A 55,265-nucleotide genomic window follows, 5' to 3' on the forward strand; every position below is an offset into this window, starting at 1 on the left:
AGGCCGCATCGGGCGGGCGGATGCTTGCGCTGCGGTGCGGCGCGGGTAGGATGCGCGGCGAAGAACGGGGGACGGCGATGTTTCAGAAGATCCTTGTGGCCAATCGCGGCGAGATCGCGATCCGGGTGATGCGTGCGGCCAACGAGCTGGGCAAGCGAACCGTCGCCGTCTATGCCGAGGAAGACAAGCTGGGCCTGCACCGGTTCAAGGCCGACGAGGCCTATCGCATCGGTGCGGGGCTGGGGCCGGTCGCGGCCTATCTGTCGATCCCCGAGATCATCCGCGTCGCCCGCGAAAGCGGTGCGGACGCGATCCATCCGGGCTATGGCCTGCTGTCCGAGAACCCCGATTTCGTCGATGCCTGCGATGCGGCCGGGATCACCTTCATCGGCCCGAAGGCCGAGACCATGCGCTCGCTCGGCGACAAGGCCAGCGCCCGGCGGGTCGCGATCCGGGCCGGCGTGCCGGTCATCCCCGCGACCGAGGTCTTGGGCGAGGATTTCGACGCGATCAGGAAGGAAGCCGCCGAGATCGGTTATCCCCTGATGCTGAAGGCGTCCTGGGGCGGGGGCGGGCGCGGCATGCGCCCGGTCGACAGCGAGGCCGAGCTGGAGGAAAAGGTGCGCGAGGGGCGGCGCGAGGCCGAAGCCGCCTTCGGCAATGGCGAGGGGTATCTGGAAAAGATGATCCTGCGCGCCCGCCATGTCGAGGTGCAGTTGCTGGGCGACACGCATGGCGGGCTTTACCACCTGTATGAGCGCGACTGCACCGTGCAGCGCCGCAACCAGAAGGTCGTGGAACGCGCCCCCGCGCCCTATCTGACCGACGAACAGCGGGCCGAGGTCTGCGCGCTGGCGCTGAAGATCGGGCAGGCGGTCGGATACCAGAACGCCGGCACGGTCGAGTTCCTGATGGATATGGACAGCCAGCAATTCTATTTCATCGAGGTGAACCCGCGCGTGCAGGTCGAACATACCGTGACCGAGGAAGTCACCGGCATCGACATCGTGCAGGCCCAGATCAGGATCGCGGAAGGGTCGACGCTGGCCGAGGCGACGGGCGCGCCGTCGCAGGACGATATCGACCTGTCGGGCCACGCGCTGCAATGCCGGGTCACGACCGAGGACCCGCAGAACAATTTCATCCCCGATTACGGTCGCATCACCGCCTATCGCAGCGCGACGGGCATGGGCATCCGGCTGGATGGCGGCACCGCCTATGCCGGCGGGGTCATCACGCGGTATTACGATTCGCTGCTGGTGAAGGTCACGGCCTGGGCGCAGACGCCCGACCAGGCGATCCGGCGGATGGATCGCGCGCTGCGCGAGTTCCGGGTGCGCGGCGTCAGCACGAATATCGATTTCGTCATCAACCTGCTGAAGCATCCGACGTTTCTGGACAATTCCTATACGACCAAGTTCATCGACACGACGCCGGACCTGTTCACCTTTCGCAAGCGCCGCGACCGGGCGACGCGGCTGCTGAACTATCTGGCCGATATCAGCGTGAACGGGCATCCCGAGACCGCCGGGCGCGCGCTGCCGCCGGCGCAGGCCCGCCCGCCCGAGCCGCCGGCGCCGCAGGCCGATCCCGCGCCCGGCACGCGGCAACTGCTTGAGGACAAGGGCGCGCAGGCGGTGGCGGACTGGATGCAGGACCAGCAACGGCTGCTGATCACCGACACCACCATGCGCGACGCGCATCAGTCGCTGCTGGCCACGCGGATGCGGTCGATCGACATGATCCGGGTCGCGCCCAGCTATGCCGCCAACCTGCCGCAGCTGTTTTCGGTGGAATGCTGGGGCGGCGCGACCTTCGACGTGGCCTATCGGTTCTTGCAGGAATGTCCGTGGCAGCGTCTGCGCGACATCCGCGCGAAGATGCCCAACCTGATGACGCAGATGCTGCTGCGGGCCAGCAACGGCGTCGGATACACCAACTATCCCGACAATGTCGTGCGGTTCTTCGTGGCGCAGGCGGCCGAATCGGGGGTCGATCTGTTCCGCGTCTTCGACAGCCTGAACTGGGTCCGGAACATGCGCGTGGCGATGGATGCGGTGATCGAATCGGGCAGGATCTGCGAGGGCACGGTCTGCTATACCGGCGACATGCTGGACCCGGACCGGGCCAAATACGATCTGCGCTATTACGTGAAGACCGCGCAGGAATTGAAGGCGGCGGGCGCGCACGTGCTGGGGCTGAAGGACATGGCTGGGCTGCTGAAGCCCGCCGCGGCCACGATCCTGATCCGGGCGCTGAAGGACGAGGTCGGGCTGCCCATCCATTTCCACACCCACGACACCAGCGGCATGGGCGGGGCAACGATCCTGGCCGCGGCCGCCGCGGGCGTGGATGCGGTCGATTGCGCGATGGACGCGCTGTCGGGCAACACCAGCCAGCCGACGATGGGCAGCGTGGTCGCGGCGCTGGCCGGCACCGACCGCGACACCGGGCTGGATATCGGCGCGATCCGCGCCATCAGCAATTACTGGGAGCGCGTGCGCGAGAATTACGCGGCCTTCGAATCGGGCCTGCAATCGCCCGCCTCCGAGGTCTATCTGCACGAGATGCCGGGCGGGCAGTTCACCAACCTGAAATCGCAGGCCCGCTCGATGGGGCTGGAGGATCGCTGGCACGAGGTGGCGCAGGCTTACGCCGACGTGAACCGGATGTTCGGCGATATCGTCAAGGTAACGCCCAGTTCCAAGGTGGTGGGCGACATGGCGCTGATGATGGTGTCGCAGAACCTGACCCCGGCCGATGTGCTGGACCCCGACAAGGACATGTCGTTTCCCGATTCGGTCGTGGACATGATGCGCGGCAATCTGGGCCAGCCCCCCGGCGGCTGGCCGGCCGGGTTGCAGGCCAAGGTGCTGAAGGGCGAGACGCCGATCACCGACCGCCCCGGCGCGCATCTGGACGATGTCGATCTTGAGGCGACGCGCGCCCGGCTGTCGCAGGAGCTTGAGGGCAAGCAGATCGACGACGAGGATCTGAACGGCTATCTGATGTATCCCAAGGTGTTTCTGGACTATATGGGCCGGCACCGGCTTTACGGCCCGGTCCGCACCCTGCCGACTCGTAACTTCTTCTACGGGATGGAGCCGGAACAGGAAATCTCGGTCGAGATCGCGCCGGGCAAGACCATGGAGATCCGGCTGCTGACCCTGGGCGAGACGGACGAGCAGGGCAATATCAAGGTGTTTTTCGAGCTGAACGGCCAGCCGCGCAGCATCCGCGTGCCCAATCGCCGCGTCGCGGGCAGCGCGGCGGTCAATCCCAAGGCCGATCCGGGCAACGACGCGCATGTGGGCGCGCCGATGCCGGGGGTCGTGGCCTCGGTCGGCGTGGCGGCCGGGCAGGCGGTGCGTCAGGGCGATCTGCTGCTGACCATCGAGGCGATGAAGATGGAGACCGGCATCCACGCCGACCGCGACGGCAAGATCCAGACCGTCCACGTCACCGCCGGCCAGCAGATCGACGCCAAGGACCTGCTGGTCGAGTTCGAGTGAGCGGCGCGTGTGGCCGGTGCGTGTGGCCGGCGCGATCGGCGGGAAACAGGCCGCGGCGCGGGTGCCACGGGCGCGTGAAAAACCCGGCCCGCCGCGGCGGGGTGCGACCCTGCCGCCGTTGACCCCGCTGGCCGCGAGGTCTAAACCGGCCCTAGCCAACCCGTCGCGGGGCAGCCGATCGTCCCCGCGACTCACAAGGGGATCTTGCCCGTGGAAATTCTGCTGCAGGAATATCTGCCCATTCTGGTCTTCGCGGCGATGGCCGGCGCATTGGCGCTGGTGCTGATGCTGGCCGCGCTGGTGATCGCGATCCGCAATCCCGATCCCGAAAAGGTCAGCGCGTATGAATGCGGCTTCAACGCCTTTGACGACGCGCGGATGAAATTCGACGTGCGCTTCTATCTGGTGTCGATCCTGTTCATCATCTTCGATCTGGAAATCGCCTTCCTGTTTCCCTGGGCGACCAGTTTCGCCGCGCTGAGCGAGGCGGCGTTCTGGTCGATGATGGTCTTCCTTGCGGTGCTGACGGTCGGCTTTGCCTATGAATGGAAGAAGGGGGCGCTGGAATGGGCGTGATGACCGGGGCGAACACCGCCGGGGCGGATCGCGACGTGGCGGCCGCATCCCTGAACGCGGAATTGCAGGACAAGGGGTTCCTGCTGACCACGACCGAGGACATCATCAACTGGGCGCGCAACGGCAGCCTGCACTGGATGACGTTCGGACTGGCCTGCTGCGCGGTCGAGATGATGCAGACCTCGATGCCGCGCTATGATATCGAGCGTTTCGGCACTGCGCCGCGCGCCAGCCCGCGCCAGTCGGACCTGATGATCGTCGCCGGCACGCTGACCAACAAGATGGCGCCGGCGCTGCGCAAGGTCTATGACCAGATGCCCGAGCCGCGCTATGTCATCTCCATGGGCAGCTGCGCCAATGGCGGCGGGTATTACCATTACAGCTATTCGGTCGTGCGCGGCTGCGACCGGATCGTGCCGATCGACATCTATGTGCCCGGCTGCCCGCCCACCGCCGAGGCGCTGCTGTACGGCATCCTGCAACTTCAGCGCCGCATCCGGCGCACCGGCACGCTGGTGAGGTAAGTCATGGCCGTCTATCCCGATCTCGACGCGCTGGAACAGCTGGCCGAACATGTCAGGATGCGCCGCTCGGACGCGGTGCTGGACACGATGATCCGGCTGGACGAGCTGACGGTGATGTCCACCACCAGCGGTCTTCTGGACCTGGTCGAGTTTCTGCGCACCGACAATTCGTGCCGCTTTTCGACGCTGGTCGATATCACCGCCGTCGATTACCCCGAACGCGCGCAGCGTTTCGATCTGGTCTGGCATTTCCTGTCGATGTACCAGAACCAGCGCATCCGCGTGAAGGTCAGCGTCCGCGAGGACGAGATCGTGCCGTCGCTGATCAAGATCCACCCCGCCGCCAACTGGTTCGAGCGCGAGATTTTCGACATGTTCGGCATCCTGTTCTCGGGCCATCCCGACCTGCGGCGCATCCTGACCGATTACGGCTTTCGCGGCCATCCGCTGCGCAAGGATTTCCCGACCACCGGCTATGTCGAGGTCCGCTATGACGAATCCGAGAAGCGCGTGGTCTATGAGCCGGTGAACCTGACCCAGGAATACCGCCAGTTCGATTTCCTCTCGCCCTGGGAAGGTGCGAAATACGTGCTGCCGGGCGACGAGAAAGAGGGGGCGAAATGATGGACGGCGATATCCGCAACAATGTCTATGATGACGGCACCGCCGACACGCTGACCGGCGAACAGCGCATCCGCAATTTCAACATCAATTTCGGCCCCCAGCACCCGGCGGCGCATGGCGTGCTGCGGCTGGTGCTGGAACTGGACGGCGAGGTGGTCGAGCGCTGCGATCCCCATATCGGGCTGCTGCATCGCGGCACCGAGAAGCTGATGGAAAGCCGCACCTATCTGCAGAACCTGCCCTATCTGGACCGGCTGGATTACGTCGCGCCGATGAACCAGGAACATGCGTGGTGCCTGGCGATCGAGCGTCTGACCGGCACCCGGGTGCCGCGCCGGGGCAGCCTGATCCGGGTGCTGTATTCCGAAATCGGGCGCATCCTCAGCCATCTGCTGAACGTGACCACGCAGGCCATGGATGTAGGCGCGCTGACCCCGCCGCTGTGGGGGTTCGAGGAACGCGAGAAGCTGATGGTGTTCTATGAACGCGCCTGCGGGGCGCGGCTGCACGCCGCCTATTTCCGCCCCGGCGGCGTTCATCAGGACCTGCCGCCCGAACTGCTGGACGATATCGAGGCGTGGTGCGATCCGTTCCTGAAGGTCGTGGACGATCTGCATGAACTGCTGACCGAAAACCGCATCTTCAAGCAGCGCAACGTCGATATCGGCGTGGTGTCCGAACAGGACGCGCTGGACTGGGGCTATTCCGGGGTGATGGTGCGCGGGTCGGGCATGGCCTGGGATCTGCGGCGCAGCCAGCCCTATGAAGGCTATGACGAGTTCGAGTTCCAGATCCCGGTGGGCAAGAACGGCGACTGCTATGACCGCTATCTGTGCCGCATGGAGGAGATGGTGCAGTCGGTTCACATCATGCGGCAGGCCATCGACAAGCTGCGCGCCCCGGACGGGCAGGGCGACGTGCTGGCGCGCGGCAAGCTGGGCCCGCCCCGGCGCAGCGAGATGAAGCGCGACATGGAAAGCCTGATCCACCATTTCAAGCTGTATACAGAAGGCTTCCGGGTCCCCGCGGGCGAGGTCTATGCCGCCGTCGAGGCCCCCAAGGGCGAGTTCGGCGTGTATCTGGTCAGCGACGGGACCAACAAACCCTATCGCGCCAAGCTGCGCGCGCCGGGTTTCCTGCATCTGCAATCCATCGACTGGATGGCCAAGGGCCACATGCTGGCCGATGTTTCCGCAATTATCGGCACGATGGATATCGTGTTCGGAGAGGTTGACCGCTGATGCTGCGCCGTCTTTCCCCCATCCAGCCCGACAGTTTCGAATTCACGCCCGAGAACCTGGAATGGGCGCGGGCGCAGATGACCAAATATCCCGAAGGCCGCCAGCAATCGGCGATCATCCCGATCCTGTGGCGGGCGCAGGAACAGGAAGGCTGGCTGTCGCGTCCGGCGCTGGAATACTGCGCCGATCTTCTGGACATGCCGCATGTCCGGGCGCTGGAGGTGGCGACATTCTATTACATGTTCCAGCTTCAGCCGGTCGGGTCGGTGGCCAATATCATGATCTGCGGCACGACCAGCTGCATGATCTGCGGGGCCGAGGATCTGATCGACGTCTGCAAGCGCAGGATCGCGCCGACGCCGCACACGCTGTCGGAAGACGGCAAGTTCAGCTGGGAAGAGGTGGAATGCCTGGGCGCCTGCGCCAACGCGCCGATGATCCAGATCGGCAAGGATTACTATGAGGATCTGACCGCCGAACGGCTTGAGGCGCTGATCGACGCGTTCTCGGACGGGCAGGTTCCGCTGCCGGGGCCGCAGAACGGGCGCTTCGCGTCGGAACCGGCGGACGGTCTGACCAGCCTGACCGATTGCGAGGGCAGCGATGCCAATGCCAGCGTCGCGCTGGCGCGCGAATTGAACGACACGATCCGGCGCATCGACGGCAGCGAGGTTCCGATCCTGACCAAATGGCTGGATCGCGACCGCCCCGAAGCCTCGGCCGACGACCAGACCGGCGAGGACACCGTCCCCGAGGTCGAGCCGCGCCCCGCCAATGGCGCACCGCCCGACAAGACCGGCGTGACCGAGCAGGAGGCGCAGGCGGATTCGCCGGCCAGGCCGCGTTCGCCGCGCGAACCCGCCGGCGTGCGGGCCGAGGCGACGGATGTCCCGGAAGAGGCCGGCGAAGACGGCGATGCCGAGACGCGCGATCGCGATGCCGAGACGCGCGACCGCGGCGACGATGAGGAGTGATGCCAGCGCCGGCCCGTCCGGCGCCTGAACGAGGATGGACGACATGCAGACAGCGACCTGCACCAGAAACTGTTGGATCGCCGCCGCCGTGCTGGGGCTTGTGGTCTGGATCTTCACCGCCTGGATCGGGCCGCTGCGCTGGTTCGAGGGGCTGTTTCTGGGTCTGGTCGCGACCGGGCTGTTCGGCGTGTTCCTGTCCTGGCTTCTGTGCAGCGGCGTCAGGGCCATGGACAGTGCCGAATGGCATCCCGAACCGCATCGCACCACGCCCGAACAGGATCGCGAGCTGCGCCCGCGCGGCGTCGCCTCGGAAGCTGCACAGGGCTTTCTGGGCGCGGCCGAGGGCGAGGGCGCGCAACCTGTCGCGCCGTCGGGCGATGCGCAGTCCCCGTCCGGCGACGGCCAGCGGGCGGGGTCGGACCGCAACGACATCTATGGGTCGGGACAGGCGCAGGCTTCCGGCGGGGGCGCAGAGCCTGCCGCCGCGCAGGCCGGTTCCGCAGATGGCGGGCAGCAGCGGGACAATGCGGCGGCGGCAAGGCCCGACGGCAAGTCCGACACGGGCGACGATCTGAAAGAGATCAAGGGCGTCGGCCCGAAGCTTGAGGAATTGCTGCACGAGAACGGGATCACCCGCTTTGCCCAGATCGCCGCCTGGGACGAGGAAGAGATCGACCGCCATGCCGAGCTGATCGGCCGGATGGGCGGCCGGATCCGCAGCGATGACTGGGTCGGTCAGGCGCGCGTTCTGGCCGATGGCGGGCAGACCGAGTTTTCGCGCCGGGTCGAGGAAGGAAACGTCTATTGATGGCCGGATCGCGGGACCAGGATGCGGGACAGATGCGGCAGGCCGCGGTGGTCATCGCCGTGGCGATGGTCGCGTGGCTGGCAATACAATGGCTGGGCGGTCACTATGGCTGGGCGGGGAAATGGGCCTTTCTGGCCGATCTGGCCGCCATCGGCGCTTTTGTCTGGTCGCTGCTGGTGACCTGGCGTATCTGGCGGCGCAGAAACGATGCGTAACGCCCGGATGATAAGGATCGGAAGTTAGATGCTGAAAGACCAGGATCGCATTTTCACCAACCTCTATGGCATGTGCGACCGCGGCCTGGATGCCGCGAAAAAGCGCGGCCACTGGGACGGCACCGCCGACATCATCGCGCGCGGCCGCGACAAGATCGTCGAGGAGGTGAAATCGTCGGGGCTGCGCGGCCGGGGCGGGGCGGGGTTCCCGACCGGTCTGAAATGGTCGTTCATGCCCAAGGAAAGCGATGGCCGGCCCGCCTATCTGGTCATCAACGGCGACGAATCCGAACCGGCGACCTGCAAGGACCGCGAGATCATGCGCCACGATCCGCACACGCTGATCGAAGGCGCGCTGATCGCCAGCTTCGCCATGGGCGCGCATGCCTGTTACCTGTATATCCGCGGCGAGTTCGTGCGCGAGCGCGAGGCGCTGCAGGCGGCCATCGACGAATGCTATGATGCGGGGCTGCTGGGGCCGAACGCAGCCGGGTCGGGCTGGGATTTCGACTTCTACGTCCATCACGGCGCCGGCGCCTATATCTGCGGCGAGGAAACCGCGCTGCTGGAAAGCCTGGAGGGCAAGAAGGGCATGCCGCGCATGAAGCCGCCCTTCCCGGCCGGGGCGGGGCTTTACGGCTGTCCGACCACCGTGAACAACGTCGAATCCATCGCCGTCGTGCCGACGATCCTGCGCCGCGGCGCGGAATGGTTCGCGGGCTTCGGCCGCCCGAACAATGCCGGGGTCAAGCTGTATGGGCTGACCGGCCATATCAACACGCCCTGCGTGGTCGAGGACGCGATGTCGATCAGCGTCAAGGAGTTGATCGAGAAACATGGCGGCGGCGTGCGCGGCGGCTGGAAGAACCTGAAGGCGGTCATTCCCGGCGGCGCCTCGTGCCCGGTGATCACCGCCGAACAGGCCGAATCCGCGATTATGGATTACGACGGGATGCGGGATCTGAAATCCAGCTTCGGCACCGCCTGCATGATCGTGATGGATCAGCAGACCGACATCATCAAGGCCGTGTGGCGGCTGTCCAAGTTCTTCAAGCACGAAAGCTGCGGCCAGTGCACGCCCTGCCGCGAGGGCACCGGCTGGATGATGCGGGTGATGGAGCGTCTGGTGACGGGCGATGCCGAGGTGGCGGAAATCGACATGCTGCTGGACGTGACCAAGCAGGTCGAGGGGCACACGATCTGCGCGCTGGGCGACGCCGCCGCATGGCCGATCCAGGGGCTGATCCGCAATTTCCGCGAAGAGATCGAGGATCGCATCAAGGCCAAGCGGACCGGCCGCATGGGGGCGATGGCGGCGGAATGAGAACGGGGATGCATCTTGTCGCGCTAAGTCTCGCCCGGACGCGTCCGGGTGGCGGGCTGATGGCGGGTCGGGCGCATCCGGTCACACAAGGCGCACGAGGTCGTGTGGGGTCTTCCGTCGGCACGGCTGGTATGGCTGTTTCCCTAGGTGAAAGGAGACACGCATGACACCCGATGCCCGCACCCGCATGGCCGCCGCGCTGGCCGCGACGCTGAGCCTGACCGCGCTGCCCGCCGCCGCGCTGGAGCCGCTGAGCCAGGAGAGATATATCAACGACCGCCTGATCGCGGCGCGCATCGCCGACCGCATCCGGCGCGAGTGCCCCTCGATCGACGGGCGCATCGTCTATGCCTATATGCAGGCGCGCGCGTTGAAGAAATATGCCCGCGACAAGGGCTATTCCGAGGCGCAGATCGACGCGTTTCTGGACAGCCGCGCCGACAAGGACCGCATCTATGCCGTGGCCGAGGATTACATGGCCAAGAACGGCGTCAAGCCGGGCGATGCGGAAAGCTTTTGCCGCCTGGGGCGGGACGAAATCGCACGGAACACGGTCACCGGATCGCTTCTGAGTGCCAAGTAAGGATGGAATGATGGCCGAATTGCGGACAATCAAGATCGACGGCAAGGAAATCGAGGTCGATCCCAACCTGACGCTGATCCAGGCCTGCGATCTGGCCGGGATCGAGATTCCGCGCTTCTGCTATCACGAGCGGCTGTCGATCGCCGGCAATTGCCGCATGTGTCTGGTCGAGGTGGTGGGCGGGCCGCCCAAGCCCGCCGCATCCTGCGCGATGCAGGTCAAGGATCTGCGTCCCGGCCCCGAGGGCGCGCCGTCCGAGATCCGCACCAACAGCCCGATGGTCAAGAAGGCCCGCGAGGGCGTGATGGAGTTCCTGCTGATCAACCATCCGCTGGACTGCCCGATCTGCGACCAGGGCGGCGAATGCGATCTTCAGGATCAGGCGATGGCTTACGGCGTCGATTTCAGCCGCTATCGCGAGCCCAAGCGGTCGGTCATCGACCTGAATCTGGGGCCGCTGGTCGAAACCCACATGACCCGTTGCATCCACTGCACACGCTGCGTCCGCTTCATGAGCGAGGTGGCCGGCGCGATGGAGATGGGCGCGACCGGCCGGGGCGAGGACATGCGCATCGTCACCTATGGCAACGAGGTCTGGGAGGTGGGCGACGATCCCGTCTCGGCCGCGTTGCAGGCCAGTCTCAGCAGCAACATGCAGGGCTGCATCACCGATCTGTGCCCGGTCGGCGCGCTGGTCAGCAAGCCCTATTCCTTCACCGCCCGTCCGTGGGAGCTGAGAAAGACCGAGACCATCGACGTGATGGATGCGCTGTGCAGCAGCATCCGCGTGGACAGCAAGGGCCGCGAGGTGATGCGCATCCTGCCGCGCAACCATGACGGCGTGAACGAGGAATGGATCAGCGACAAGACCCGCTTCGTCTGGGACGGGCTGCGACGCCAGCGGCTTGACCGCCCCTATATCCGCGAGAACGGCAAGCTGCGCCCGGCCACCTGGCCCGAGGCGCTGACCGCCGCCGCCCGCGCGATGCAGGGCAAGAAGGTGGCGGGGCTGATCGGCGATCTGGCCCCGGTCGAGGCCGCCTTCAGCCTGAAGAAGCTGATCGAGGGGATCGGCGGGCATGTCGAATGCCGCACCGACGGCGCGCGCCTGCCCGCCGGCAATCGCAGCGGCTATGTCGGCACCGCCCGGATCGAGGATATCGACCATGCCGAGCGGATCCATCTGATCGGCACCAACCCGCGCGACGAGGCGCCGGTGCTGAACGCGCGCATCCGCAAGGCGTGGGTGAACGGCGCCGAGGTCGGGCTGGTGGGCGAGGCGGTCGATCTGACCTATGACTATACCCATCTGGGCGATGACCGCGCGGCGCTGGAAGACCTGTCATCGCGCGAGATCGACGACGAGACGCGCGGGCAGGCCTCCATCGTGATCGTGGGGCAGGGCGCGCTGCGCGAGGCCGACGGCGCGGCGGTTCTGGCCCATGCGATGAAGCTGGCCGAGAACAGCAACTCCAAGTTGCTGATCCTGCACACCGCCGCCGGGCGCGTCGGCGCGATGGATGTGGGCGCGGTGACCGAGGGCGGGTTGCCCGCCGCCATCGACGGGGCCGAGGTGATCTTCAACCTGGGCGCCGACGAGGTCGAGATCGCGGACGGTGCCTTCGTGATCTATCAGGGCAGCCATGGCGACCGCGGCGCGCACCGCGCCGACATCATCCTGCCCGCCGCCTGCTATACCGAGGAGAACGGCCTGTTCGTGAACACCGAAGGTCGTCCGCAACTGGCCATGCGCGCCAATTTCGCGCCCGGCGAGGCCAAGGAGAACTGGGCGATCCTGCGCGCGCTGTCGGCCGAGATGGACCAGCAATTGCCATGGGACAGCCTGGCGCAGCTGCGCCGCGCGCTGGTCGAGGCGGTGCCGCATCTGGCTCGCATCAACGAGGTGCCGGAAAACGACTGGCAGCCGGTGGCGATGGCCGATCCGGGCAAGGCCGCGTTCGTGTATCCTATCAGGGATTTCTACCTGACCAACCCGATCGCGCGCAGCTCTCCCCTGATGGCGGAGCTGTCGCGCATGGCCGCGGCGCGCAATGCGACCGCGATGGCGGCGGAGTAGGGCGGATGCGGCCGGCCCTGCACCACCCCCTGTCGCGCGCCGCCGCCGTTCTGGCGATGACGGCGCTGGCCGGCTGTTTCGCCGGCGGCAGCGACGATGGCCGGCCCAGGCCCAAGCCTGACCAGGTGACCGCCCGGATCGCCACGCCCAATCGCGGCGCCGACGATGCGGCGCTGACGCTGGCGCGGATCTCGACCAAATCGGGCGAGATCCTGATTCTGGAACCCGATGGCAGCGTGACCACGATGGAGCTGGACAGCGCCGCCGGCCGCGACGCCTTTGCCGTGTCCGAGGCCGATCTGGCGATGCTGAACGTCAATCTGGAGCTCGATCTGGGCGGGATGGTCGCGCCGAACCTGCCGCGCGAGAAGACCGCGCAGGAGAAGGCCATCGAGGAATTCGCCAAGCGCACGCAACCGGCCCTGCCGCAATGGAACGACGCCACGGTGATCGCGCGCGAGGATTTCATCGGCAGCCGGGTCAACAGGCTGGGCGAGGGACGCCGGGGCGATCTGGTCGAGGTGACGGCGAATCTGCGCAAGGGGGTGGACGCCGATATCGCGTTTTCGTATGCCACCTGCGCGTTGGCGGGATGGGCCAAGGCCGAGGGCGCGAAATACGGCCGCCACATCCGCACCTTGCAGCAGGAACGCGACGGAAAGCTGCTGATCGGGGCGGCGTTCACGATCTCGGACGACAAGCCGCTGGGGCTGCGGGTGATGGAAACGAATGAGACCTTGCGCGAATGCAAGGCACGCGGCATTCCCGCGGCGTAGGCAAGAGGGACAAGCGACATGTCTGATTTCTGGAGTTCCACGCTGGGCATCGCCATCATCCTGCTGGCGCAGGGGCTGGCGCTGATCGCGTTCGTGATGCTGTCGCTGGTCTATCTGGTCTATGGCGACCGCAAGGTCTGGGCGGCGGTGCAGATGCGGCGCGGCCCGAACGTCGTCGGCCCGTGGGGGCTGTTGCAGACCTTCGCGGACGCGATGAAATACGTGTTCAAGGAAATCGTCGTTCCCGCCGGCGCCGACAAGTTCGTGTTCTTCCTTGCGCCGTTCCTGTCGATGACGCTGGCGCTGACCGCCTTCGTGGCCATTCCCTTTGCGCCCGGCTGGGTGATGGCCGACATCAATGTGGGCATCCTGTTCATTTTCGCCGTGTCCTCGCTGGAGGTATATGGCGTGATCATGGGCGGCTGGGCGTCGAACTCGAAATACCCGTTCCTGGGCTCTCTGCGGTCGGCCGCGCAGATGATCTCGTACGAGGTCAGCCTGGGGCTGATCATCATCGGCATCATCATCTCGACCGGGTCGATGAACATGAGCCTGATCGTCGAGGCGCAGCGGGGCATGGGCCTGCTGTCGTGGTACTGGCTGCCGCATCTGCCGATGCTGGTGCTGTTCTTCATCAGCTGCCTGGCCGAGACGAACCGCCCGCCCTTCGACCTGCCCGAGGCGGAATCCGAACTGGTCGCGGGGTTCATGGTCGAATATTCCTCGACCCCCTATCTGCTGTTCATGGCGGGCGAATACATCGCCATGTGGCTGATGTGTGCGCTGATCTCGATCCTGTTCTTCGGCGGCTGGCTGTCGCCCATTCCGGGCATTCCCGACGGCGCGCTGTGGATGTTCCTGAAGATGGTGTTCTGGTTCTTCATGTTCGCCATGGTGAAGGCGATCGTGCCGCGCTATCGCTATGACCAGTTGATGCGGATCGGCTGGAAGGTGTTCCTGCCGCTGTCGCTGGGCTGGGTCGTGATCGTCGCGTTCCTTGCAAGATATGAAGTCCTGGGGTCCTTCTGGGCCCGCTGGGCAGGAGTGTAGAGAGATGGCTTTCGACATCGCACGAGCCGGCAAGTATTTCTTGCTGTGGGATTTCTTCCTTGGGTTCAGGGTCGGGCTGAAATACTTCTTCGCGCCCAAGGCGACGCTGAACTATCCGCACGAGAAGGGCCCGCTGTCGCCGCGCTTTCGCGGCGAACACGCGCTGCGCCGATACCCCAACGGCGAGGAACGCTGCATCGCCTGCAAGCTGTGCGAGGCGATCTGTCCGGCGCAGGCCATCACCATCGACGCCGAGCCGCGCGAGGATGGCAGCCGCCGCACCACGCGATACGACATCGACATGACCAAATGCATCTATTGCGGCTTCTGCCAGGAGGCCTGCCCGGTCGATGCCATCGTCGAGGGGCCGAATTTCGAATTCTCGACCGAGACCCGCGAAGAGCTGTTCTATGACAAGCAGAAGCTGCTGGAAAACGGCGACCGCTGGGAATCCGAGATCGCCCGCAACCTTGCCATAGATGCGCCCTACAGATGACCGATCCATTCCAGAAGATGTTCCAGCAGATGATGCAGTCCGGCCATGAAATGGCGCGGGTGTTCAATCCGGCACTGGAATCAATCGACACCAAGGCCTTTGAAAAGCTGATCCCGACGATGCCGTCGGACATGCTGGAAATGTGGTTCGGCAAGACCTTCAACCGGGACGGTCTGGACGCGCGCACCCGGCTGCTGGTGACCATCGCGGCGATGACGGTGCAGGGCGCGCATGCTGAACCGCAGCTGCGCCTGACCATCCGCCACGCCATCGAGGCCGGCGCGACCCCGCGCGAGATCGCCGAGGTGATCTATCAGATGGGGATGTTCGGCGGCATTCCGGCGATGCAGAAGGCGCTGGAGATCGCGCAGGGCGTCTTTACCGAATCCGAGGAGGGTGAGGCCGAATGATCACGTTCGCATTCTATCTGTTCGCGATTTCCGTCTGCCTCGCCGGGTTCATGGTCGTCCTGGCGCGCAACCCGGTCCATTCGGTGCTGTGGCTGATCCTGGCCTTCCTGTCGGCGGCGGGGCTGTTCGTGTTGCAGGGGGCCGAGTTCGTGGCGATGCTGCTGGTCATCGTCTATGTCGGCGCGGTCGCCGTGCTGTTTTTGTTCGTCGTGATGATGCTGGACGTGGATTTCGCCGAGCTGAAAGGCGAATTCGCCCGCTATCTTCCCCTGGGCGCGCTGATCGCGCTGGTCCTGCTGGCGCAGCTGGCCATCGGTTTCGGCGCCTGGCAGACCTCGGACCAGGCCGAGGGGTTGCGCGGGGTGCCGATCGCCACCGCGGCGTTGAACACCAACCTGATCGGCACCGTGCTTTACGACCGCTATATGCTGCCGTTCCAGCTGGCCGGGCTGATCCTGCTGGTGGCGATGATCGGCGCGATCACCCTGACCATGCGGCACCGCAAGAACGTCAAGCGGCAGGACGTGCTGGAACAGATGTATCGCGACCCCGCCAAGGCGATGGAGCTGCGCGACGTCAAGCCCGGCCAGGGTCTGTGACCGCGGAAGGCATGGCTGCGGCGGTCCGGGCGGCGAACGAATATTTCAACGGGTGAACGACCCGGAGGGACGAGAGACAATGATCGAGCTGACACATTACCTTGTCGTGGGGGCAATAGTCTTTGTCGCCGGCGTGTTCGGGATCTTCGTGAACCGCAAGAACGTCATCGTCATCCTGATGTCGATCGAACTGATGCTGCTGGCGGTGAACATCAATTTCGTCGCCTTTTCTGCGCATCTGGGCGATCTGGCCGGGCAGGTCTTCACCATGTTCATCCTGACCGTCGCCGCCGCCGAGGCCGCGATCGGGCTGGCGATCCTGGTGGTCTTCTTCCGCAACCGCGGCACCATCGCGGTGGAAGACGTCAACATGATGAAGGGGTAAGGGATCATGGCGCAATTCATCCTGTTTGCCCCGCTTCTGGCCGCGATCATCGCCGGGTTCGGCTGGCGCGTCATCGGCGAGAAGGGCGCGCAATATCTGACCACGGGCGTCCTGTTTGCGGCCTGTGCGTTCTCGTGGATCATCTTCCTGGGCTTCGGCGGCGAGACGCAGCATATCCCGGTGCTGGACTGGATCGTGTCGGGCGATTTCGTCGCCGAATGGGCGATCCGCATGGACCGGCTGACCGCGATCATGCTGATCGTGATCACGACCGTCTCGGCGCTGGTCCATCTGTATTCGATGGGCTACATGGCCCATGACGAGAATTTCAGCGGCGACGAACACTACAAGGCCCGGTTCTTCGCCTATCTGTCGTTCTTCACCTTCGCCATGCTGATGCTGGTGACCGCCGACAACCTGCTGCAGATGTTCTTCGGGTGGGAGGGCGTGGGCCTGGCGTCCTATCTGCTGATCGGTTTCTACTACAAGAAACCGTCGGCGGGTGCGGCCGCGATGAAGGCGTTCATCGTCAACCGGGTGGGCGATTTCGGCTTTCTGCTGGGCATTTTCGGGATCTATTGGATGACCGGCTCGGTCCAGTTCGACGCGATCTTCGCCCAGATCCCGGATCTGGCGCAGGTGCAGATGCAGTTCCTGTGGCGCGGCTGGACCGCGACCGAGGTTCTGGCGGTGCTGCTGTTCATCGGCGCGATGGGCAAATCGGCGCAGCTGTTCCTGCACACCTGGCTGCCCGACGCGATGGAGGGTCCGACGCCGGTCTCGGCGCTGATCCACGCCGCGACCATGGTGACGGCGGGGGTGTTTCTGGTCTGCCGGATGTCGCCGCTGTTCGAATTCGCGCCCGACGCCAAGCTGTTCGTGACGATCATCGGCGCGACCACCGCGTTCTTCGCCGCGACGGTGGGTCTGGTGCAGAACGACATCAAGCGGGTAATCGCCTATTCGACCTGTTCGCAGCTTGGCTACATGTTCGTGGCCGCCGGTGTCGGGGTCTATTCGGTCGCAATGTTCCACCTGCTGACCCATGCCTTCTTCAAGGCGATGCTGTTTCTGGGCGCGGGTTCGGTGATCCACGCGATGCATCACGAACAGGACATGCGCAACTATGGCGGGCTGCGGAAAAAGATTCCGCTGACCTTCTGGGCGATGATGATCGGGACGCTGGCGATCACCGGGGTGGGCATTCCGCTGACCCATATCGGCTTTGCCGGCTTCCTGTCCAAGGACGCCGCCATCGAAAGCGCATGGGCCGGCAATACCTATGCGTTCTGGCTGCTGGTGATCGCGGCGACCTTTACCAGCTTTTATTCCTGGCGGCTGATGTTCATGACCTTCTTCGGCACGCCGCGCGGGGATCGGCACACCCACGACCATGCCCATGAAAGCCCCGCCGTAATGACCGTGCCGCTGGGCGTTCTGGCCATCGGCGCGATCTTTGCGGGGATGGTCTGGTATGGCCCGTTCTTCGGCAGCCATGACCGCGTCGCGCAGTTCTTCCACATGGGCCACGAAGAGGCCGCCCATACGGAAGACGCCGGGGATGCGCCGGCAGGCGCCGAGGCCGCGGCCCAGACCGCCCCGGCAGAGGCGGGCGAGGGCGCGGAGGCAGATGCGGAAGACGGCCCCGCAACCGCAGTCGCGGCCCCGGTCGGCGGCGCGATCTACATGCATCCCGACAACCATGTGCTGGACGAGGCGCATCACGCCCCGGCCTGGGTCAAGGCCTCGCCCTTCGTCGCCATGCTGGCGGGGCTTCTGGTCGCGTGGATCTTCTATATCCGCAGCCCGGACGCGCCGCGCAAACTGGCCGAACAGCAGCCGGCCCTGTACCGGTTCCTGCTGAACAAATGGTATTTCGACGAGATCTACGATTTCGTCTTCGTCCGCCCTGCACGATGGGTCGGCCGCAAGCTGTGGACGCGCGGTGACGGAGCGATTATCGACGGGCTGATCAACGGGGTGGCGATGGGAATCATCCCGCGCCTGACCCGCTTCGCCGGGCGCGTGCAGTCCGGCTATCTGTTCCATTACGCCTTCGCGATGGTTCTGGGCATCGTGGGCTTGCTGATCTGGGTGATGATGCGGGGCGCGTACTGACATGACGAACCTTCTTTCGATCATCACCTTCCTGCCGATCGTCGCCGCGATCATCCTGGCGCTGTTTCTGCGTGGCGACGACGAGGCTTCGCAGAAGAACGCGAAATGGCTGGCGCTGATCGCGACCACGGCGACGTTCCTGATCTCGCTGTTCCTTCTGGCGGGTTTCGACGCGGCCGATACGGGTTTTCAGTTCGTCGAGGATCATGCCTGGATCATGGGCCTGCGCTACAAGATGGGGGTCGATGGCATCTCGGTCCTGTTCGTCTTGCTGACGACATTCCTGATGCCGCTGACCATCCTGTCCACGTGGGAGGTCAAGACCCGCGTCAAGGAATACATGATTGCCTTTCTGGTGCTGGAGGGGCTGATGATCGGCGTCTTCACGGCGCTGGACCTGATCCTGTTCTACCTGTTCTTCGAGGCCGGGCTGATCCCGATGTTCCTGATCATCGGCATCTGGGGCGGGCAGCACCGTATCTATGCGGCGTTCAAGTTCTTCCTGTATACCTTCCTCGGCTCGGTGCTGATGCTGATCGCGATGATCGCGATGTCGCTGACCGCCGGCACCACCGACATCCCGCAGCTGCTGCAATTCGATTTCCCCTCGCAGACGATGCGGGTGCTGGGCTTCGGGATCGCGGGCGGCATGCAGACGCTGCTGTTTCTGGCGTTCCTGGCCTCGTTCGCGGTCAAGCTGCCGATGTGGCCGGTCCATACCTGGCTGCCCGACGCGCATGTGCAGGCACCGACGGCGGGTTCGGTCGTGCTGGCCGCGATCCTGCTGAAGATGGGCGGTTACGGCTTTCTGCGGTTCAGCCTGCCGATGTTCCCGGTGGCCAGCGATCTGTTGCAGCCGCTGCTGTTCTGGATGGGCGCGATCGCCATCGTCTATACCTCGCTGGTCGCGCTGGCGCAGACCGACATGAAGAAGCTGATCGCCTATTCTTCGGTCGCGCATATGGGTTACGTGACTCTGGGCGTGTTCGCGGCCAACCAGCAGGGGCTGGACGGGGCGATTTTCCAGATGGTGTCGCACGGCTTCATCTCGGGCGCGCTGTTTCTGTGCGTCGGCGTCATCTATGACCGGATGCACACGCGCGAGATCGACGCCTATGGCGGGCTGGTCAACCGGATGCCGGTCTATGCGCTGGTGTTCATGTTCTTCACCATGGCCAATGTCGGCCTGCCCGGCACCTCGGGCTTCGTGGGCGAGTTCCTGACCCTGATGGGCACGTTCAAGGCCAATACCTGGGTCGCCTTCGTGGCCGCGACCGGGGTGATCCTGTCGGCGGCCTATGCGCTGTGGCTGTATCGCCGTGTCACGCTGGGCGCGCTGATCAAGGAAAGCCTGAAGACCATCACCGACATGACCCCGCGCGAGAAATGGATCTTCGCGCCGCTGGTCGCGATGACCCTGCTGCTTGGCGTCTATCCGCGACTGGTCACCGACATCACCGGCCCGGCCGTTCAGGCGCTGCTGGTCAGCTATCACGACGCGCTGCCGCACGAGCCGGCGGTCGGGCTTGCCGTCACCGCCGCCGCGGATCAGGCCGAAGACAGCCATTGAGGAAAGCAGGATGACCGCGATCGATTTTTCGACGATTTTGCCCGAACTGCTGCTGGCCGTCTTTGCGATGGGCGCATTGCTGGCCGGCGCGTGGCTGGGCAAGGACAGCATCTCCACGCCGATCCTGTGGGCCAGCGTCGTGGCGCTGCTGATCGGGGGGCTGTATGTCGGACTGGCCGACCGGCCCGACAGCATCGCCTTTTTCGGGATGTTCCACGACGATCCCTTCGCGCGCTTTGCCAAGGTGACGATCCTGATTTCGGCCGCCGCCGTGCTGGCGATGAGCGCGGATTACATGGCGCGGCAGGGGCTGATGCGGTTCGAATACCCGATCCTGATCACGCTGGCCGCGCTTGGCATGATGATGATGGTCTCGGCCGGCGATCTGCTGATCCTGTATATGGGGCTGGAGCTGCAATCCCTGTCGCTGTATGTCGTGGCCGCCATGCGCCGCGAAAGCGTCAAGTCGTCCGAGGCGGGGTTGAAGTATTTCGTGCTGGGGGCGCTGTCCTCGGGGTTGCTGCTGTATGGCGCCTCGCTGGTCTACGGGTTTTCCGGCACGACGAATTTCGACGACATCTTCCTGACCATCATCGGCGGGCAGCTGTCCATGGGTCTGCTGTTCGGCCTAGTCTTCCTGCTGGTCGGTCTGGCCTTCAAGGTCTCGGCCGTGCCGTTCCACATGTGGACGCCCGACGTCTACGAAGGCGCGCCGACCCCGGTGACGGCGTTCTTCGCCACCGCGCCCAAGGTCGCCGCGATGGCGCTGCTGGCGCGGCTGATGTTCGAGGCGTTCGGCAACGTGCCCGACGACTGGGGCCAGATCATCGCGGCGCTGGCGGTGCTGTCGATGTTTCTGGGATCGATCGCCGGGATCGGCCAGACCAATATCAAGCGTCTGATGGCCTATTCCTCGATCGCGCATATGGGGTTCGCGCTGGTCGGCCTGGCGGCGGGCACCGCCTATGGCGTGCAGACCATGCTGATCTATATGGCGATCTATGCGGTGATGAATGTCGGCACCTTCGCCTTCATCCTGTCGATGGAACGTGACGGCCGCCCCGTCACCGACCTGTCCAGCCTGAACGGATTTGCCGCGACCGATCCGCTGAAGGCGTTCGCCGTGCTGTTCCTGATGTTCAGCCTGGCCGGCGTTCCGCCCTTCCTCGGCTTCTTTGCCAAGTTCGGCGTGCTGGCCGCCGCCGTGGATGCCGGGATGAGCTGGCTGGCCCTGCTGGGGGTCGTCGCCTCGGTGATCGGTGCGTTCTATTATCTGCGCATCGTCTATTACATCTTCTTCGGGTCCGAGGGCGAGGGCGTGGAAAGCCGCATGGATCTGGCGCAGTATCTGGCGCTGATCGTGCCGGCTGCCGCGCTGCTGCTGGGGGCGGTCACCATGCTGGGCGTGGACGACGCCGCCGCCACCGCCGCGCAGTCGCTGGTCGGTCCCGCACCGACGGCGGCCGAGGCGGGCGTCGCCGGCGCAGGCCCCGACGTCTCGGGCGCGGCACCCGCCGGGACCGCCGGTGACTGACGACATCACGTCAAGCTGGCCCGCGGGCGTCGCCCGCCATGTGCTTAACCGCGTGGACAGCACCAATGCCGAGGCGCTTCGGCTGGCCCCGTCCCTGTCCGGACCGGCCTGGATCATGGCCCGCCGGCAACAGGCCGGACGCGGCCGGCGCGGGCGCGCCTGGGCCGATCCGCCCGGCAATTTCGCGGCCACGCTGATCCTGCGCCCCGAAAGTGGGCCGGCCGACGCCGCCCGCCTGTCCTTTGTGGCCGCGCTGGCCGTGCACGAGGCGCTGTCGCGGCTGTGCGGGCCGCAGCTGAACCTGTCGCTGAAATGGCCGAACGATGTGCTGCTGAACGGCGGCAAGCTGTCGGGCATCCTGCTGGAAAGCGCCGGGTCCGGCGCGCGACTGTCCGCCCTGGCCATCGGCATCGGGATCAATCTGGAGGCCGCGCCCGATGCCGCCGCGGTCGAAGCTGGCGCGCTGCGCCCGGTCAGCCTGAAGGGCGAGACCGGGGTGACGCTGACGGCGGACGAGGTTCTGGACGCGCTGGCCCCGGCCTTCGATCGCTGGTCGCGGCAGATGCGGGATTATGGCTTCGCCCCGATCCGCGCCGCCTGGCTTGCCCGCGCCGCGCGCCTGGGCGAGCCGATCACCGCCCGCAGCGGCACGACGGTCACGACCGGCCGGTTCGAGGGCATCGACGACAGCGGCGCCCTGGTGCTGACGACCGCGCGCGGTCGGCAGGCCATTTCCGCCGCCGACATCCATTTCGGCGGGGGCTGAAATCCATGCTGCTGTGCATCGACACCGGCAACACCAATACGATGTTCTCGGTCTGGGATGACGGAAAGTTCCTGGCCCATTGGCGCATCGCGACTGATCACCGCCGCACCGCCGACGAATACTATGTCTGGCTGTCCACGCTGATCGGGCTGCGCAAGTTCAAATTCCGCGTCGAAGGCTGCATCATCAGCGCCACCGCTCCGCGCGTGGTCTTCAACCTGCGGGTGCTGTGCAATCGCTATTTCGACCTGCGCCCGCTGGTCGTCGGCAAGCCCGAATGTCTGCTGCCGGTGGAACCGCGCGTCGATCCCGGCACCAAGGTCGGGCCGGACCGGCTGGCCAACGCCGTCGCCGCCTTCGACCGCCATGGCGGCAACACCGTCGTCGTCGATTTCGGCACGGCCACGAATTTCGATGTGGTCGACATCGACGGCGCCTATGTCGGCGGCGTGATCGCGCCCGGCGTGAACCTGTCGCTCGAGGCGCTGCACATGGCCGCCGCCGCCCTGCCGCATGTCGATGTGACCATGCCCGATGCGGTGATCGGCACGAATACGGTTGCCTGTATCCAGTCCGGCATCTACTGGGGCTATATCGGCCTGATCGAGGGGATCGTCCGTCGCATCAGGCAGGAACGCGGGCAGAATCCTGTCGTGATCGCGACGGGCGGGCTTGCCCCGCTGTTCGATCAGGGGTTCGACCTGTTCGACGCGATCGAGGACGATCTGACCGTTCACGGATTGCGATTGATACACGATTACAACAAGGAGATGGGCAATGGCTGACCGCCTGATCTATCTGCCGCTTGGCGGCGCGGGCGAAATCGGCATGAACGCCTATGTCTATGGCTATGGCGCGCCGGGCAAGGAAAGGCTGATTCTGGTCGATCTGGGCGTGACCTTCGGCGACATGGACACCTCGCCCGGCATCGACCTGATCATGCCCGATATCGGCTGGCTGGAACGCAACCGCAACCGGCTTGAGGCGATCTTCATCACCCACGGGCACGAGGATCACCTGGGCGCGGTGGGGCATCTGTATGCGCGTCTCGGCGTGCCGGTCTATGCGCGCAAGTTCACCGGCGCGCTGTGCCGGCTGAAGCTGGAAGAACAGGGACACCAGGCCGACATCGTCCGCATCGCCGGCCCCCGCCCCGAGGCGACGCAGCTTGGTCCCTTCAGCGTCCAGTTCGTGCCCGTCAGCCACTCGATCCCCGAAAGCTCGGCGTTGATCATCGACACGCCGGCGGGCCGGATCGTGCATACCGGCGATTTCAAGCTGGACGGAACCCCGGTCGTGGGCGATCCCTTCGATCCGGTCGCCTGGCACGAGATCGCCGGCGAGGCGGGCGGGGTCAAGGTGCTGACCTGCGATTCCACCAACATCTTCTCGACCCATCCCGGCCGGTCCGAGGCGCTGCTGGCCAATCCGATCCTGGAATGGGTCGTGGCGCAGAAGAACATGGTCGTGGCGACCACCTTTGCCAGCAATATCGCCCGTCTGGCGACGCTGGCGCAGGCCGCGATCGCCTCGGGCCGCAAGGTCTGCCTTCTGGGCCGGGCCATGCGCCGGATGGTGACGGTCGGGCTGGAAACCGGCGTCCTGACCGATTTCCCGGACACGATCGGACCGGACGAGGCGGCGAACCTGCCGCGCGACAAGGTCATGCTGATCGTCACCGGATCGCAGGGCGAACGCCGCGCCGCCAGCGCGCAGCTGTCGCGCGGCCGCTATCTGGGCCTGTCGCTGAAGGAAGGCGACAGTTTCCTGTTCAGTTCCAAGACCATCCCCGGCAACGAAAAAAGCGTGGGCCGGATCATGAACGCGCTCAGCGAGATGGGCGTTGACGTGCATGACGAAAGCGACGGGCTGTTCCACGTGTCAGGCCACGCCAACCGCCCCGACATCGAGGCGCTGCACGACCTGCTGAAGCCCCGGATCGTGATCCCGATGCATGGCGAACATCTGCATCTGCGCGAACACATGCTGCTGGCCCGCGCCCGCGGCTCGGCGTCCGAAATCGCGGTCAACGGCGCGATGCTGGATCTGACCGCCGACCGGCCGAAGATCGTCGATCATGTGGAAACGGGGCGGCTTTATCTTGACGGCACGGTGCTGATCGGCGCGATGGACGGCATCGTCCGCGACCGCATCCGCATGGCGCTGAACGGCCACGCCTTGGTCAGCGTCATCGTGGACGAGGATGACAACGTCCTGCCCGATGCCTGGGTCGAACTGATGGGGCTGCCCGGCCGCACGCGCGGCGGCGACGATCTGGCCCGCCATATCGAGGGCGAGCTGGCCGAATTCCTGGAAGGCGCCGACGACCGCACGGTGCGCGACGACGGCCGCATGGACGAGGCGATCCGCAAGATCACCCGTCAGGTCGCCATGGAAGAGATCGGCAAGAAGCCCGAGGTCACGGTGATCATCAGCCGCCTGATGGCCGACTGACCGCACGGCGTTCGGCGGTCCGGGCCAGCCTGCGCCCGCCCTCGCCCTCTTTCCAAATACCTTGCAGGGGGTCCGGGGGACGCAAAGTCCCCCGGCCGTCGCGGGACGCAACGACAAGGCCGCCAAGGCTTGACCCCGCCCGACGCTTGCGCCAATCCCGCGGGCATGAGTGACACGCCCAAAACCGCCTTCGATCCCAACCCGCCGCGCCGCAATTTCTATGGCAGACGCCACGGCAAGACCCTGCGTCAAAGCCAGAAATCCTATCTGTCAGAAGATCTGGGCGATCTGCGCCCGCGCGGCATCGCGCCGTGGGAAAACCCCGAACGGCATCCGATCGACCCGGCGGCGATCTTCGGCGACGACCGTCCGCTCTGGCTGGAGATCGGCTTTGGCGGGGGCGAACACATGGTCCACATGGCCGCCACCTATCCGCGGATCGGCATCATCGGCTGCGAGCCGTTCATCAACGGCGTCGCCATGCTTCTGGGCAAGATCCGCGCCGCCGGCGTCGGCAATGTCAGCGTGCATCCGGGCGATGCGCGCGATCTGATGGACGTGCTGCCCGATGCCAGCATCGACCGGGCGTTCCTGATGTATCCCGACCCCTGGCCCAAGGCGCGCCATCATCGCCGCCGCTTCGTCACCCCCGAACATCTGTTGCCGCTGGCGCGCGTCATGCGTCCGGGCGCAGAGTTCCGGGTGGCGACCGACATTCCCGACTATGTCCGCCAGACCCTGGAACAGGTGCCGCCGGCCGGCTTCGATACGGTCGCGGAAAGCGACCGTCCCTGGGACGACTGGATCAGCACCCGCTATGAACAAAAGGCGCTGCGCGAGGGACGGGCGCCGCATTACCTGACGTTTCGCCGGCAGGATCGGGATGGCTCAGGGCAGGATCGCCAGCCACACCCAGATGCTGAAGACCGAGGCGACGGTGGCGATCAGCACGGTTGAGGCCGCGACCCGCCGCGCCGCGCCATAGATGCTGGCGAACAGATAGGCGTTGATGCCCGGCGGCATCGCCGCCGTCAGCACGGCCGAGCGTGTGGCGGCCAGATCCAGCCCAAGCGCGTGTCCCAGCCCGAAGGTGACCGCCGGATGCAGGATCAGCGCGCAGGCGCAGCACATCGCGATGGTCGCCATGTCCCCTTCCGGGCGATAGCGGTAAAGGATGCCGCCCAAGCCGAACAGCGCCGCCGGCAGGGCCGCGCGGGCGATCATCTCGACCGCCGCCCAGAACCCTTCGGGCATGACCAGCCCCGCCTGCATCAGCAGGTTCATGATCACGCCCGCGGCGATGCCGATCACCAGGGGCGTGCGCAGCACCCCCGACAGCGCGCGCCACGCGACCCGCCCGACCGACAGGCCGCTGCCCCGGGCGCGCGTGAACTCCATCATGGTGATGCCGAACGTGTACAGCGCCGGCGAATGCAGCGCGATGATCGTCCAGTTGCCGTCCAGCGCCTGCGTGCCGAAGGCGCGTTCGGTGATCGGGATGCCCAGCAACAGGCTGTTCGAGAACAGGCAGACAAAGCCGATGGCCACGCTGTCCACCGCCGGGCGGCGAAACAGGAACCGCGCCCCCGCCCAGCCCGCCGCATAGCTGGCAAACGCGCCGGCATAGAAGGCGAACAGCAGGTCGGGGCGGAACTCGGTGCCCAGATCCAGCCGCGCCATCGACGCGAACAGCAGCGTCGGCACGGCGAAATTCTGCGCGAACCCCATCAATCCGTCCACGGCAGATTCGGAAAACCAGCCGCGCCAGCTGACCGCATAGCCGAACCCGATCACCAGAAAGACCGGCAGGACGATCGTGAAAAGCGCGCTCACATCGCGTCCGCGGCAAAGGGCGACGCCGCATCGGCAGACACGTTCAGGATCATCCCGTCATGGGCGGGAACGATATGGTCCGGCGTGCGCGCCATGACCTGATCGTAATCCATGTCGATATGCATGTTCGTCAGCACCCCGCGCGGCGTGCCGGCCCGCGCCAGCCACGCAAGCGCCTGCGCCAGATGCGCGTGGCTGGGATGGGGATCGGGGCGCAGCGCGTCGCAGACGAAGATCTCGGCCCCCTCGATCAGCGGCCATGCCGTGTCGGGGATCTGCGAGACGTCGGGCAGATAGACTAGACCGCCGATGCGGAATCCCAGGGCGGTGATCTCTCCGTGCTGGACGCGGAACGGCTGAAAGCTGATCGCCCCGCCGGGACCGTCGATCGCGACCGGGCCCGTCAGCCGGTTCAGTTCCGCGATCGGCAGATAGTAACTGCCCGCGGGCGTGCTGAAGATATAGCCGAACCGGTCCAGCAGCGCCTGGCTTGTCGGCTCGTCGGCCCAGACCGGCATCTTGCGGCGCGAATTGTGAACAAGCTGGCGGATATCGTCGATGCCGTGCACATGATCGGCGTGGTGATGGCTGTAGATGACCGCATCCAGCGTGGCGACGCCGGCATCCAGCAATTGCGGCACCATGTCCGGTCCGGTGTCGATCAGCACCTGCGTCGTGCCACCCGCCCCGTCGCGTTCGACCAGCAGCGAACAGCGGCGGCGGCGGTTGCGCGGGTTGGCCGGATCGCAGGCGCCCCACCGGTTCCCCAGCCGTGGAACGCCGCCGGACGAGCCGCAGCCAAGGATCGTCGCCCGGATCACGCCGGCCCGCCCTTGGCGCCGGCGGCCTTCCAGAACAGCCGGTCGAAATTCTGGGATGTCCGGCGCGCGAACTCGGTGTAATCCATGCCGAACAGCCTGGCGCCGACGGCGGCGGTGTGAGTCACATGCGCCGGCTCGTTCCGCTTGCCGCGAAAGGGCGGGGGCGCAAGATAGGGGCTGTCGGTCTCGACCAGAATCCGATCCACGGGCGCTGCCGCAAAGATCTCGCGCAGCGCGTCCGAGCGTGGGAACGCCGCGATTCCCGACATCGACAGGTAGAAGCCCAGTTCCAGCGCGGCACGCGCCAGATCCGCGCCTGAACTGAAGCAATGCATCACGCAGCTGAAGGCGCCCGCCCGATATTCGTCGGTCAGGATGCGGGCCATGTCGTCGTCGGCGTCGCGGGCGTGGATGATCAGGGGCAGGCGCGTCTGGCGCGCCGCCTCGATATGGACGCGCAGGCTTTCCTGCTGCCGGTCGGCCGTGTCGGCGGTATAGTGGTAATCCAGCCCCGTCTCGCCGATGCCCACGAATTTCGGGTGATCGGCCAGCGCAATCAGGTCCGCGACCGTGGCCATCGGTTCGTCGGCCACGCTCATCGGGTGGGTGCCGGCGGCATAGAACACGCCGTCATGGCCGTCGGCCAGGGCGCGGACCTGGGGTTCCAGCCGCAGGCGGGTGCAGATCGTGACCATGCGCGTCACCCCGGCCTTGCGCGCGCGCGCGATCAGCGCCTCGTGTTCTCCGTCGAAATCGGGGAAGTCCAGATGGCAATGGCTGTCGACAATCGGCGGGGGGGCCGCTTGGGTCATGGGGCAACCTTTGGCGTCAGTTCGGGGCGGGCAGGGCGGACCGGGCCGGCGGCAGATGCGCCAGTTCCGTCAGCATATCCATCACCAGCGCCGCAGGGTCAAGGTTGACCGCCCGCCCCGACCGGGCGCGAGCCGACAGCCGGGCCTGCGCCCCCGCCCAGTCGCGCGCCGCCCGGTCGTCCGGCGCGATGCGCGACATCAGCGCGCCTTCGTTTTTCGCCGCCTGCGGCAGCGGCGCGCCCATCAGCCCGGCCCGCGCGGTGCGGGTCAGGAACCGGTCCAGCAGGGTGACGGTCAGATCGAACGGATCGCCGCCCGCGCCCGGACGACCGGCGGCGGCATCGGACAGCCGCGCCGCCGCCATCCGGTCCATGCGCGGCAGTGTGCCGAACAGATCCACGATCTGCTGATAGCGTGTCAGCCCGTCCTGACCCGACAGGCGCAGCGCCTCTCCGACAGAGCCTTCGGACAGGGCGGCCAGCGCCTCGACCTGATCGACGACGCCCAGCCCGGCCAGCGCCTCGGCCATCCGCTCCGGGCTCAGCGAGGTCAGGCGCAGCGTCCGGCAGCGCGACCGGATCGTGGGCAAAAGCCGCGCCGGCTGGTGCGCGACCAGCAGGATCAGCCCGTCTGTCGGCGGCTCTTCCAGCAGTTTCAGCAGGGCGTTGGCGGCCTGCGGGTTCATGTCGTCGGCCGCATCCACGATGGCGATGCGCCGACCGCCATCGGCCGCCGTCATGCGGAAAAAGGACAGCAGCCGCCGCACCTCGTCCACGGTGATCTCGGCCCGCAGTCGTCCGGACTTGTCGTCCCAGGGACGGCGGATCAGCTGCACCGCGGATTCCGACAGCGCGGCGATGCGCCGGGCCACCGGATCGTCGGCGGGCACGGACAGATCGTCGCTGGCCGCACCCGTCAGCAGCCAGCGGGCGATGGACCAGGCCAGTGTCGCCTTGCCGACGCCGCGCGGGCCGGTCAGCAGCCAGGCATGGTGCAGCCGGCCCTCGCGCGTCGCATCGACGAATTGCGCGACCGCGTGATCCTGCCCGATCAGGCGTTGCGTCATGCGCGGATGCGGCGCGCCGGGCACGCGGTCGGCTTCGGGAATATCCTCAAGCTCGACCTTCACAGCGCGGCCCGCACGCGGGCGGCCACGGCGTCCGGCGACCCGCTGCCATCGATCAGGCGCACCCGGTGGGGAAATTCCTGCGCCAGCGCGCGAAACCCCGCCGCCAGGTCACGCTGAAAGCCAAGGCCGCGATTCTCGAACCGGTCCTCGGGCATGGGCGACTGCCGGTTCTTCGCGCGCTGCAACGCCTCATTCGGGTCGATGTCGATCACGAAGGTCAGGTCCGGCTCGATCCCGATCATCAGCGCGTGCAGCCGGTCGACCAGCGCCCGCAACTCGGCGCGCGCGGCACCCTGATAGACGCGGGTGGAATCGGCGAAACGGTCGGTCACGACGCTGCGGCCGGCCAGCAGCGCGGGGCGGATCAGCCGTTCCAGATGGTCGCGCCGGGCGGCGGTGAACAGCAGGCATTCGGTTTCCGCCGACCAGCGTTCGCCCGCCCCCTCGACCAGCAGGCGCCGGATCTCTTCCGCGCCGGGGCTGCCGCCGGGTTCGCGGGTCAGAACCACCTCGTGCCCCCTCTCGCGCAGCGTGTCGGCCAGCAGCCGTGCCTGGGTGGTCTTGCCGCAGCCGTCGATCCCCTCGAAGCTGATGAACATCAAAGTCCCGCGGCGGCGATCGCCTTGTTGCCCAACCGCATTACCGCCCCTTTCATGCGGCCCGCGAACCCGGCCTCGGGCACGTCCTGCGCGGCGATCAGCGGCGTCACGGCGTCCTGTGCGCCGGGAACCGTCACGACAAGCTGTCCCAGACGGTCGCCCTTGGCGATGGGGGCGGGCACGGGCGAATCGAAGACCGCCTCGACCTTGACCTGATCCCGTGCGCCGGCCGGGATCAGCACGTTCGCCCCGTCCCTGGTGGTCAGCCCGATCCGCGATTGCGTGCCCAGCCAGACCGGCACCTCGACCACGGTTTCGCCGGCGGGCACCAGCGTTTCCATGGTGAACTGGCGGAAGGCCCAGTTCACGATCCGCTCGGCCTCTTCGGCGCGGGCGGTCTCGCTGGACAGGCCGGTGATGACGAAGATCACCCGGCGGCCATCCTGCACGGCCGAGCCGACAAGCCCGTAACCCGCCTCTTGCGTGTGGCCGGTCTTCAGCCCGTCGGCCCCGATCCCCAGCTTCAGCAGCGGGTTGCGGTTGAAGCGGTTGGCGGGCGCGCGGTCGTCAAAGCGATACTCGGTCAGCGCGAAGTTCTTGTAAAGTTCGGGGAAATCGTCGATCAGATGCGCGGCAAGCAGGCCCAGATCGTGCGCGGTCATGCGGTGGCGCGGGTCCGGCCAGCCCGAGGCGTTGGCGAAGACCGAATTGGTCAGCCCCATTTCCTTGCCCTTTTCGGTCATCTGGCGGGCGAACGCCTCTTCGGTGCCCGACAGCCCCTCGGCCACGACGACGCAGGCATCGTTCCCGGACAGCACGATGATCCCCTTGATCAGCTCGTCCACGTTCGGGCGGTCCTGTTCGTTCAGGAACATGGTCGAGCCCTTCATCTGCCGCGCCTTGGTCGAGACGGGCAGCCGCGTGTCCATCTGCACGCGGCCTTCCTGCAACGCCTCGAACAGCATGTAGATGGTCATCAGCTTGGACATCGACGCCGGCGGAATCTGTTCGTCGGCGTTCTTTTCCATCAGCACCGTGCCGGTCGCCACGTCATAGACCCACGCCGTGCGGGCATTGGTGTCGAAAGCGTGCGCGGGAACGGCCAGAGCCAGCAGGGCGACAAGCCTCAGCAGAAATGCGCGCATGGAAGATCCTTTGCCTGTTTGGCCAAGATGGTTACAGCATGGTGGTGTGTCCCGCAACGCGCGGGCGGCGTTCCCGCGGAATTTTGAACGCGGCGCGGGAAGCCCGTCTGCCGGCGCGTCACCCCATGCCAAGCGGGTCGCGGCGCATGCGGGCGCGCTTTTCGTCCTGTTTTTCGCTGATAAAGGCGATGGTGCCCCAGCACAGGCAATAGAAGGCGCCGACCGTCAGCACCAGCCAGCCCGGCACCGGCCCGATGGCCGCGCGCTGCAATAGTTCTGCGGTCGAGGCCAAAGGCGTCGGATGCACGATCAGCTTGCCCAGATAGGCGATGGTCTGGATCAGCAGGATCCAGAAATAGTTGCGCCGGATCCGCCGCCCGATCGCGGTCCACATGCTGACGTGATAGCGCGGGTGAAGATAATCGTCGGCCAGCCGGTCCTGCCAGTGTTCCTCAAGATGCAGATCGCCCTCTTTCAGCATCGGCGCCATGAAGTTCAGCTCCATCCAGCGGCAGCGCGCGCGCCAGACGTTGAAATACCGGTATCGCCGCGCCTCGATCATCAGAAAGAAGATGATCAGGATGCCGACCAGCACCAGCGGAAGGGGCGATGCCTGCGGCGAGGAATAGGTGATCGACAGCGCGACCCCCAGGGTGACGACGGACCAGTTGGTCGAGGTATCCAGCCGCGTCCGCCAGATGGTCGAGCGATAGACCTCGCCCCGATACAGATGCGCCAGAACGCCCATCTCGGCGGCATCCAGCTTTTTGCGGGGTGTCGTGTTCCCATCCATGCCATCCCCTCCCTCGACCGCCAGACTGGCAGCGCAAGCGGGTCTGGGCAAGCATTTCGTGGACGGGTCGTGACGTGCGTCAGGCGCCCACGGCCTCGCGCCAGTGTCTGCGGCACAGCGAGACATAGGTTTCGTTCCCGCCGACCTGGACCTGCGCGCCCTGGGTGATCGCGCGGCCCTCGGCGTCGCGCCGGATCACCATCGTGGCCTTGCGGCCGCAATGGCAGATCGTCCGGACCTCGCGCAGGTCGTCGGCCAGCGCCAGCAGCGCGGCCGAGACGGGAAACAGCTCGCCCCGGAAATCCACCCGCAGCCCATAGCACATCACCGGAATGTCCAGATCGTCCGCGACCCGCGCCAGTTGCCAGACCTGATCCTTGGTCAGGAATTGCGCCTCGTCCACAAAGATGCAGGCGCAGGCGCGGCCGCGCGCGCGGATCAGCGCGAACATGTCGGTGTCGGCATCGAAGGTCAGCGCATCGTCTGCAATCCCGATGCGGCTGGCGATCCGGCCCGTGCCCGCGCGGCTGTCCAGCGCGGCGGTCAGCAGCAGCGTGCCCATGCCGCGTTCGCGATAGTTATAGGACGCCTGAAGCAGCAGCGTGCTTTTGCCGGCGTTCATGGTCGAGTAATGGAAATACAGTTTCGCCATGGCGCCAGCAGATAGCGCCGTGCGCAACGCGCGGCAACCGCCGCGCGCGCGGGGCGGAACAAGCGCAGGCAAGGCGCGTTCCGCCCTGAATGGATGCGGGGACAGAGGGGCTTTGATGGCCGAAAACGATGGATCGAACATGACCGGCGAACGCAGCGGCTTTCTGGTCGTGATGGCGGTGCTGGGCATGGCGGGCTGCGCCGCGCTGATCCTTGGCACGCTGATCGCGCCGTTCTTCGTGCCCGATTATCACTGGATCGCGGACACGATCAGCGATCTTGCCGCCGGCAGATCGGAACTGATCATGGACATCGCCCTGTATGGCTTTGCCGCCGGGTTGCTGGCCACCGCACTGGCGGCGGCACATGCGCATCTGGGCGGTGTCGAGTGGTCGGCGGGCATCCTGTCGCTGGCGATCCTTGCGGGAATCGTCATCGTCGTGGGGGCGCGCAACGAATATGGCGACCGCGACAGCGACGGCGTCGTGATCCACACCAAGCTGGTCTATGGGCTGGGGCTGTTCTTTCTGGCCACGCCGCTGTGCATGCTGCGGGGCCTGTGGCGGCATCACCGCCGGTCCGCGACGGTGCTGATCGGGCTGGCGACCCTGTGGGGGCTGGCCGCGCCGGTGTTCTTTTTCCTGCCGGACGGGATCGACGGGCTTTATGAACGCGGGCTGGGGCTGATCGCCTGCGCGATGGTCGTGACGCTGAATCTGGTGTTCCTGCATCGCGCGACGGGGTCGCGGTCGGCCTGACGGTGACGCAAGGCGACGCGGACGGCGTTTGGCGTAAAAAAGGCCGCAGGACCGGAATCCTGCGACCTTTTCCTGTTCCCGAAGGGTGTGTCGCCTCAGCCGTGGGCCTGCTGGCTTCTGGGCCGGCGCGAGGGGCGGCGCGACGGGCGCTTGTGCGCGGCGGCATCCACCGGCTTGCCGCGACCGCGCGGCGCGCGGCCGGCGAGGGGCGCGCCGACGGGCACCTCTCCGCCGATCACGGCAATAGAGGATTTCATCGCCCGTTCGATGGCGCGCAACTCGCCGATCTCGGCCGGGGCGCAGAAGGCCACGGCGCGACCGTCCCGCCCGGCCCGCGCGGTGCGGCCGATCCGGTGGACATAGTTTTCCGGCACGTTCGGCAGGTCGTAGTTATAGACATGCGCGACCTCGGGGATATCCAGGCCGCGGGCCGCCACATCGGTGGCCACCAGAACCTGGGTGTCGCCCTTGCGAAAGGCGGCCAGTGCACGCTCTCGCTGGCCCTGCGACTTGTTGCCGTGGATCGCGGCGACCGAAAAGCCCCATTTCTCCAGCAGCTTGGACAGTTTTTCGCAGCCATGCTTGGTGCGGCCGAAGACCATCGACAATTCGCCCGGATGCTTGGCCAGATATTCGGCCAGCAACGTCGCCTTGTCGCCCTGCGGCACGAAATGAACGCCTTGGTCGATCTTGTCGGCGGCCTTGCCCGGCGGGTTCACCGCGACCTTGACCGGATCGGTCAGATAGGTGTCGGCCAGTTCCGACATCAGCTTCGGCATCGTGGCCGAGAACAGCAGCGTCTGGCGTTCCCGGGGCAGCATCTTCGCGATGCGGCGCAGCGTGTGGATGAAGCCGATATCCAGCATCTGGTCGCCCTCGTCGAGCACCAGATAGGTGGTGGCCGACAGGTCGATGGCGCGACGTTCGATCAGGTCCATCAGCCGGCCCGGCGTGGCGATCAGCACATCGACGCCGCGCGACATCCGTTCGATCTGGACGTTGATCGAGGCGCCGCCGACGACGCGGAACGCCCGGATCGGCGTGCCTTCGGCATAGGCGTCGACATGGGCTGCGATCTGGGTCGCCAGTTCGCGCGTCGGCGCCAGAATCAGCGCCCGGCAGGTTTTGGGATCGGGTTTCTTGCCGAACTTGATCAGCCGGGTCAGCATCGGCAGGCCGAACGCCGCCGTCTTGCCGGTGCCGGTCTGCGCCAGCCCCAGCACGTCGCGGCCTTCGACCACGGCGGGAATGCCCTGCGCCTGAATCGGCGTGGGATGGGTCAGGCCCATGGCGGCGATATTGGCGTTGATGCGGTGGTCGATCCCCATATCGGCAAAGGGACCGGTCGGCAGCGGCTCGCGCGCCGGTGCGCGGCGGCCTTCGTTCGGGGCCGCATGGGCCGCAGCCCGGTTCGGACCCTTGCCGGCCCGGATCGGGCGGCGGTTGTTCTTCTGTTCCATGAAATGACTTTCGTCCTTGCATCCCCCGTATCGGACGCAAGGCAGGTGGCCACACCCTTGGGCGCGGCAATCAGCAGGGGTGCAGGCGTGATACGAGGGTGCCTGCAAGCCTCCCCGCGTGAATGGGAAACTGGATTGGGTGTCGCGCCGTCTGGCGAAATTCGCGGCTGCTCACGCGGCAGCGGGCGGCGACTGGACACAGATGGGGCAGGCCGTCCGATATGTCAAGACGAATTCCCCATCCGCCCTTGCGTCAGCGCCGGCTGTCCGCACCGCATCCGCCGGCGGACGCGATGCGGGGGCGGGGGCCGGCGGCAGATGCGCGTCAGACCATCCCCAGGGCGGTCTTGTACATCTCAAGAATGGCCTCTTCCTCGGCCACGTCGTCGCGGTCGCGTTTGCGCAGGGCGACGATCTTCTTCATCACCTTGGTGTCATAGCCGCGCGCCTTCGCCTCGGCCATGATCTCTTTCTGGCGTTCGGCGATGTCCTTCTTTTCCGCCTCAAGCTGCTCGAACTGTTCGATGAACTGGCGCAGTTCGTCGGCGGCGACGCCGTAGGCCTGGTCGTCCTGCATCGGGTTCCGTCCTTCCTTGGTCTTGTCCGCAGGGCTGTTTCGATCCGCCCACGCTTCGGGATCAGACTGTTAGGCGCTCTTGTTCCGGGGTGCAATCGCCGCTAGGCCCGCAAACGCGGCATATGCGGATCGCGGGGGGCAGGAAACGGCATGGATATGTTCGAGGTCATCGTCTGGGCAGGCGCCGCGCTGACGCTGGCGGGGGTGTTCGCGCTGATCTGGTGCATCGTGACCGTCGCGCGCGCCCGTCGCGCGGGGTTGGACGACGACGCGATGCGCGCCCGGATGCGCGGCGTTCTGGCGGTGAACATGGGCGCGCTTGCCGCCTCGACCGTGGGGCTGATGCTGGTCGTGCTGGGCATCTTTCTGAGCCGCTGATTCGTCCGCCGGCTCTTGAAACATTCGGGGACTTGAATGTAATACCGGCCCGACAGATTCGGAGCACGCGATGAACCCTGACTGGATCGCCGGACTGATCGGCGGGTTGATGATCGGAACCGCCGCGGCGCTGTTTCTTCTGGGCAACGGGCGGATCATGGGGGCCAGCGGCCTTCTGGGCGGGCTGATCGACGGCAGCGGCCGGACGAACCTGGCCGAGCGCGCGGCGTTCATCATCGCCCTGATCGCGCTGCCCGGCCTGCTGGTCGCGGCCGGGGTGGGCCAGCGGTCGCAGCCGGTCGCGGGAACCGCCGTCCTCGTCCTGGGCGGCCTGCTGGTCGGGTTCGGCACACGCCTGGGCAATGGCTGCACGTCCGGTCACGGCGTCTGCGGCATCTCGCGCCTGTCGCGTCGCGGCATCGTCGCCACGCTGGTCTATCTGCTGGCCGGGGGCGTCGGGGTCATCATCGCCCGCGCGCTTGGGTGGACGATATGACAAGACTGGCCTTGGCCGCGCTGGCCGGTGCGCTGTTCGGGGCCGGGCTGCTGGTTTCGGGCATGACGGACCCGGCGAAGGTGCAGGGCTGGCTGGACGTGTTCGGCGACTGGGACCCGACGCTTGGGTTTGTGCTGACCGGTGCGATCCTGCCGATGCTGGTGGCGTGGCGCATCGCCGCGCGCCGGCAGACCGCACTGACCAAAGACCGCTTGCCGCCGCCGCCATCGCCCCGGATCGACGCAAGGCTGCTGTCGGGGGCGGCCCTGTTCGGGCTGGGCTGGGGGATCTCGGGGCTGTGTCCGGGCCCGGCGATGGCGTCGCTGACCTTTGGCGGCGGGCCGTTCCTGATCTTCTTTGCGGCGATGGTGGCGGGGATGCTGCTGTTCGCGGTATGGTCGCGCCGATGAGAGCGTTGATCCAGCGGGTCACCGAAGCCTCGGTCGAGGTCGAGGGCCGGGTGGTCGGCAGCACCGGCCCGGGCCTTCTGGTGCTTGTCTGCGCCATGCGGAGCGACGATGAGGCCACGGCAGACAGGCTGGCCGCCCGCATCGCCCGGCTGCGCATCTTTCAGGACGAGGCCGGCAAGATGAACCGGTCGGTTCTGGACATCGCGGGCGGCGCACTGGTGGTCAGCCAGTTCACGCTGGCCGCCGACACGCGCAGCGGCAATCGCCCCGGCTTTTCCGCGGCCGCCGACCCGCAGCAGGGGCAGCACCTGTATCGGCATTTCGCTAGCAGTTTAGCAAGCCACGGCGTTCCGGTGGAAACAGGCATCTTCGGCGCCGACATGAAGGTGCGGCTGCTGAACGACGGCCCGGTCACGATCTGGCTGGACACCGCCGCCACGCCCGCACGCTGACGAACGCGGGGGTGACAGGCGCGGACGGATGATCTGCGGGGCTGACGGACGTGATCCGGCAAAGCATGGAAAAGACGGGGAAAGTGGCAGCCCGTAGGGGAATCGAACCCCTCTTTCCAGGTTGAAAACCTGGCGTCCTAACCGATAGACGAACGGGCCACTCTGGCGTCGCGGCCGGGCGTCCCGGCGGCGTCGGGCGGTGTTTAGGCAAACCGGCCGACCGGTGCAAGGGGAATTTGCGGCGTCTGGGTGAAATATTTCCGCCGGTCGCGACGTCGCGGTTACCCGGCCAGATGGCCCGCCAGAACCAGCCACAGCGGCAGGCTCAGCGCCGACAGCACCGTCTGCCAGGTGAACATGTCGGCATAGAATTCCGCATCGCCGCCCATCTGGCGGGCCAGGATATAGCCGACCGAGGCGCCGGGCGCGGCCGTCGCCAGCAGGCCCGACGACAGCTGACCGCCGGGCAGGTCCAGCCACAGCGCCGCGCCCAGAAACAGGCAGGGGCAGAACAGCAGGCGCAGGGCCACGCCCGCCCACATCGCCGGATCGCTTTGCCACAGGCGGCGGATCTGGATGCCCGCGCCCACGCTGAGAAGCCCGACGGCCAGCGCGCCCTGTCCCAGCCAGTCCAGCGGCGCCAGTATCCACGGCTCAAGCCGGATACCGCCCAGGTTCAGCGCCAGTCCGGCCACGCAGGACAGCACCAGCGGGTTGCGGATGATCTCGGTGCCGATGCGGCGGGCGGTCTGGCGGCGCGTCGGCGGCAGGCGGTCGTCGTCCTCGGCCGGAAACAGCGTCAGCGCCACGATGGCCGAGATGTTGAACGCCGGGATCAGGAACGCGAATGCCACCGCCAGATCGCTCAGCGCGCGCGGACCCAGCCCCTGCGCCGCCACCGCCAGGATCAGCAAGGAATTGAAGCGCAGCGCCGCCTGGAACAGCGAACTGGTGCGCGGATTTCCCAGCCGCAGCGGCACCCGCAACGCCAGCGCCACCGCGCCGGTGATCGCGAACGCGACCGTCAGCGCCAGCAGATACCGGCCAAGCGCCCCGATCGTCAGCTCGGATCGATAGATCGAGGTCAGCAGGATCGCCGGAAACAGCACCTTGAACGCCAGCTGCTCGATCCCCGGCCAGTTCTGCGGCGCGATCAGCCGCGCGCGGCGGGCCAGATGGCCGAACGCCACCAGCGCGATGACGGGAAGGATCGACAGGGCCGGTTGCATCAACGCTCCCACGCGGCGAAGCGGGCTTCTTGCAGCCCTGCGCACAGACTTGTAAACCGCCGCTGAACGAAAGGGAAAGCCATGTCGATCACCGAGGACGAGGCCCGCAAGGTCGCGCATCTGGCGCGCATCGCGGTCGAGGATGAGGCGCTGCCGGCGCTGGCGCGCGAACTCAGCGGCATCCTGCACTTCATGGAACAGCTGAAAGAGGTCGATGTCGACGGCGTCGAGCCGATGACCGGCGTGATGCCCATGCGGCTGAAGCGGCGCGAGGACGTGGTGACGACCGGCGGCATGGCCGACAATATCCTGTCGAACGCCCCCGACGCGCGCGAGGGGTTCTTTGCCGTCCCGAAGGTGGTGGAATGAGCGGACCGAACCGGCTGACCATCGCCCAGGCGCGCGACGCGCTGGCCAAAGGCGATCTGAGCGCGGTCGAGTTGACCGACGCCTGTCTTGACGAAATCGCAGGGGCGGGCGCGCTGAACGCGTTCGTCCATGACACGCCCGACATGGCGCGGCAGATGGCCAGGGCCGCCGATGCGCGCATCAGATCGGGCGACGCCACGGCCATGACCGGCATCCCGGTGGGCATCAAGGATGTGTTCTGCGTGCGCGGCGTTCCCAGCCAGGCGGCCAGCCGCATCCTTGAAGGCTTTACCCCGGAATACGAATCGACCGTCACGCAGAATCTGTGGGATGCCGGCGCGGTGATGCTGGGCAAGCTGAACATGGACGAATTCGCCATGGGCTCGACCAACGAGGCCAGCTGCTATGGCCGCGCCGTGAACCCGTGGAAGGGCGCGGACGGGCGGGAACTGACGCCCGGCGGGTCCTCGGGCGGCTCGGCCGCGGCGGTGGCGGCGGATCTGTGCCTTGGCGCGACCGGCACCGATACCGGCGGCTCGATCCGCCAGCCGGCGGCGTTCACCGGCACGGTGGGGCTGCGCCCGACCTATGGCCGCGTCAGCCGGTGGGGGGTGATCGCCTATGCCTCCAGCCTCGATCAGGCCGGGCCGATGACCCGGACGGTGCGCGATGCGGCGATCATGCTGGGCGCCATGGCCTCGGTCGATCCGCAGGATTCGACCAGCGCGGATGTGCCGGTGCCGGATTACGAATCGCTGCTGACCGGCGACATCCGCGGCAAGCGCATCGGCATCCCGCGCGAATACCGGATCGAGGGGATGCCCGACGACATCGCCGCGCTGTGGGACAAGGGCGCCGAGATGCTGCGCGATGCCGGGGCCGAGATCGTCGATATCAGCCTGCCGCACACCAAATACGCGCTGCCCGCCTATTACGTGATCGCGCCGGCCGAGGCGTCGTCGAATCTGGCACGCTATGACGGCGTCCGCTATGGCCGGCGCGCAAGGCTGGAACAGGGCGACGGTATCGTCGAGATGTATGAAAAGACCCGCGCCCAGGGCTTCGGCCCCGAGGTGCAGCGCCGCATCATGATCGGCACCTATGTGCTGTCGGCGGGTTTCTATGACGCCTATTACAACCGCGCCCGCAAGGTGCGCGCCCTGATCCGGCGCGATTTCGATACGGCCCACGCCGACGGGATCGACGCGATCCTGACGCCGACGACGCCCTCGGCCGCCTTCCCACTGGGCACGATGGACCAGTCCGACCCCGTCGCGATGTATCTGCAGGACGTTTTCACCGTCACGCTGAACCTTGCCGGCCTGCCGGGCATTTCGGTGCCGGTCGGTCAGGACAGCCAAGGCCTGCCCCTGGGGCTGCAACTGATCGGGCGCCCGTTCCAGGAGGGCGATCTGCTGAATCAGGCGCTGGCGCTGGAACAGGCTGCCGGATTTGTGGTCAAGCCCGATCGCTGGTGGTAGGCTGGATCGAAACGGGACAGATGGCGGAGGCAAGATGCGCGGCTGGTTGGTGATTTCGGTGCTGGCGCTGGCCGGCTGTGGCGAGCATCAGGGCTGGAACCCGAACTACCAGTTCGGCGCCTCGCGCTATGGTCAGTATCTGGTCAGCCGAGAGGTTGCGCTGATGACGCGGGCCGACGCGCCGCAGACCATTCCCATCGCGCTGCCCGCCAACGCGCCGACGCCGGAACAGATCGCCGGCCGGGCGCCGGTGCCGGTGCCGGCCACGATGGGCGTTCGCAGGATCGTCACGACGCAGCCGGCAACGGCAACCGCGACGGCGCGCGTCGTGCCGGGGACGGCGTTGCCGACCACCTCGACCGGGTCCTATCCCGGCTCGGTTCCGGTGCTGGTGCGCTATGCGTTCGCCGCCGATCATGCCCCCGGCACGACAATCTATCGAAGGGCTGGCGGGTCGGCCGCGCAGGCCGCGCGCGTCTGTGCAGGCTTTGCCAACCCCGACGCCGCGCAGATCGCGTTTCTGGCGGCGGGCGGGCCGGGGCGCGATCCGCGCGGCATGGACCCCGACGGCGACGGCTTTGTCTGTGGCTGGGACCCTGCGCCGTTCCGCCAGTCCCGGCTTTGACGCCGGACGGGCCAAGTCCCAATCACGGCGACCGGCGCGGGCAGCGCCCCGACCTGGTCGTGCTGCATTATACCGGCATGATCGACGCCGCCTCGGCGCGCGAACGGCTGTGCGATCCGGCGGCGCAGGTCAGCGCGCACTGGCTGGTCGATGAGGATGGCCGTCCCGAGGCGCTGGTGCCCGAGGATCGTCGGGCGTGGCATGCCGGCGCAGGTTCCTGGCAGGGGCGCGAGGACGTCAATTCCCGCAGCATCGGGATCGAGATCGTCAATCCCGGCGACCGCCCCTTCACCGCCGCCCAGATGGACGGGCTGGCCCGGCTTCTGGGTGACGCCATGGCGCGCTGGCGGATTGGCCCGGCCGGGGTGATCGGCCATTCCGACATGGCGCCCGGCCGCAAAAACGACCCCGGCCCGCGCTTCGACTGGCAACGTCTGGCCCGTCAGGGGCTGGCGCTGTGGCCGGTGCAGGACGGCCCCGACCGCCCGCTGGCCGAAAGCCTTGACCGGATCGGCTATCCGCCCGCCGATCCGGCCATTCGCCTGGCCGCGTTCCGGCTGCGCTTTCGCCCATGGGCGCGCGGGCCGGAACAGCGCGCCGACCGGTGCCGCGCCGCCGCCGTGGTCCGAATCGCCGCCGACGCGCGCTGATCCGCCTCGCACTCTTTCCAAATACCTCGGGGGAGTCGCGCCCCTGGGCGCGACGGGGGCAGCGCCCCCATTGACCCCGCCCCCCGCGCACGCCATATCCGGTCTGCGCGGAGGGCCGGATGGCCGCGGCGGGGCTTGCCCCGTCGAGGAAAGTCCGGACTCCATGAGGCGACGGTGCCGGGTAACGCCCGGCGGGGGCAACCCCAGGGACAGCGCCACAGAGAACAGACCGCCGCTGCGTGCAGCGGCAAGGGTGAAACGGTGGGGTAAAAGCCCACCGGGCGGCTGGCAACAGACGCCGCATGGCAAGCCCCACCGGGAGCAATGCCGAATAGGGACCGCGCGCGGGGACACCCGCAGGGCCGCCTTGCCCCAGCAGGTCCGGGTAGGCAGCTTGATCCGGCCGGTAACGGTCGGGCCAGAGGAATGGTCATTGCCCCGGCAGAATGTCGGGGAACAGAATCCGGCTTACACGCCCTCCGCGCAATCGCTGCATGGCTGCCATGCAGAACCGCTTTCGCCCGTATTCCGGGGAATTCGCGGTTGACTCCATCGCCCCGCTGTCTAAATAGCGGGCTTCTAAGGAATTCCACGGGGGGTCGCGTGTTGCGCACGCCCCGAAGCAGGAGCGAAGACCATGGCGAAGCCGACGACCATCAAGATCCGGCTGAACTCGACGGCCGGGACCGGCCATTTCTATGTGACCAAGAAGAACGCCCGGACGATGACCGAAAAGATGACCGTTCGCAAATACGATCCGGTCGTGCGGCAGCATGTCGAATACAAGGAAGGCAAGATCAAGTAGGATCTGGCCTGCCGGACGGATTGCGGGGCCGCGCCTTCGGGTTGCGGCCTTTTCGCCGTTTGGCCCGGCGACCGTTTCGCGGCCGCACACGCGGCCCGGAACCTGCGCCGACAAGGGGTGTTCGCTTGCCATGAGACGACACATTCTTTCCCCTGGTCCCGGCGACCCTGCGCAACCCGGATCGCGGCATCGCCCCGATCCGGCGCGCTGGAACGAGGCGTTCCGGCCATGTCCGGCATGATCGCCGACCCGTTCGCCGCGCTTGCCGCCCGACCCGGCGGCGCGCTGGCCCTGCTTTTGCGCGCCGAGGGCGGGTTTCCCCGCCGTCCGGGTGCGGCCATGGCGCTGTGGCCGGATGGCTTTCGCATCGGCAGGCTGGGCGCGGGGTGCATCGACGCCGATATTGCCGCGCATCTCGACCGGATTGCGCCGGTGACGCGGCTGACCTATGGCGCGGGCGGGCCGGTGGACCTGCCCTTGCCCTGCGGCGGCACGGTCGAGATCGCGCTGATCCGCCATCCCGATCCCGACTGGCTGACCGCGATCGCCACGGATCGCCGCCAGCGCAACGCCGGCAGATGGACGATCGAGCTTGCGACCGGGCGCGCGAACCGCGCCGACGCCGCGGGCACCGGTTTGCAGGGCGCGTCTTTCGCCCTGACCCTGCCGCCGCCCTGCGCGTTGCACATCCACGGCGAGGGCGATGAGGCCGATGCGCTGGCGGGGATCGCGCGCGGTCTGGGGCTGTCCTGTCATGCGGGCGCGGGCGGTCCTGCCGTTGATGCCCAGACCGCCGTGGTGACGCTGTTTCACGATCACGACCGGGAATTGCCGCCCTTGCGCGCGGCGCTGGCATCGTCTGCCTTCTATATCGGGGCGTTGGGCTCGCGCCGCGCGCAGCAGGCCCGCATCGCCGCCCTGCGCGAGATGGGCGCGACCGACCGCGATCTGGCGCGCCTGCGCGGCCCCATCGGCGTGGTCGCGCCGGTGCGCGAACCGCGCCTGCTGGCCGCCTCGGTCATGACCGAGATCCTTGCCGAATATGACAAGGCATTCGGATGATCCGCGCGGGGCTTTTGCTGGCGGCGGGTGCCTCGCGCCGGTTCGGGGCGGACGACAAGTTGCTGGCGACGCTGCGGGGGCGGCCCCTGATCGCCCATGCCGCCGATGCGCTGCGCGCGACGCCGCTGGATCGCCGCCTTGCGGTGATCGCCAATCCCGCCTTGACGCCGCATCTGGACGGATTTCAGGTTCTGCATCTGCAATCCGCGGCGCAATCCGACAGTCTTCGCGCCGGGCTGATGGCGCTTGGTCGTCCCGACCGGGTGCTGATCGTCTTGGGCGACATGCCCGGTGTCGGCGCGGATCATCTGCGCCGCGTACTGGCAGCCGCGACCGACGACCGACCCTCTGCCAGCCGCGATCACGGCCCGCCGATGCCGCCCGCCTGTTTTCCGGCGGGCTGGCTGGATCGTCTGACCTCGCTGACGGGGGATCGCGGTGCCGGGTCGCTGATCCGCGATCTGCCGGATGACGCGCTGATCGATGCGTCCGGCCGGCTTGGCGATATCGACAGCGCCGACGATCTGGCGACATGGCAGGGGGCGGACCCGTAAGCCCGCCCCCGGTCTCGCGATGCAGGACGAAAACGCCGCACCAGGTGGGCGGGCTTAGCCCAGCACCTCGGCAATCGCGTCCTTGGTGACCGAGACGATCTGATCGGCCTCGGACCGGGTCAGGCACAGCGGCGGCGCAAAGCCCAGGATATCGCCCTGCGGCATGGCCCGCGCGATGACGCCGCGCTTCAGCATCGCGGCGACGACCTTGGCGCCCTTGCCTTCCGAGGCGTCGAAGAACTGCCGCTTGTCCTTGTCCGCGACCAGTTCGACCGCGCACAGCATCCCCTCGCCCCGAACCTCGCCCACATTTGGGTGGCCGCCGACCTCGTCGCGCATGGACTGCCAGAAATAGGCGCCGGTTTCGCCCGCGTTCTTCACCAGACCCAGATCGTCGATCAGCTTCAGGTTGGCGATGCCCGCCGCCGCGCCAATGGGATGGGCGGAATAGGTCCAGCCATGGCCCAGAACGCCGTATTCGTCCGACCCCTTCACCAGCACGTCCCACATGCGCTGGCCGACGATGCTGGCCGACAGCGGCGCATAGGCCGAGGTCAGGCCCTTCGCACTGGTGATCAGGTCGGGCTTCATGTCGTAATGGTCGCTGCCGAACATGCTGCCCAGACGGCCGAAGCCGGTCACGACCTCGTCCGCGATCAGCAGGATGTCATGCTTGTCCAGCACCTTCTGGATCGCCAGCCAGTATCCGGCCGGCGGCGGCACGATGCCGCCCGTGCCCAGTACCGGCTCGCCGATGAAGGCGGCGATGGTGTCGGCGCCCTCGGCCGCGATCAGATCCTCCAGCTTGGCCACGCAATGGGCCACGAAATCCGATTCGGACATGTTCAGGTCCGGGCGGCGATAGTAATAGGGTGCCTCGGTATGGATCACCTGGCTCAGCGGCAGATCGAATTTCTTGTGGAACAGTTCCAGCCCGGTCAGGCTGCCGGTCATCAGCCCGCTGCCGTGATAGCCGCGCCAGCGGCTGATGATCTTCTTCTTCTCGGGGCGGCCCAGGATGTTGTTGTAATACCAGACCAGCTTGACGTTGGTCTCGTTCGCATCCGACCCGCCAAGCCCGAAATAGACCCGCGCCATGTGATCGGGCGCGCGGTCCATGACCATCTTGGCCAGGGTGATGTTGGCCTCGGACCCGTGGCCGGCATAGGCGTGGTAATAGGCCAGCTCATGCGCCTGTTCGGCGATCGCGTCCGCGATCTCCTTGCGACCATAGCCCACGTTCACGCAGTAAAGTCCGGCAAACCCGTCCAGCAGGCGGTTGCCGTCGCGGTCGGTGATGAAGACCCCGTCGCCGCCGGTCACGATACGTTGCGCACCCTCGCCGCGTGCGAACTGGCCCAGATTCGTCGAGGGATGGAAAAAGCTTTCGCGGTCCCATTTCGCAAGTTCGTCATTTGTCAGCATATCTTTTCCTTTCGTCCCGGTCTCAGGCCCAGTCGCGGCAGACATATTTGATCTCGGTAAAGGCTTCGAGGCCCTGCCGGGCGCCTTCGCGACCGATTCCGGATTGTTTCATGCCCCCGAAGGGGATCGGCGCGCCCGTCACCTTGGTGCGGTTGACCGCGACCATGCCATATTGCAACGCCCGCGTCGCCCGGTAGATCCGGCGCGGATCGAGGCTGTGGACATAGGCCACCAGCCCGTATTCGGTTGCGTTGGCGCGGGCGAACACCTCGTCCTCGTCGTCGAACACGCTGATCGCGGCGACGGGGCCAAAGGTTTCCTGCGACATGATCGCGGCATCGTCGGTCACATCGGCCAGCACGGTCGGCTTGAAGAACAGCGGCCCCTGCGCCTCGTCCACGCTGCCGCCGGTCAGCAGGCGCGCGCCCCTGGCCACCGCGTCCTCGACATGCGCCTTTTGCTTGTCGATCTGGCGGTCGTGGATCAGCGGCCCCAGATCGGGGTCCTCCATCCCGCGGCCAAGCGTCAGCCGTTCCGTGGCCTCGGTGAACCTGCGGCAGAATTCGTCATAGATCGGCCGGTGGATGTAAAGCCGGTTGGCGCCCAGGCAATCCTGGCCCGAGGTCGCGAACTTGGCCTTGATCGCCTCGGCCACGGCGCGGTCCAGATCGGCATCCTCGAACACGATGAAGGGCGCGTGGCCGCCCAATTCCATCACCAGCCGCTTCACTGTGTCGGCGGATTGACGATACAGCAGCCGCCCGACCTCGGTCGAGCCGGTGAAGGACAGGGCGCGCACGCGCGTGTCGGCGGTCCATTCGCCGACGATGGTGGCGGCATCGCCGATCACCGTGTTGATGACGCCGTCGGGAAAGCCCGCGCGCCGCGCCAGTACGGCCAGCGCCAGGGCCGACAGCGGCGTTTCGGCCGAGGGATGGATGACCACGGTGCAGCCCGCGCCAAGCGCCGCTGCCGCCTTGCGGGTGATCATCGCGCAGGGAAAGTTCCACGGCGTGATCAGCGCGGCGACGCCCACCGGCTCTCGCCACAGCTCCATCTCGGCGTCGGGCAGATGGCTGGTGACGCCCTCGATATTGGGGCGCAGCGCCTCTTCGGCGTAGAACTGGACGAAGCTGGCGGCATAGTCGATCTCGCCCCGCGCCTCGCCGATGGGCTTGCCCTGCTCGGCGACCATGATCCTTGCCAGATCCTCTTTCGCGGCGACGATCAGCGCGTGCCAATGATGCAGGATCTGCGCGCGGTGCTGCGGCAGCATGGTGGACCATGCCGGAAACGCGGCCTGCGCGGCATCGACGGCGGCGCGGGCGCCGGGCGCGTCGCTGATGGCGACCTGCGCCACCAGATCGCCGGTTGCCGGATCGCGGACCGCCAGGCGGCCATCGCCGGCGAAATCGCCACGGCCCGGCAGCAGACCGGGATCGGTAATTCTGTCGCTGAGACGGGAAGACAGATCGTCAAGCATCGCGCACCTCCTTGTTGGCGGGAAGACTGTCCCCACCGCGCCAGAGGATTCCACCAAAGCCTTCGCGGCTTACAGGGGAATCCTCTGATCTGTGCGCGAAAGCCCGCGATATCCTCTGACCCGCCGCGTCGCGGCCGGGCGCGGCTCACGCCATTGTCGGCTTGAATTTCCGGGGCCGCGCGGTCAGGGTCTGCGCGCAATTGCAAAGGCGTTTCGCATGTCCGGCCCCGCCCCGTTTTCCCGCTATGAATTCATGATCGCGTGGCGATATCTGCGCGCCCGCCGGACCGAGGGCGGGGTCAGCGTGATGACCTGGATCAGCCTGATCGGGATCGCCCTGGGGGTGATGGCGCTGATCGCGACGCTGGCCGTGCGGGCGGGGTTCCGGGCCGAGTTCGTGGATACGATCCTGGGCGCGAACGCCCATACGACGGTCTACATGGCGCCCGAGCGGGTCGAGAACGAGTTTACCGACGATGTCTACGTCGTGCCGGGCCGGATTCGCGATTACGACGCCATGGCCGCCACGCTGGCCGATATTCCCGGCGTCGTGCGGACCGCGCCGGTCATTCGCGGTCAGGTGATGGCGTCGGCCAACGACGCCTCGAACGTGGCCGAGGTGTACGGCGTCACGCTGGACGATCTGAAGGCGATGCCGCGGATCGTGGACCCGGCAACCTCGGCCGGCGATGTCGATGATTTCGAGAGCGGCATTGCCATCGGATCGGGGATCGCGCGCGAACTGAACCTGGGGATCGGCGACAGGGTCCGCCTGATCGCGCCCGAGGGGGCAAGAACCGCCTTCGGCACCACGCCGCGCGTCAATGCCTATCAGGTGGTCTATGTCTTCAGCGCCGGACGCTATGACATCGACCGCACGCGCATCTATATGCCGATGGCCGAGGCGCAAAGCTATTTCAACCGCGAGGGCGTGGCCGACGAGATCGAGGTGTTCGTGGACGATCCCGAACGGGTCGATGACTGGATGCTGCCCTTGCTGCGCGCGGCGGGCGAGGGCGCGCAGGTCTGGAGCTGGCGCGACGCGTCGGGATCGTTCCTGTCGGCGCTGGACATGGAGGATGACGTGATGTTCGTGACCCTGTCGGTGCTGGTGCTGATCGCGTCGATGAACATCACCTCGGGGCTGATCATGCTGGTCAAGAACAAGGGCCGCGACATCGGCATCCTGCGCACGATGGGCCTGACCGAAGGCGCGGTGCTGCGGGTGTTCTTCCTGTGCGGCGCCTTTACCGGCGTGATCGGCACCATCGCCGGGGTTGTGCTGGGCGTCCTGCTGGCCCTGAACGTGGACGGCATCATGGCGGGCATCGACGCGCTGACCGGCGGCGGGGCATGGCAACCCGAGGTGCGCGGCATCTATCGCCTGCCGGCCGAATTGCGGGCCTGGGACATCCTGCGCGCGGTCGCATTGTCGCTGACGCTGTCCTTCATCGTCACCATCTTCCCCGCGCGCCGCGCCGCGCGCATGAACCCGGTCGAGGCGCTGCGCTATGAATGAGGTTCTGCGGCTTGAGGGGGTCGGCAAGACCTATGCCAGGAACGGCCCGGCGCCGGTCAGGGTGCTGGACGGGCTGGACCTGAGCGTGGCGCGCGGCGAGGTGGTGGCACTGGTCGCGCCCTCGGGGGCGGGCAAATCGACGCTGCTGCATATCGCCGGGCTGCTGGATACCCCCGATGCCGGGCGGGTGGTTCTGAACGGGCGCGACATGACCGGCCTGCCCGACAAGGCCCGGACCGAGGCGCGGCGGCGCGATCTGGGATTCGTCTATCAGTTCCATCACCTGCTGCCCGAATTCAGCGCGCTTGAGAATATCGTGCTGCCGCAGCTGGCCAACGCGGTGCCCGCCCGCGATGCGCGGGCGCGCGCAGCCGACCTGCTGGACCGCGTCGGGCTGGGAGCCCGCGCGGATCACCGCCCGGCCGAGTTGTCGGGGGGCGAACAGCAGCGCGTCGCGTTCTGCCGGGCGCTGGCCAACCGCCCCTCGCTGCTGCTGGCGGACGAGCCGACGGGCAATCTGGACCCGGCCACCTCGGACCGGGTGTTCGGCCTTCTGATGGCCTTGGTGCGCGATACCGGGCTTTCGGCCCTGATCGCCACCCATAACCACCAGCTTGCCGGCCGGATGGACCGGGTCATTCGCCTGAACGAAGAGGTTGCCTGACCGGCCCCGACAGGGCAGAGTCCGGCCAAAGAACGCGGAATACAAAGGGGCAGCGATGAAGGCACTGACTTGGGCAGGGTTTGGCGGCGTGGCGATTCTGGGGCTGATCGCCGCCTGCGCACCCGAGGCGAAGATCGCCACCGCGCGCGGCGATTACATGAATCTGTGCGCCGATTGCCACGGCCCCGAAGGCAAGGGCAACGGTCCCCTGGCCGCAGGGATGACGCCCGCGCCCGTCGATGTGACCCGCATCGCGCGCGACAATGACGGCGATTTCCCCAAGGCGCGGGTGATGAGCCATATCTATGGCTTCACCCCCGGTCGCAGCGAATCGCCGATGCCGCAATTCGGCGATCTGCTGGACGGCCCGACCGTTCTTTACGACAGCGGCGACGGGATCATGACGGCCACGCCGGCGCGGCTGGTGGCGCTGATGGAATATGTCCAGCAGATGCAGCAATAGCGCGGGGCGGCTGGCCGGCGCGATGGCGCTGGCCGGCGGACTTGCCGGCAGCGTCGCCGCCGACCCGTTCGAGGATTTCGGCACCGCGATGAAATACGCCCTTCCACTGGCCGCCGCGACCTGCGCCGTACGCGACGACCGGCTTGAGGATTTCGCCGTGCGCGGGGCGGTGCACATGGTGCTGGTGCTGGGGCTGAAGACGCTGACGGACGGGCATCCGGTCTCGGTCCGGCCCTCGGGCGAGGGCAGGGGGTTTCCGTCCGGGCACGCCGCCTCGGCCGCGTTCGGCGCGGCGGATCTGGCCGGCAAATGTCTTCAGGATGATCGGCTGGCGGGCGCGGCCCTGTATGGCGCGGCCGGCGCCACCGCGCTCAGCCGCGTGGAGGCGGGCCAGCACAGCGTGCAACAGGCGCTGAGCGGCGCGCTGATCGGTTTCAGCCTTGGCGGTGCCAGTTTCGGCATCGGCACCGACGAGATCGGGTTCAGCTTCGGGATGCGGTTCTAGGCCGCGGCGCGCGTTCAGGGCAGGCCGGCCGGGTCGGTCTAGACGTCCAGCTCTTCCACGAAGCGGGCGTTCTCCTGGATGTATTCGAACCGCAATTCGGGCTTCTTGCCCATCAGCCGTTCGACCAGATCCCCGGTTTCGCCGCCTTCCTCGTCGTCGATGCTGACCCGGATCAGCTTGCGCGATTTCGGGTTCATCGTGGTATCCTTCAGATCCTTGGCGTCCATCTCGCCCAGACCCTTGAATCGCTGGACGTCGATCTTTCCCTTGCCGCCCAGACCCTTGGCCATCATCCGCTCTTTCTCGGCGTCGTCGGCGACATAGACGCGATGCGCGCCCTGCGTCAGCCGATACAGCGGCGGACAGGCCAGATACAGATGGCCCTTGTCGATCAGCGGCCGCATCTGGCTGAAGAAGAACGTCATCAGCAGGCTGGCGATATGGGCGCCGTCCACATCCGCGTCGGTCATGATGATAATCTTGTCATAGCGCAGATCGTCGATGTTGAACCGCGATCCCATGCCCACGCCAAGCGCCTGGCACAGATCGTTGATTTCCTGGTTCTGGCCCAATTTGGAGCTGGCCGCGCCCAGCACATTCAGGATCTTGCCGCGCAGGGGCAGCAGGGCCTGCGTCTGGCGTTCGCGCGCGGCCTTGGCCGATCCGCCCGCGCTGTCGCCCTCGACGATGAACAGCTCGGTCCCGTCGCGATTGGTGGCGCTGCAATCGACCAGCTTGCCGGGCAGGCGCAGCCGCTTGGTGGCGGATTTGCGGGCGGTTTCCTTTTCCTGCCGGCGCCGCAGCCGTTCCTCGGCGCGCAGCACCAGAAAATCCAGGATCGCGCCCGCCGATTTGGTGTCGGCGGCAAGCCAGGTGTCGAAATGGTCGCGTACGGCGTTTTCGACCAGGCGCGCGGCTTCGGCCGTGGCCAGCCGGTCCTTGGTCTGGCCCACGAATTCCGGTTCGCGGATGAAGCAGCTGACCAGCGCGCAACCCCCGGTCAGCAGATCGTCGCGGGTGATCTGGGCGGCCTTCTTGTTGCTGACCCGTTCGCCATAGGCGCGGATGCCTTTCAGGATCGCGGCCCAGAACCCGGCCTCGTGCGTGCCGCCCTCGGGCGTGGGAACCGTGTTGCAATAGGATTGGATGAAGCCGTCGCGCGAGGGTGTCCAGTTGATCGCCCAATCGACCTTGCCCGGCACGTTGAACCGCTTGAAATCGACGCTGCCGGCAAAGGGGCGGTCGGCATAGGCTGTCGCGCCGTCCAGCGTTTCCGACAGGTAATCCGCCAGCCCGCCCGGAAAATGAAAAACGGCCTCGGTCGGCGTCTCGCCGTCGTCGATCTCGGATTTCCAGCGGATCTCGACGCCCGAGAACAGATAGGCCTTGGATTTCACCATCTTCAGCAGCCGCGCGGGCCGAAAGCGGTGATGGCCGAAGATCTCTTCGTCGGCGTGGAAGGTGACGGTCGTGCCGCGACGGTTCGGGGCCGCGCCGATCCTGACCGCCGGTCCCTCGGGCACCCCGCGCGAGAAACGCTGTTCGAACAGTTCCTTGTTGCGCGCGACCTGCACCACCATCACGTCCGACAGCGCATTGACGACCGACGCGCCCACCCCGTGCAGACCGCCCGATGTGGCATAGGCGTCGCCCGAGAACTTGCCGCCGGCATGCAGCGTGCACAGGATCACCTCAAGCGCCGACTTGGCGGGGAATTTCGGGTGCGGGTCGATGGGGATGCCGCGGCCGTTGTCGCGCACGACGACGCTGTAATCGGCCAGCAGTTCCACCTCGATCCGGCTGGCATGACCGGCCACCGCCTCGTCCATCGAGTTGTCGAGGATCTCGGCCACCAGATGATGCAGCGCGCGTTCGTCGGTGCCGCCGATATACATGCCGGGCCGCTTGCGCACAGGCTCCAGCCCCTCCAGCACCTCGATGGATGCGGCGGAATAGCTGTCGACGCCGGCATCGGCGGCGGAAAGAAGATCGTCGGCCATCGGATCTGCTCGTTTTCTTGTATCGGTTTGGCCGACTATCTCACGCGGCGGGCCGTGCCGGCAAGGGGTTGTGGCGCCCGCGCCACGCAACACATTCCCTTGCGCGACGGGCGTAGGGCTTTGGCCTATTCGGGCTCGGCCAGCCTTGCCTGCCACATCTTGCGAAAGGCGGGGCGCGACTGGCAGTCCGCCAGCCAGGCAAGGATCGCGGGAAACCGTTCGATCAGCGGGTGATAGCCCTGCGCATAGCGCAGCACCTCGGCCATGTTGATGTCGGCCACGGTAAAGCGGCCGCCGACCAGGTGCCCGTGGGTCGCCAGATGATCCTCGACCACGCGCAGCGGGCGGACCAGACGTTCGGCGGCGTTCGCGACGGCGGCGGCATCGCTGCCCGACAGGGTGTTGCCGGAACCGTGCAGGAACAGCAGCGTCAGCGCATCGGTTTCGATGCCCGCGACGGCATGAAAGGTCCACTGCATCATCAGCCCGTCCTCGGCCGGGTTTGCCGGGCCGAAGGGCGGGCCGTATTTGCGGGCAAGATACAGCGTGCAGGCCATCGATTCGGACAGGACCAGCCCGTCATCCTCGATCACCGGAACGGCGCCTGCGGGCGACAGCTTCAGGAACGCGGGTGAGCGGGTGTTCAGCGGCGCATCCGCCGCGAAGGGATCGGGCAGGCGATAGGCTTGGATCACCGGGACCTGCCGGAACGGCACCCCGATCTCGTGGCACAGCCAGACGATTCGCGACGCGCGGGATCGGGTGACGCCGTGAATGGTCAGCATGGTCGATCCTTTTTCGTGCCGGCATGCGCGCCGGCGATTGCCCGTTCCTGCGGCGCGCGCCGATGCCGCGTCAGCGCAGGCCCGCGCGACGCGCCGCCCGGTCGATCGCGGCCAGCACGGCCTGCGGCGCGGCATGGTGCACCATGTGACCGACCTGCGGCAGAACCGTCAGTTCGGCGTTCGGCAGCCGCGCCATCCTGCGCGAGTGATAATCCAGCCCGACGGTCGTGTCACGGGCCCCGTGCACGATCTCGATGGGCAGATCCAGCGATGCATAGCGCGGCGCCATCCGTTCCAGATAGGGTTTCAGATTGTCCACCTGCCGGGCATTGGCCAGAAAGCTTTCCCGTCGCAGCGTCAGCCCCGCGCCGACATGATCCATGTAGCCGTCGGGGACCGGATTGGGCGCAAATATCCCGGCAAGCGCCTGTTCGACGCGCGATTCGGGGGCGAATGCGGAAATCAGCGGCACGGCCGCGCGCCCGACGGGGCTGGTGATGAAGGGATAGAACGCGCCAAGGCTGACATCGTCCGGCCAGGGATGCGTGGCGCCGGCAAGCAGCACGATCGCCCCCGTCCGCTCCGGCGCCTGCAACGCCCAGGCCATCGCGACCGCCCCGCCATAGCTGTGGCCCAGAACCACCGGGTCGCGGACCCCAAGCCGGTCCGCCGCGCGCCGCAGCAGATCGGCCTGCGCCAGCGGGCTGTCGTTGCCCGTGTCCAGCCGGTCGGTCCAGCCAAGGCCCGGACGGTCGAACGCAATGACGCGATAATCGTCGCGCAACCGCCCGACCAGATCGAAGGTGAAGTCGCGCGTGTTCCCGCTTGCGCCGTGGATCAGCACCAGATCGGGGCCCTGACCCTCGACATGGGCGTGCACGGTCTTGCCGTCGATCTGCAACAGCCGGCCCGTCGGCGGATAGCGTCTCTCGGCCGCCTCGGCGCGGGTTTCGGCGCGTTCGTCGATATAGGCCGCGCAGCCGGTCAGGGCCAGCGCCAGGACGGCCAGCGTCAGCAGCGGTTTTCGGCGTATCATCGCGAACGGCTCCTCTTCTTGGTCCGGACCTTCGATGCCGGCCCGGGCTTTCGATGCAGACACGGCGGATCAGGCGTTGCGGACGCGGCCCGCACGCCGTCCTCGCGCAAATGTCATCGCCCCTTGCCGTGGCTGCGACGACCTGTCCGGGTTACCGCATTCGCGATCCGGAATATACCGCTGACGCGGTTTGACCCATATCAAGGCCGCCACGCCGATCCCGCCCTATCAGCAGGGGCGCGAAACAGGAGCGATTGCCCATGTCCACCCCGCAGATGGACCCACCCAGCCTTTATGCCGCGCGCGAGCCGATCTTTCCCAAACGGGTCAAGGGTCGCTTTCGCAACCTCAAATGGATCATCATGGGGATCACGCTGGCGATCTATTACATCACGCCGTGGCTGCGGTGGGATCGCGGCCCGAACATGCCCGATCAGGCGGTTCTGGTCGATCTGGCCAATCGCCGCTTCTTCTTTTTCTGGATCGAGATCTGGCCGCACGAATTCTATTTCGTCGCCGGCCTGTTGGTGATGGCCGGGCTGGGGCTGTTCCTGTTCACCTCGGCCCTGGGGCGGGTGTGGTGCGGCTATACCTGTCCGCAGACGGTCTGGACCGATCTGTTCATCCTGGTCGAACGCTGGATCGAGGGCGACCGCAACAACCGCATCCGCCTGCGCCGCCAGCCGTGGAACGCGCAGAAGATCCGCCTGCGCGCGATCAAGTTCACCACCTGGCTGCTGATCGCGCTGCTGACGGGGGGTGCCTGGGTCTTCTATTTCACCGATGCGCCGACGCTGCTGGTCGATCTGGTGACCGGTCAGGCGCATCCCATCGCCTATATGACCATCGCCGTGCTGACCGGAACCACCTTCCTGTTCGGCGGCTTCGCGCGCGAACAGATCTGCATCTATGCCTGTCCCTGGCCGCGCATCCAGGCCGCGATGATGGACGAGGATACGCTGACGGTCGCCTATCGGGAATGGCGGGGCGAGCCGCGGGGCAAGACCGGACACGACCGCCGCCAGCCCAAGGGTCATGGCGCAGCCGGCGTCGTGGGCGATCCGGCGATCGCGTCGCCCGACGCGACCGTGGCGCGCGCGCCGCATCTGGAAACGCCCGCCCCCGCAAGCGAGGATCGCGGCGACTGCATCGACTGCATGGCCTGCGTGAATGTCTGCCCGATGGGGATCGACATCCGCGACGGGCAGCAGCTGGAATGCATCACCTGCGCGCTGTGCATCGACGCCTGCGACGAGATCATGGCGCGCATCGGCAAGCCGCGCGGCCTGATCGACTATATGGCGCTGCGGGACGAATCGGCGGAACGGGCCGGTGCCGCGCCCAAGCCGGTCTGGAAACATATCCTGCGGCCCCGCACGCTGATGTATTTCACCATGTGGTCGATGATCGGCGTGCTGCTGCTGGTGGCGCTGTTCCTGCGCTCGTCGGTGGATCTGAACGTCTCGCCGGTGCGCAATCCGCTGTTCGTGACCATGTCCGACGGCGCGATCCGCAACACCTATGAGATCCGGCTGCGCAACAAGCAGCACGACGCGACCAGCTATGTCTTCGCGGCCGAGGCCGAGGGCGCGGCGGCGCAGGATTTGACGCTTTCCATCGAGGGCGCCAGCGGCGATACTGTCGAGGTGCCGGCTGACGAAACGCTCAGCGCGCGGCTGT

General features: G+C 66.8%; 57 protein-coding genes, 1 tRNA gene and 1 other RNA gene (1 of these 59 cut by a window edge). 42 read left to right on the plus strand and 17 right to left on the minus strand.

The features are described from left to right. Window positions 1–77 precede the first annotated feature (77 nt). The 24 genes from JHW45_RS04150 to trmB all read left to right on the plus strand — a co-directional run bounded on the left by JHW45_RS04150 (window position 78) and on the right by trmB (window position 25,573). Window positions 78–3,512, plus strand: coding sequence for a pyruvate carboxylase (locus JHW45_RS04150; RefSeq protein ID WP_272859690.1), 3,435 nt, complete (start codon window positions 78–80; stop codon window positions 3,510–3,512). A gap of 210 nt (window positions 3,513–3,722) precedes the next feature. Next, window positions 3,723–4,088, plus strand: a complete 366-nt coding sequence (locus tag JHW45_RS04155; RefSeq protein WP_272859691.1) for an NADH-quinone oxidoreductase subunit A — start codon at window positions 3,723–3,725, stop codon at window positions 4,086–4,088. Further along, entirely contained in the window at window positions 4,079–4,612 is a 534-nt protein-coding gene (locus JHW45_RS04160; RefSeq protein ID WP_272859692.1) for a NuoB/complex I 20 kDa subunit family protein, read from the plus strand. Before JHW45_RS04155 ends, JHW45_RS04160 begins: the two co-directional genes overlap by 10 nt. A 3-nt stretch (window positions 4,613–4,615) precedes the next feature. Then, on the plus strand, window positions 4,616–5,236 hold the full coding sequence (locus JHW45_RS04165) for an NADH-quinone oxidoreductase subunit C (protein WP_272859693.1): 621 nt from the start codon (window positions 4,616–4,618) through the stop codon (window positions 5,234–5,236). Then, window positions 5,233–6,477 (plus strand): NADH-quinone oxidoreductase subunit D, encoded by a 1,245-nt coding sequence (locus JHW45_RS04170; RefSeq protein WP_272859694.1) that lies wholly within the window; start codon window positions 5,233–5,235, stop codon window positions 6,475–6,477. Before JHW45_RS04165 ends, JHW45_RS04170 begins: the two co-directional genes overlap by 4 nt. Beyond that, on the plus strand, window positions 6,477–7,451 hold the full coding sequence (nuoE, locus tag JHW45_RS04175) for an NADH-quinone oxidoreductase subunit NuoE (RefSeq protein ID WP_272859695.1): 975 nt from the start codon (window positions 6,477–6,479) through the stop codon (window positions 7,449–7,451). The genes JHW45_RS04170 and nuoE overlap by 1 nt, the downstream gene beginning before the upstream one ends. A gap of 43 nt (window positions 7,452–7,494) precedes the next feature. Then, on the plus strand, window positions 7,495–8,259 hold the full coding sequence (locus tag JHW45_RS04180) for a hypothetical protein (RefSeq protein WP_272859696.1): 765 nt from the start codon (window positions 7,495–7,497) through the stop codon (window positions 8,257–8,259). Continuing rightward, the gene (locus JHW45_RS04185; RefSeq protein ID WP_272859697.1) at window positions 8,259–8,474 is read left to right on the plus strand and encodes a DUF5337 family protein; all 216 of its coding nucleotides are present in this window, start codon (window positions 8,259–8,261) and stop codon (window positions 8,472–8,474) included. Before JHW45_RS04180 ends, JHW45_RS04185 begins: the two co-directional genes overlap by 1 nt. Window positions 8,475–8,502: 28 nt before the next feature. Then, window positions 8,503–9,798 carry an NADH-quinone oxidoreductase subunit NuoF gene (gene nuoF, locus JHW45_RS04190; protein ID WP_272859698.1) on the plus strand — a complete coding sequence of 432 codons (1,296 nt, stop codon included), beginning with the start codon at window positions 8,503–8,505 and terminating at the stop codon, window positions 9,796–9,798. 163 nt (window positions 9,799–9,961) lie between these two features. Beyond that, entirely contained in the window at window positions 9,962–10,381 is a 420-nt protein-coding gene (locus tag JHW45_RS04195) for a DUF5333 domain-containing protein (RefSeq protein WP_272859699.1), read from the plus strand. Between the two features lie 10 nt (window positions 10,382–10,391). Beyond that, on the plus strand, window positions 10,392–12,458 hold the full coding sequence (gene nuoG / locus JHW45_RS04200; protein WP_272859700.1) for an NADH-quinone oxidoreductase subunit NuoG: 2,067 nt from the start codon (window positions 10,392–10,394) through the stop codon (window positions 12,456–12,458). Between the two features lie 5 nt (window positions 12,459–12,463). Continuing rightward, window positions 12,464–13,234, plus strand: a complete 771-nt coding sequence (locus tag JHW45_RS04205; RefSeq protein WP_272859701.1) for a hypothetical protein — start codon at window positions 12,464–12,466, stop codon at window positions 13,232–13,234. A gap of 18 nt (window positions 13,235–13,252) precedes the next feature. After that, on the plus strand, window positions 13,253–14,284 hold the full coding sequence (nuoH, locus tag JHW45_RS04210; RefSeq protein WP_272859702.1) for an NADH-quinone oxidoreductase subunit NuoH: 1,032 nt from the start codon (window positions 13,253–13,255) through the stop codon (window positions 14,282–14,284). 4 nt (window positions 14,285–14,288) lie between these two features. Further along, window positions 14,289–14,780, plus strand: a complete 492-nt coding sequence (nuoI, locus tag JHW45_RS04215; protein WP_272859703.1) for an NADH-quinone oxidoreductase subunit NuoI — start codon at window positions 14,289–14,291, stop codon at window positions 14,778–14,780. Next, window positions 14,777–15,190 (plus strand): carboxymuconolactone decarboxylase family protein, encoded by a 414-nt coding sequence (locus JHW45_RS04220; protein WP_272859704.1) that lies wholly within the window; start codon window positions 14,777–14,779, stop codon window positions 15,188–15,190. Before nuoI ends, JHW45_RS04220 begins: the two co-directional genes overlap by 4 nt. Then, on the plus strand, window positions 15,187–15,789 hold the full coding sequence (locus tag JHW45_RS04225) for an NADH-quinone oxidoreductase subunit J (RefSeq protein ID WP_272859705.1): 603 nt from the start codon (window positions 15,187–15,189) through the stop codon (window positions 15,787–15,789). The genes JHW45_RS04220 and JHW45_RS04225 overlap by 4 nt, the downstream gene beginning before the upstream one ends. 79 nt (window positions 15,790–15,868) lie before the next feature. Further along, window positions 15,869–16,174 carry an NADH-quinone oxidoreductase subunit NuoK gene (gene nuoK / locus JHW45_RS04230; protein WP_272859706.1) on the plus strand — a complete coding sequence of 102 codons (306 nt, stop codon included), beginning with the start codon at window positions 15,869–15,871 and terminating at the stop codon, window positions 16,172–16,174. A gap of 6 nt (window positions 16,175–16,180) precedes the next feature. Next, window positions 16,181–18,292, plus strand: a complete 2,112-nt coding sequence (gene nuoL / locus JHW45_RS04235; RefSeq protein ID WP_272859707.1) for an NADH-quinone oxidoreductase subunit L — start codon at window positions 16,181–16,183, stop codon at window positions 18,290–18,292. A gap of 1 nt (window position 18,293) precedes the next feature. Beyond that, window positions 18,294–19,862, plus strand: coding sequence for an NADH-quinone oxidoreductase subunit M (locus JHW45_RS04240; protein WP_272859708.1), 1,569 nt, complete (start codon window positions 18,294–18,296; stop codon window positions 19,860–19,862). Between the two features lie 10 nt (window positions 19,863–19,872). After that, window positions 19,873–21,396: an NADH-quinone oxidoreductase subunit NuoN gene (gene nuoN, locus JHW45_RS04245; protein ID WP_272859709.1), complete on the plus strand. Its 1,524-nt coding sequence runs from the start codon at window positions 19,873–19,875 to the stop codon at window positions 21,394–21,396. Then, the gene (locus tag JHW45_RS04250) at window positions 21,389–22,162 is read left to right on the plus strand and encodes a biotin--[acetyl-CoA-carboxylase] ligase (protein ID WP_272859710.1); all 774 of its coding nucleotides are present in this window, start codon (window positions 21,389–21,391) and stop codon (window positions 22,160–22,162) included. The genes nuoN and JHW45_RS04250 overlap by 8 nt, the downstream gene beginning before the upstream one ends. 5 nt (window positions 22,163–22,167) lie before the next feature. Further along, the gene (locus tag JHW45_RS04255) at window positions 22,168–22,947 is read left to right on the plus strand and encodes a type III pantothenate kinase (protein WP_272859711.1); all 780 of its coding nucleotides are present in this window, start codon (window positions 22,168–22,170) and stop codon (window positions 22,945–22,947) included. Beyond that, the gene (locus JHW45_RS04260) at window positions 22,940–24,616 is read left to right on the plus strand and encodes a ribonuclease J (protein WP_272859712.1); all 1,677 of its coding nucleotides are present in this window, start codon (window positions 22,940–22,942) and stop codon (window positions 24,614–24,616) included. The genes JHW45_RS04255 and JHW45_RS04260 overlap by 8 nt, the downstream gene beginning before the upstream one ends. Before the next feature lie 165 nt (window positions 24,617–24,781). Next, the gene (gene trmB / locus JHW45_RS04265) at window positions 24,782–25,573 is read left to right on the plus strand and encodes a tRNA (guanine(46)-N(7))-methyltransferase TrmB (RefSeq protein ID WP_272859713.1); all 792 of its coding nucleotides are present in this window, start codon (window positions 24,782–24,784) and stop codon (window positions 25,571–25,573) included. On the opposite strand, the gene JHW45_RS04270 is transcribed toward trmB, so the two are convergent. The 8 genes from JHW45_RS04270 to JHW45_RS04305 form a co-directional block, all read right to left on the minus strand. Continuing rightward, entirely contained in the window at window positions 25,505–26,449 is a 945-nt protein-coding gene (locus tag JHW45_RS04270; protein ID WP_272859714.1) for an AEC family transporter, read from the minus strand. The two genes, trmB and JHW45_RS04270, sit on opposite strands and share 69 nt — an antisense overlap. Further along, a complete protein-coding gene (locus tag JHW45_RS04275) occupies window positions 26,446–27,270 on the minus strand; it encodes an MBL fold metallo-hydrolase (RefSeq protein WP_272859715.1) in 825 nt (274 codons plus the stop codon). Before JHW45_RS04275 ends, JHW45_RS04270 begins: the two co-directional genes overlap by 4 nt. After that, the gene (locus tag JHW45_RS04280; protein ID WP_272859716.1) at window positions 27,267–28,082 is read right to left on the minus strand and encodes a TatD family hydrolase; all 816 of its coding nucleotides are present in this window, start codon (window positions 28,080–28,082) and stop codon (window positions 27,267–27,269) included. Before JHW45_RS04280 ends, JHW45_RS04275 begins: the two co-directional genes overlap by 4 nt. A gap of 16 nt (window positions 28,083–28,098) precedes the next feature. After that, window positions 28,099–29,148, minus strand: coding sequence for a DNA polymerase III subunit delta' (locus tag JHW45_RS04285; RefSeq protein WP_272860531.1), 1,050 nt, complete (start codon window positions 29,146–29,148; stop codon window positions 28,099–28,101). Between the two features lie 59 nt (window positions 29,149–29,207). Next, on the minus strand, window positions 29,208–29,810 hold the full coding sequence (tmk, locus tag JHW45_RS04290) for a dTMP kinase (protein ID WP_272859717.1): 603 nt from the start codon (window positions 29,808–29,810) through the stop codon (window positions 29,208–29,210). After that, window positions 29,810–30,955, minus strand: a complete 1,146-nt coding sequence (locus JHW45_RS04295) for a D-alanyl-D-alanine carboxypeptidase family protein (protein ID WP_272859718.1) — start codon at window positions 30,953–30,955, stop codon at window positions 29,810–29,812. The genes tmk and JHW45_RS04295 overlap by 1 nt, the downstream gene beginning before the upstream one ends. 118 nt (window positions 30,956–31,073) lie before the next feature. Next, entirely contained in the window at window positions 31,074–31,748 is a 675-nt protein-coding gene (locus JHW45_RS04300) for a DUF2270 domain-containing protein (protein ID WP_272859719.1), read from the minus strand. A gap of 79 nt (window positions 31,749–31,827) precedes the next feature. After that, complete coding sequence (locus JHW45_RS04305) at window positions 31,828–32,400, minus strand: thymidine kinase (RefSeq protein ID WP_272859720.1); 573 nt, start codon at window positions 32,398–32,400, stop codon at window positions 31,828–31,830. A gap of 115 nt (window positions 32,401–32,515) precedes the next feature. Between JHW45_RS04305 and JHW45_RS04310 the strand changes: the two genes are divergently transcribed. Next, on the plus strand, window positions 32,516–33,157 hold the full coding sequence (locus JHW45_RS04310; RefSeq protein WP_272859721.1) for a DUF998 domain-containing protein: 642 nt from the start codon (window positions 32,516–32,518) through the stop codon (window positions 33,155–33,157). Between the two features lie 95 nt (window positions 33,158–33,252). Here the strand turns inward: JHW45_RS04310 and JHW45_RS04315 are convergent, their stop codons facing one another. Both JHW45_RS04315 and JHW45_RS04320 read right to left on the minus strand, forming a co-directional pair. Then, on the minus strand, window positions 33,253–34,485 hold the full coding sequence (locus JHW45_RS04315; RefSeq protein ID WP_272860532.1) for a DEAD/DEAH box helicase: 1,233 nt from the start codon (window positions 34,483–34,485) through the stop codon (window positions 33,253–33,255). Window positions 34,486–34,942: 457 nt separating this feature from the next. After that, window positions 34,943–35,194: a DUF2312 domain-containing protein gene (locus tag JHW45_RS04320; RefSeq protein ID WP_272859722.1), complete on the minus strand. Its 252-nt coding sequence runs from the start codon at window positions 35,192–35,194 to the stop codon at window positions 34,943–34,945. A 150-nt stretch (window positions 35,195–35,344) separates the two neighbouring features. Here JHW45_RS04320 and JHW45_RS04325 point away from each other — a divergent pair, with 150 nt between their 5' ends. From JHW45_RS04325 to dtd, 4 genes are all read left to right on the plus strand, one after another. Continuing rightward, window positions 35,345–35,572: a hypothetical protein gene (locus JHW45_RS04325; protein WP_336385802.1), complete on the plus strand. Its 228-nt coding sequence runs from the start codon at window positions 35,345–35,347 to the stop codon at window positions 35,570–35,572. A gap of 70 nt (window positions 35,573–35,642) precedes the next feature. Beyond that, window positions 35,643–36,068 (plus strand): YeeE/YedE family protein, encoded by a 426-nt coding sequence (locus JHW45_RS04330; protein ID WP_272859723.1) that lies wholly within the window; start codon window positions 35,643–35,645, stop codon window positions 36,066–36,068. After that, window positions 36,065–36,478 (plus strand): DUF6691 family protein, encoded by a 414-nt coding sequence (locus tag JHW45_RS04335; protein ID WP_272859724.1) that lies wholly within the window; start codon window positions 36,065–36,067, stop codon window positions 36,476–36,478. Before JHW45_RS04330 ends, JHW45_RS04335 begins: the two co-directional genes overlap by 4 nt. Next, entirely contained in the window at window positions 36,475–36,930 is a 456-nt protein-coding gene (gene dtd, locus JHW45_RS04340; RefSeq protein WP_272859725.1) for a D-aminoacyl-tRNA deacylase, read from the plus strand. The genes JHW45_RS04335 and dtd overlap by 4 nt, the downstream gene beginning before the upstream one ends. An 84-nt stretch (window positions 36,931–37,014) precedes the next feature. Here the strand turns inward: dtd and JHW45_RS04345 are convergent. Next, window positions 37,015–37,089 (minus strand) — tRNA-Glu (locus JHW45_RS04345). Window positions 37,090–37,211: 122 nt separating this feature from the next. Continuing rightward, window positions 37,212–38,159, minus strand: coding sequence for an AEC family transporter (locus JHW45_RS04350; RefSeq protein ID WP_272859726.1), 948 nt, complete (start codon window positions 38,157–38,159; stop codon window positions 37,212–37,214). Window positions 38,160–38,240: 81 nt separating this feature from the next. Between JHW45_RS04350 and gatC the strand changes: the two genes are divergently transcribed. From gatC to JHW45_RS04390, 8 genes are all read left to right on the plus strand, one after another. Continuing rightward, entirely contained in the window at window positions 38,241–38,528 is a 288-nt protein-coding gene (gene gatC, locus JHW45_RS04355; protein WP_272859727.1) for an Asp-tRNA(Asn)/Glu-tRNA(Gln) amidotransferase subunit GatC, read from the plus strand. Then, window positions 38,525–40,009, plus strand: coding sequence for an Asp-tRNA(Asn)/Glu-tRNA(Gln) amidotransferase subunit GatA (gene gatA, locus JHW45_RS04360; RefSeq protein WP_272859728.1), 1,485 nt, complete (start codon window positions 38,525–38,527; stop codon window positions 40,007–40,009). The genes gatC and gatA overlap by 4 nt, the downstream gene beginning before the upstream one ends. A 34-nt stretch (window positions 40,010–40,043) precedes the next feature. Continuing rightward, window positions 40,044–40,634 (plus strand): hypothetical protein, encoded by a 591-nt coding sequence (locus tag JHW45_RS04365; protein WP_272859729.1) that lies wholly within the window; start codon window positions 40,044–40,046, stop codon window positions 40,632–40,634. Window positions 40,635–40,693: 59 nt separating this feature from the next. Beyond that, complete coding sequence (locus JHW45_RS04370; protein ID WP_473087554.1) at window positions 40,694–41,284, plus strand: N-acetylmuramoyl-L-alanine amidase; 591 nt, start codon at window positions 40,694–40,696, stop codon at window positions 41,282–41,284. A gap of 107 nt (window positions 41,285–41,391) precedes the next feature. Further along, window positions 41,392–41,771: RNase P RNA component class A (rnpB, locus tag JHW45_RS04375), an RNA gene on the plus strand. A 150-nt stretch (window positions 41,772–41,921) separates the two neighbouring features. Continuing rightward, entirely contained in the window at window positions 41,922–42,089 is a 168-nt protein-coding gene (gene rpmG / locus JHW45_RS04380) for a 50S ribosomal protein L33 (RefSeq protein WP_022707377.1), read from the plus strand. A gap of 228 nt (window positions 42,090–42,317) precedes the next feature. Next, window positions 42,318–43,151 (plus strand): XdhC family protein, encoded by an 834-nt coding sequence (locus JHW45_RS04385; protein ID WP_272859730.1) that lies wholly within the window; start codon window positions 42,318–42,320, stop codon window positions 43,149–43,151. Further along, on the plus strand, window positions 43,148–43,705 hold the full coding sequence (locus JHW45_RS04390; RefSeq protein WP_272859731.1) for a nucleotidyltransferase family protein: 558 nt from the start codon (window positions 43,148–43,150) through the stop codon (window positions 43,703–43,705). The genes JHW45_RS04385 and JHW45_RS04390 overlap by 4 nt, the downstream gene beginning before the upstream one ends. A 54-nt stretch (window positions 43,706–43,759) precedes the next feature. On the opposite strand, the gene JHW45_RS04395 is transcribed toward JHW45_RS04390, so the two are convergent. Next, entirely contained in the window at window positions 43,760–45,130 is a 1,371-nt protein-coding gene (locus tag JHW45_RS04395; RefSeq protein WP_272859732.1) for an aspartate aminotransferase family protein, read from the minus strand. 22 nt (window positions 45,131–45,152) lie between these two features. Then, the gene (locus tag JHW45_RS04400) at window positions 45,153–46,613 is read right to left on the minus strand and encodes an NAD-dependent succinate-semialdehyde dehydrogenase (RefSeq protein ID WP_272859733.1); all 1,461 of its coding nucleotides are present in this window, start codon (window positions 46,611–46,613) and stop codon (window positions 45,153–45,155) included. Window positions 46,614–46,830: 217 nt separating this feature from the next. On the opposite strand from JHW45_RS04400, the gene JHW45_RS04405 reads away from it, so the two are divergent. Genes JHW45_RS04405 through JHW45_RS04420 form a run of 4 tightly spaced genes read left to right on the plus strand, consistent with a single transcriptional unit; the run spans window position 46,831 to window position 49,764 of the window. Continuing rightward, window positions 46,831–48,132: a lipoprotein-releasing ABC transporter permease subunit gene (locus tag JHW45_RS04405; RefSeq protein WP_272859734.1), complete on the plus strand. Its 1,302-nt coding sequence runs from the start codon at window positions 46,831–46,833 to the stop codon at window positions 48,130–48,132. Then, entirely contained in the window at window positions 48,125–48,796 is a 672-nt protein-coding gene (locus tag JHW45_RS04410; protein ID WP_272859735.1) for an ABC transporter ATP-binding protein, read from the plus strand. The genes JHW45_RS04405 and JHW45_RS04410 overlap by 8 nt, the downstream gene beginning before the upstream one ends. Before the next feature lie 55 nt (window positions 48,797–48,851). After that, on the plus strand, window positions 48,852–49,259 hold the full coding sequence (locus JHW45_RS04415) for a c-type cytochrome (RefSeq protein WP_272859736.1): 408 nt from the start codon (window positions 48,852–48,854) through the stop codon (window positions 49,257–49,259). Further along, a complete protein-coding gene (locus JHW45_RS04420; protein ID WP_272859737.1) occupies window positions 49,237–49,764 on the plus strand; it encodes a phosphatase PAP2 family protein in 528 nt (175 codons plus the stop codon). Before JHW45_RS04415 ends, JHW45_RS04420 begins: the two co-directional genes overlap by 23 nt. A gap of 38 nt (window positions 49,765–49,802) precedes the next feature. On the opposite strand, the gene parE is transcribed toward JHW45_RS04420, so the two are convergent. The 3 genes from parE to JHW45_RS04435 form a co-directional block, all read right to left on the minus strand. Next, a complete protein-coding gene (gene parE, locus JHW45_RS04425) occupies window positions 49,803–51,764 on the minus strand; it encodes a DNA topoisomerase IV subunit B (protein WP_272859738.1) in 1,962 nt (653 codons plus the stop codon). 125 nt (window positions 51,765–51,889) lie between these two features. Further along, window positions 51,890–52,549 carry a glutathione S-transferase family protein gene (locus JHW45_RS04430; protein ID WP_272859739.1) on the minus strand — a complete coding sequence of 220 codons (660 nt, stop codon included), beginning with the start codon at window positions 52,547–52,549 and terminating at the stop codon, window positions 51,890–51,892. A 70-nt stretch (window positions 52,550–52,619) separates the two neighbouring features. Continuing rightward, the gene (locus JHW45_RS04435; RefSeq protein ID WP_272859740.1) at window positions 52,620–53,585 is read right to left on the minus strand and encodes an alpha/beta fold hydrolase; all 966 of its coding nucleotides are present in this window, start codon (window positions 53,583–53,585) and stop codon (window positions 52,620–52,622) included. Window positions 53,586–53,845: 260 nt separating this feature from the next. Between JHW45_RS04435 and ccoG the strand changes: the two genes are divergently transcribed. Next, window positions 53,846–55,265, plus strand: partial view of a cytochrome c oxidase accessory protein CcoG gene (gene ccoG, locus JHW45_RS04440; protein WP_272859741.1) — the 5' portion only. Its footprint extends 128 nt past the window's final position; the window shows 1,420 of its 1,548 coding nt (coding positions 1–1,420); the start codon lies at window positions 53,846–53,848; the stop codon falls past the right edge of the window.

It is taken from the genome of Paracoccus stylophorae (genome assembly GCF_028553765.1).
Taxonomy (GTDB): domain Bacteria; phylum Pseudomonadota; class Alphaproteobacteria; order Rhodobacterales; family Rhodobacteraceae; genus Paracoccus; species Paracoccus stylophorae.

Excerpts from the sequence above, each read along its gene's own strand:
- nuoF (WP_272859698.1), top strand. The coding sequence starts at position 8,503 with ATGCTGAAAGACCAGGATCGCATTTTCACCAACCTCTATGGCATGTGC.
- JHW45_RS04185 (WP_272859697.1), top strand. The coding sequence starts at position 8,259 with ATGGCCGGATCGCGGGACCAGGATGCGGGACAGATGCGGCAGGCCGCG.
- nuoH (WP_272859702.1), top strand. The coding sequence starts at position 13,253 with ATGTCTGATTTCTGGAGTTCCACGCTGGGCATCGCCATCATCCTGCTG.
- JHW45_RS04165 (WP_272859693.1), top strand. The coding sequence starts at position 4,616 with ATGGCCGTCTATCCCGATCTCGACGCGCTGGAACAGCTGGCCGAACAT.
- JHW45_RS04225 (WP_272859705.1), top strand. The coding sequence starts at position 15,187 with ATGATCACGTTCGCATTCTATCTGTTCGCGATTTCCGTCTGCCTCGCC.
- JHW45_RS04205 (WP_272859701.1), top strand. The coding sequence starts at position 12,464 with ATGCGGCCGGCCCTGCACCACCCCCTGTCGCGCGCCGCCGCCGTTCTG.
- JHW45_RS04350 (WP_272859726.1), bottom strand. The coding sequence starts at position 38,159 with ATGCAACCGGCCCTGTCGATCCTTCCCGTCATCGCGCTGGTGGCGTTC.
- JHW45_RS04415 (WP_272859736.1), top strand. The coding sequence starts at position 48,852 with ATGAAGGCACTGACTTGGGCAGGGTTTGGCGGCGTGGCGATTCTGGGG.
- trmB (WP_272859713.1), top strand. The coding sequence starts at position 24,782 with ATGAGTGACACGCCCAAAACCGCCTTCGATCCCAACCCGCCGCGCCGC.
- JHW45_RS04385 (WP_272859730.1), top strand. The coding sequence starts at position 42,318 with ATGTCCGGCATGATCGCCGACCCGTTCGCCGCGCTTGCCGCCCGACCC.
- rpmG (WP_022707377.1), top strand. The coding sequence starts at position 41,922 with ATGGCGAAGCCGACGACCATCAAGATCCGGCTGAACTCGACGGCCGGG.
- JHW45_RS04160 (WP_272859692.1), top strand. The coding sequence starts at position 4,079 with ATGGGCGTGATGACCGGGGCGAACACCGCCGGGGCGGATCGCGACGTG.
- JHW45_RS04255 (WP_272859711.1), top strand. The coding sequence starts at position 22,168 with ATGCTGCTGTGCATCGACACCGGCAACACCAATACGATGTTCTCGGTC.
- nuoG (WP_272859700.1), top strand. The coding sequence starts at position 10,392 with ATGGCCGAATTGCGGACAATCAAGATCGACGGCAAGGAAATCGAGGTC.
- dtd (WP_272859725.1), top strand. The coding sequence starts at position 36,475 with ATGAGAGCGTTGATCCAGCGGGTCACCGAAGCCTCGGTCGAGGTCGAG.
- JHW45_RS04285 (WP_272860531.1), bottom strand. The coding sequence starts at position 29,148 with ATGACGCAACGCCTGATCGGGCAGGATCACGCGGTCGCGCAATTCGTC.
- JHW45_RS04390 (WP_272859731.1), top strand. The coding sequence starts at position 43,148 with ATGATCCGCGCGGGGCTTTTGCTGGCGGCGGGTGCCTCGCGCCGGTTC.
- parE (WP_272859738.1), bottom strand. The coding sequence starts at position 51,764 with ATGGCCGACGATCTTCTTTCCGCCGCCGATGCCGGCGTCGACAGCTAT.
- JHW45_RS04300 (WP_272859719.1), bottom strand. The coding sequence starts at position 31,748 with ATGGATGGGAACACGACACCCCGCAAAAAGCTGGATGCCGCCGAGATG.
- JHW45_RS04150 (WP_272859690.1), top strand. The coding sequence starts at position 78 with ATGTTTCAGAAGATCCTTGTGGCCAATCGCGGCGAGATCGCGATCCGG.
- JHW45_RS04180 (WP_272859696.1), top strand. The coding sequence starts at position 7,495 with ATGCAGACAGCGACCTGCACCAGAAACTGTTGGATCGCCGCCGCCGTG.
- JHW45_RS04325 (WP_336385802.1), top strand. The coding sequence starts at position 35,345 with ATGGATATGTTCGAGGTCATCGTCTGGGCAGGCGCCGCGCTGACGCTG.
- JHW45_RS04320 (WP_272859722.1), bottom strand. The coding sequence starts at position 35,194 with ATGCAGGACGACCAGGCCTACGGCGTCGCCGCCGACGAACTGCGCCAG.
- JHW45_RS04280 (WP_272859716.1), bottom strand. The coding sequence starts at position 28,082 with ATGACCCAAGCGGCCCCCCCGCCGATTGTCGACAGCCATTGCCATCTG.
- JHW45_RS04395 (WP_272859732.1), bottom strand. The coding sequence starts at position 45,130 with ATGCTGACAAATGACGAACTTGCGAAATGGGACCGCGAAAGCTTTTTC.
- JHW45_RS04315 (WP_272860532.1), bottom strand. The coding sequence starts at position 34,485 with ATGGGGATCGACCACCGCATCAACGCCAATATCGCCGCCATGGGCCTG.
- JHW45_RS04260 (WP_272859712.1), top strand. The coding sequence starts at position 22,940 with ATGGCTGACCGCCTGATCTATCTGCCGCTTGGCGGCGCGGGCGAAATC.
- JHW45_RS04170 (WP_272859694.1), top strand. The coding sequence starts at position 5,233 with ATGATGGACGGCGATATCCGCAACAATGTCTATGATGACGGCACCGCC.
- JHW45_RS04335 (WP_272859724.1), top strand. The coding sequence starts at position 36,065 with ATGACAAGACTGGCCTTGGCCGCGCTGGCCGGTGCGCTGTTCGGGGCC.
- tmk (WP_272859717.1), bottom strand. The coding sequence starts at position 29,810 with ATGTTCATCAGCTTCGAGGGGATCGACGGCTGCGGCAAGACCACCCAG.
- JHW45_RS04410 (WP_272859735.1), top strand. The coding sequence starts at position 48,125 with ATGAATGAGGTTCTGCGGCTTGAGGGGGTCGGCAAGACCTATGCCAGG.
- JHW45_RS04420 (WP_272859737.1), top strand. The coding sequence starts at position 49,237 with ATGTCCAGCAGATGCAGCAATAGCGCGGGGCGGCTGGCCGGCGCGATG.
- nuoE (WP_272859695.1), top strand. The coding sequence starts at position 6,477 with ATGCTGCGCCGTCTTTCCCCCATCCAGCCCGACAGTTTCGAATTCACG.
- JHW45_RS04295 (WP_272859718.1), bottom strand. The coding sequence starts at position 30,955 with ATGCGCGCATTTCTGCTGAGGCTTGTCGCCCTGCTGGCTCTGGCCGTT.
- JHW45_RS04400 (WP_272859733.1), bottom strand. The coding sequence starts at position 46,613 with ATGCTTGACGATCTGTCTTCCCGTCTCAGCGACAGAATTACCGATCCC.
- gatC (WP_272859727.1), top strand. The coding sequence starts at position 38,241 with ATGTCGATCACCGAGGACGAGGCCCGCAAGGTCGCGCATCTGGCGCGC.
- JHW45_RS04310 (WP_272859721.1), top strand. The coding sequence starts at position 32,516 with ATGGCCGAAAACGATGGATCGAACATGACCGGCGAACGCAGCGGCTTT.
- nuoK (WP_272859706.1), top strand. The coding sequence starts at position 15,869 with ATGATCGAGCTGACACATTACCTTGTCGTGGGGGCAATAGTCTTTGTC.
- JHW45_RS04220 (WP_272859704.1), top strand. The coding sequence starts at position 14,777 with ATGACCGATCCATTCCAGAAGATGTTCCAGCAGATGATGCAGTCCGGC.
- JHW45_RS04365 (WP_272859729.1), top strand. The coding sequence starts at position 40,044 with ATGCGCGGCTGGTTGGTGATTTCGGTGCTGGCGCTGGCCGGCTGTGGC.
- JHW45_RS04430 (WP_272859739.1), bottom strand. The coding sequence starts at position 52,549 with ATGCTGACCATTCACGGCGTCACCCGATCCCGCGCGTCGCGAATCGTC.
- JHW45_RS04195 (WP_272859699.1), top strand. The coding sequence starts at position 9,962 with ATGACACCCGATGCCCGCACCCGCATGGCCGCCGCGCTGGCCGCGACG.
- JHW45_RS04305 (WP_272859720.1), bottom strand. The coding sequence starts at position 32,400 with ATGGCGAAACTGTATTTCCATTACTCGACCATGAACGCCGGCAAAAGC.
- JHW45_RS04435 (WP_272859740.1), bottom strand. The coding sequence starts at position 53,585 with ATGATACGCCGAAAACCGCTGCTGACGCTGGCCGTCCTGGCGCTGGCC.
- JHW45_RS04240 (WP_272859708.1), top strand. The coding sequence starts at position 18,294 with ATGACGAACCTTCTTTCGATCATCACCTTCCTGCCGATCGTCGCCGCG.
- gatA (WP_272859728.1), top strand. The coding sequence starts at position 38,525 with ATGAGCGGACCGAACCGGCTGACCATCGCCCAGGCGCGCGACGCGCTG.
- nuoN (WP_272859709.1), top strand. The coding sequence starts at position 19,873 with ATGACCGCGATCGATTTTTCGACGATTTTGCCCGAACTGCTGCTGGCC.
- nuoI (WP_272859703.1), top strand. The coding sequence starts at position 14,289 with ATGGCTTTCGACATCGCACGAGCCGGCAAGTATTTCTTGCTGTGGGAT.
- nuoL (WP_272859707.1), top strand. The coding sequence starts at position 16,181 with ATGGCGCAATTCATCCTGTTTGCCCCGCTTCTGGCCGCGATCATCGCC.
- JHW45_RS04405 (WP_272859734.1), top strand. The coding sequence starts at position 46,831 with ATGTCCGGCCCCGCCCCGTTTTCCCGCTATGAATTCATGATCGCGTGG.
- JHW45_RS04330 (WP_272859723.1), top strand. The coding sequence starts at position 35,643 with ATGAACCCTGACTGGATCGCCGGACTGATCGGCGGGTTGATGATCGGA.